Here is a 55,976-nt window from a genome sequence, read left to right as displayed (position 1 = left end):
CTGGATCATCTGGGCCACCGGATGGGAGAGCGTGTGCACCTCGATGAACCGGTCGAACCCGTCGGCCCCGAAGAAGTGCGGGCCGCGTACGGTAGCGTGGCACGCGATCATCGTGCCCAACCGCTCGGCCTCGGCATAGATCGGGTGGAACTGGGTGTGGCCCAGCGGCAGCCGCAGCCCGACCGCCGGGGCGAAGGCGCCCACCATCCCGAGCTCGCCCACCGCCCGGCGGAGCTCGGCCACCGCCGCCGGCACGTCCTGGAAGGGCAGCAGGGCCACCGCCTTCAGGCGCGGGCTTACCTGGAGGAACTCGTGGGCGAGGAAGTTGTTGTAGGCCCGGCAGAGGGCCACGGCGAAGTCCGGCTCGCGGACCCAGCCGATGCCGAGGCCGGCCGTAGGATAGAGCACGGCCGTCTCCACGCCGCCCTCGTCCATGATGCCGAGCCAGGTCTTGGCGTCGTTGGCCCGGCTCCCCAGTCGCCCGCCCAGCGAGCGGTCCCAGGCGTCCTGCGGGTAATACGAGCGGCGCTCCGCCCAGTGCGCGGGGGCGTCCGGGCCGAAGTAGGGGCGGAGCTGCTCGGTCGTCTCGGTGATGTGGCCGTCCGCGTCGTTCACCCGGAATCCGTTCATCGCTCCTCCTTGGGGGGCGCTGCGGCACCGTGCCATTGACCCGCCCGCGAGCGTGTGCTTAGTTCTACCCGGATCCGCCATGAAACGCCACCGCGTCGGGTCGTGATGCCCATCACCATGAAGTTCGGCGGCTACCAGCCGCCGGCGTCCATCCACAATCGGGCGGCCCGCCGATTCGGTGAGCTGCTGGAGCAGAAGCTGGGTGACCGGATCGCCTTCGAGCTGATCGGTAGCGTGCTCGACCTCGGGCGCCCCTCGGGAGACCTGCCCGTCATGGTCGAGCGCGGCGAGCTGGCCTTCTGCTACATGTCGACGGTGCGCTTCACCGCGTGGGTGCCCGAGCTGCAGCTGCTCGAGCTGCCCTTCGTGGTCCGGGACCGCCGCACGGCGTGGGCCGCGCTCGACGGCCGCCTCGGGGAGCTCTACACCCGCCGCCTGCACGCGGCCACGCCCTGGCGCGTGCTGGGTCTCTGGGACAACGGGTTTCGCCATCTCACGAACCGGGTGCGGCCGATCCACCGGCCCCAGGACTGCCGGGGACTCCGGATTCGTACGCAGATGAGCGAGCTGCACGGGGAGGTCTTCCGCGCGCTCGGGTTCGTGCCGATCGCCGTGGACATCAAGCAGTTCGTGCAGGACATCGCCGGCGACGTCTTCGACGCCCACGACAATCCCCTGACGAACATCTACACCTTCGGCGTGCACCGCTACCACCGGTACATCACGCTGACCGGGCACTTCTTCGGGGCGAGCTTCATGATCGCCAACGAGCGCCAGTATCGGAGCTGGCCGGCGGAGGTGCAGTCAGCCGTGGACGAGGCGGCCCTGCAGGCGACCGCGCTTCAGCGGCAGCTCGCCGCCTCCGAGGACCGGGACGTGCTGGCCCGGCTGGGCCCGCCGGGCAACGACGTCACCCAGTTGGCGGCCGACGAGCACGCCGCCTTCGTGGCGGCGGTCCAGCCGGTGCTGGCCCGATACCGCGCCCGCCTCGACCCGGCGCTCTTCGCGGCTCTCGAGCACCGCTGACTGGAGGCTTGTACCTACCAGCCTATTTGAGCCATCCTGACAACGAGGGTAGGGTAGGGGACTTACCTTTCACGGGGAGTCGAGGGCCATCAGCCAGCGAGCGGCGCAAACGCACGAATACCTGGGCCACGAGGAGGCGGTGCGGGGCGGCTCGGACCGCGCCTTCGGGCTCGTCTTCGCGGGCGTCTTCGTCGTCATCGCCCTGCTCCCCCTGCTCGGGGGCCGGCCGCCCCGTCTCTGGGCCCTTTCGATCGCGGGCCTCTTCGTCGCCGTCGCGCTGATCCGGCCCCGGCTCCTCGGACCGGCCAATCGGCTGTGGCTGGCCTTCGGGCTGCTCCTGCATCGCATCACCAGCCCCATCGTGCTGGGATTGCTGTTCTTCGTCGTGTTCACCCCTATGGGCTTACTGATGCGACTGATGCGCAAGGATCCTCTGCGGTTGGGGTGGGACGGGTCGGCGTCCAGCTACTGGATCCACCGGCATCCTCCGGGGCCGGAGCCCGAAACCATGCGGAACCAGTTCTGAGGGGAAACCTATGTCATTCTTTGCCGAGCTCTGGATGTTCATGCGGGTCAGGAAGAAGTTCTGGCTCCTGCCCATTCTCCTCGCCCTGCTCGTGTTCGGCGGCCTCGTCGTGCTCACGAAAGGCAGCGCGGTGGCCCCGTTCATCTACACGCTCTTCTAGACGGCCATGCGTATCCTTGGCGTCTCGGCCTTCTATCACGACAGCGCCGCGGCCCTGGTGGAGGACGGCGTCATCGTCGCCGCCGCCCAGGAGGAGCGCTTCACGCGCAAGAAGCACGACTCGCGATTTCCCCGGCACGCCATCACGTATTGCCTGACCGCCGCCGGCTGCTCGCTCGACGGTGTCGATTACATCGCGTTCTACGACAAGCCCTTCTTGAAGTTCGAGCGCTTGCTGGAGACTTATCTGGCCTTCGCGCCCCGGGGCTTTCGCTCGTTCTCCATGGCCATCCCGGTCTGGCTCCACGAGAAGCTGTTCCAGCGCAAGCTCCTGGTGGACGAGTTGCGGAAGCTGGGCGGCGGGCGCGAGGTCCGCGACAAGCTGCTGTTCGCCGAACATCACCAGTCCCATGCCGCCAGCGCCTTCTTCGCCTCGCCCTTCGCCGAGGCGGCGGTGCTCACCATGGACGGCGTGGGCGAGTGGACGACGACGTCGGCGGGCTTCGGCCGCGGCCGCGAGCTTCGCCTGCTCCGGGAGATCCACTTCCCGCATTCGCTGGGGCTCCTCTACTCGGCCTTCACGTACTACACCGGCTTCAAGGTCAACTCCGGTGAGTACAAGGTCATGGGCCTGGCCCCGTACGGCGCGCCGGTCTATGCCGATCGCATCCGGGACACGCTCATCGACGTGAAGCCGGACGGCAGCTTCCGCCTGGATCTGAGCTACTTCGACTACTGCACCGGTCTTCGGATGACGAACGAGAAGTTCCACCGGCTGTTCGGCCTGCCTCCCCGGCGGCCCGACGAGCTGTTGACGCAGGCCCATATGAACGTGGCCGCGTCGATCCAGGCCGTGGTCGAGGAGGTCGTGCTCAAGCTCACGCGCAGCCTGGCCCAGGAGACCGGAGCCGAGAACCTGTGCCTGGCTGGCGGCGTCGCCCTGAACTGTGTGGCCAACGGCAAGGTCTTGCGCGACGGTCGCTTCGCCCGGATCTGGATCCAGCCGGCCGCGGGAGATGCCGGCGGGGCGATCGGGGCCGCCCTCTGCGCCTATTACGGCTTCCTCGGCAACGCCCGCACGGCGGGGGCCGACCCGATGCGGGGAGCCTACCTGGGACCGGAATTCACGGACCGCGAGATCGAGGCCCGGTTGGCCGGCCTGGGCGCCAAGGTCCACGTGCTCGACGAGCGCGAGCTGCTGGACCGGGTTACCGACGACCTGGTCAACGGCGCCGCCGTGGGCTGGTTCCAGGGGCGGATGGAGTTCGGTCCGCGGGCCCTGGGCGCCCGCTCGATCCTGGGCGACCCGCGCTCGCCCACCATGCAGAAGCTCCTGAACCTGAAGGTCAAGTACCGGGAGTCGTTCCGCCCGTTCGCCCCGGCGGTGCCGCGGGAGGACGTGGCCGAGTGGTTCGAGCTCGACGCGGACAGCCCCTACATGCTGCTGGTGGCCGACGTCGTCGAGTCACGGCGCCTGGCCATGACTCCCGAGCAGCAGGCGCTGTTCGGGATCGACAAGCTCAACGTCCCGCGCTCGGAGATCCCGGCGGTCACCCACGTCGACTATTCCGCGCGCGTTCAGACGGTGCACCGCGACACCAATCCGCGATTCCACGCGCTGCTGTCGAGCTTCAAAGCCCAGACCGGCTGTCCGGTGCTGGTGAACACCAGCTTCAACGTCCGGAGCGAGCCCATCGTGTGTACACCGGAGGACGCGTTCCGGTGCTTCATGGGCACCGAAATCGAGATCCTGGCCGCCGGCAACTGCTACCTGCGCAAAGAGGAGCAGAATCCCGCGCTGCGGCTGGACTACAAGGACCGCTTCGAGCCCGACTGAGCGTCCCCTGGGCGACCGCCTCAGCGCACGCGACGCAGCTCGAGGAAGTACTGGTGGGGCAAGATGCGGTGCTCGCGGACCAGCCGCAGGCCGGCCCGGCGAGCGTCGCGGAGGAACCGCGCGCGAGGCACGCGCCGTCTGGGCGGCGGGCCGAACTCCGACTCTTCGTTCCAGTCCACGTTGATCACGCGGGCGCCGCGAGGGAGCACCGACACCAGCCGGCGCAAGAAGGGGCCGGCCCCTCGCATGTGGTGGTAGGCGTTGATGATGACCGCGAGGTCGCAGCGGTTGCGGGGGAGCATCGGATCGTCGTCCCGACTCAGGACGGGCGTCACGTTGCGCACCCCCGCCCGGGCGAGGCGCCGCCGCAGCACGTCGAGGACGGCCGCCTCGGGGTCCACCGCGTAGACGTGACCCGATGAGCCGACGGCCCGGGCCAGGCGCGGGGTGAAGTAGCCCGGGCCGGCGCCGATCTCGGCCACCACCTGCCCGCGTCGGAGCCGCAGCGCCCTGACGAGGGCGTCGGGCTTCTGCCATCGGGCCCGCCGTGGATTCAGCTGCCGACGAAGCGCGCCGGCCAGCTCGCTCGGTGTCGTGGGAGACCTCCCGCTAGTAGAGGTGGCAGGCCACCAGGTGACCGGGAACGGTCTCCTTCTCCTCCGGCTCGACCTCCGCACACTGGGGCATGGCGAAGGGGCAGCGGGGATGGAAGCGGCACCCCGAGGGCGGGTTGATGGGGGAGGGGACCTCGCCGGTCAGGATGATCTCCTCGCGGGTGATGTCCGGGTGGGCCGGCAAGGCGGCCGAGAAGAGCGCCTTGGTGTAGGGATGCAGCGGATTGCTGAACAGCTCCTTCGTCCTGGCCCGCTCCACGATCTTGCCCAGGTACATGACCGCCACCTCGTGGGCCATGTACCGCGTCGTGGCCAGGTGGTGGGCGATGAGCACGTAACTGACGTTGTACTGCTTTTGAAGATCTACCAGCAGATTCATGATCTGGGCGCGGATCGAGACGTCCAGGGCCGAGACGGGCTCGTCCAGGATGATGAGCTTCGGCTTGGACACCAGGGCGCTGGCCACGGCGATGCGCTGCCGCTGCCCGCCGCTGAACTCGTGGGGGTACAGCCGGGCCTGCTGCGGGCGCAGGCCGACGGAGGCCAGGACCTCGGCGACCCGCTCCTTGATCTCGCCGGCCGAGCCCTGCCGGTTCACCACGAGCGGCTCGGCCACGATGTCCCGCACCCGCATGCGCGGGCTCAGCGAGGACCAGGGGTCCTGAAAGACGGCCTGGACGGTCGTCCGGTAATCTCGCAAGCCGTCTCCCTGCAAGGCGTGGACGTCGTTACCGTCGACGAGGACACGACCGGAGGTCGGCTCTTCCAGACGGAGGATGAGCTTGGCGGTCGTCGTCTTGCCGCAGCCGGACTCCCCCACGAGCGCAAGGGTTTCGCCCTGACGCACCGAGAAGCCGACGCCGTCCACGGCCTTGACCCAGCCGACGGTCTTCGACCACAGCACGCCCTGGCTGATGGGGAAGTGCTTCTTCAGGGCCTGCACCTCGAGGACAAGGGGCTCGGTCATGCCGGTTCCAGTCTCCAGCAACTGGCGACGTGGCCGTTCTTGACCGAAAACGACGGCGGATACTCGCGCCGGCAGCGGTCGTCGGCGTGGGGGCAGCGGGGGGCGAACCGGCAGCCCTCCGGCAGGTCCCACAGGGCGGGCGGCTGGCCGGAGATCGAGTAGAGCCGCTCGACGTCCTCGTCCATGTTGGGCACGGAGTTCAACAGGGCCTGGGTGTACGGATGCGAGGGGTGATTGAAGATGTCCCGCACCGAGCCGCTTTCCACCACGCGGCCGGCGTACATGACCATGACCCGGTCGCACATCTTGGCCACGATGCCGAAGTCGTGAGTGATGAAGATCAGCGCCAGGTTGGTAGCTTCCTGGATCTCGCGGAGCAGGCGCAGGTATTGCGCCTGGATGGTGACGTCGAGCGAGGTGGTAGGCTCGTCGGCGATGATGACCTTCGGCTCGCACGAGATGGCGATGGCCCCCACCACCCGCTGCTTCATGCCGCCACTGATCTGGTGCGGGTAATCGTCCACCCGCCGTTCGGGGGCGGCCACCCGCACCTGCTTCAAGCCGTCGATGGCGCGCTGCACGAGCGAGCGGCGGCCGTCGCGGTGATGGATCTTGATGGCCTCGATGAGCTGGTTACCGATGGTGAATACCGGGTTCAGGGACGTCTGGGGGTCTTGCAGGATCATGGAGAGGCGACGCCCCCGGATGGCGCGCATCTCCCGCTCGGTCTTCTCCAGCAGGTTCTCCCCCTGGAGCCGGATGGCGCCCTTCACGATGCGGGCCACCGGCCGCGGGACGAGGCGCAGGATGGACAGCGCCGTCATCGTCTTGCCGCACCCGGACTCGCCCACGATCCCGAGCGTCTCTCCCTCGCGCAGGGAGAAGCTCACGCCGTTGACCGCCTGCACCACGCCCCACCGCGTGAAGCAGTAGGTGTGCAGGTCCTCGACTTCGAGAACGACGTCGCCGATCCGTCTAGGCATTCACCACCTGATCGTCACCGGGTATAAAGGGGGGACCGGGGCACTCGCCCCGATCCCCCCGCTGACCGCTCGCCCCGAGCGACTACTTTGCCGGTGGCCGTACCAGGTGGAAGTGCGTGGACCGCCCGGCCGCCATCCCCGGATACGCCCAGGTCCCGACGACCTTGGGATTCGCCACGACCTCGTTGCGGAACCAGAACAGCGGGATGTCGGCGAACTCCTCGAACAGGTGATCGCCGATGGCCTGGGCGATCCGCTGCCGCTCGGCCTTGTTCACGGTCTTGGACAGCAGCTCATAGGTCTTGTCGACGTACTCGTGCTCGTAGAAGTGGTTGGGACTCTTGCTGAAGTAGGCGGTGCGGATCCACTCCTCGGAGGGCCGCCAGGAAATGATGTTCGGCCAGATGCAGCAGTGCATGGCCTTTCCGCGGAACATGCTCCGCACCTTGGCCCAGTCCAGCACCTCGATCTCGCTGTCGATGCCGACTTCCTTGTAGTAGATGCCGAGCGCTTCGGCCACCTGCGGGCCCTCGGACTCACCGGGCTCGGTGAAGGCGAGGATCTTGACCTTGATCGGCTTGCCGCCGGGGCCGTACCCGGCCTCCTTCAACAGCTGCTTGGCCTTGCCGGGGTTGTACCCGTACATGGCGGGGAACTTCTTGACCCACTCGGGGTTGAAGCCTTCCGACTTCTCGGACCAGCCCGTCACGTACGTGAGCGAGCCCTTGCCGGCGAAGACCGTCTTCAAGAGCTCCTGGCGATTGATGGCCACGTTCATGGCCTGCCGCACCTTCTTGTTCGTCCACGGCACGTCCGCCCGGAACGCCTTGTCGCCAGGCATGTGGTACTGGCCGCCCAGGTAGACGGTGATCCAGTCCACCGGGAACGACGAGAAGTAGAGCTTCATGCCCTTGGCGATCGCGTCCTTCTGCAGCTCGCGCGGCATATCGGCGATGTGGGCTTCTCCCGACAGCAGCAGGGCCAGCCGGGTGGCCTCCTCGCGGACGATGCGGAACTCCAGCTCCTTGAAGGCCGGCTTCTCGCCCGCCCAGTGCTTGTCGGCGCGCTCGAAGGTGATCGAGATGCCTTGCTTGCGCCCCGCGTACTGGTACGAGCCGGTTCCGGCCGGCCTCTTGTCGAAGCCCTCCAGGCCCTCCTTGTCCCACTGGGCCTTGCTCACGATACGGAGGTCACCGGCGCGGGAAACCGCATAGTCCAGGGTCGTGGCCGGGCGCTTCATCCGGAACACGATCTGGTGGTCGTTGATGACCTTGACCTCGTCCACGCTGCGCCAGAACGGGCCTAGCGTCATCTTCGCTTCCGGCCGCTGGGTCAGCGAGTATGAATGCACGACGTCCTTGGCGGTGAAGGGGCCGTACCCGAAGTGGAACTGCACGCCTTTGCGCAGGTGGAACGTCCACTCCTTGTAGTCCGGGCTGGCCGACCACTTCTCGGCCAGGCGCGGGGTGTACTCACCGGTCTTCGGGTCCACCTCGAGCAGCGTTTCCAGGAACGGGTCGTACTGCAGGTGGTCGGGGCGGGCCACCGTCCAGAACCGGTTGCTGTCCTCGAACCCGGCCGAGGCGAAGACGAGCTTCTGGGGCAGCTGGGCGGCGGCCGGCGCTGGAGTGGTCGCCAGGCCCCATGCGAGCACGACAGCGAGCGCGAGGGAAACGAGTCGCAACGACGGAAACCATGGCAGCCTAGTACCTCTCATCAGAACCCTCCTCCGGATGCCGTACTCCGTTCTCACACGTTCCTGAGCCTGGGATCGAAATGATCCCGCAGCCAGTCGCCCAGGAGGTTCAGCGCGAGCACTGTGAGCATGATGGCGAGCCCCGGGAACATCGAGACCCACCACGCGGTGACGATCAGCTCGCGGCCGTCCGCCACCATGAGGCCCCAGGCCGGCAGCGGCCGGGGCAGGCCGGCGCCGAGGAAGCTCAGCGCCGATTCCAGCAGGATGACGTACCCGACGTTGAGCGTGGCCAGCACGACCAAAGAGTTCATCACGTTGGGGAAGATGTAGCGGCCCATGATCCGGGCGTGGGAGGCACCGGCCACCCGCGCCCGGGCGATGAAGTCGCGCTCCTTGATGGTGAGCGTCTCGCCCCGGACCAGCCGGGCGTAGCGCGCCCACAGGAGCACGACCAGCACGGTGATGACGGTGCCGAAGCTCGGGCCCACGGCGGTCACGAGCACCAGCGCCAGCAAGATCGTGGGTAAGGACAGCGAGATGTCCACCAGGCGCATGAGGACGCCGTCCACCCGGCCACCGAAGTACCCGGAGATCAATCCGATGCCGGTCCCGATGATCCCGCCCACGAAGATGGCCACCAGCGACACGGTGAGCGATACCCGGGCGCCGTGGATCATGCGGCTCAGGATGTCCCGCCCCATCTTGTCCGTGCCCAGCGGGTACTCGATGCTGCCGCCGGTCTGCCACGCGGGCGGCCGGAGCCGCTTGGACAGCGAGCCCTTCAGCGGGTCGTACGGCGCGATCTGGGTGGCGAACAGCGCCGGGATCACCAGGAAGAACGTCAGGATCGACAGCGCCACCACGGGGTACCGCCGGACTTCGCGCATCGCCCGCGCCACGCGAGGCGGCGCGTACCAGGGTAGCGATCTCGCGGTCACGGTGGCCATCGCTCGGCCTCCTTCGTCATGACGTTCGTTACCGGTACCGGATCCGCGGATCCAGGTACGCGTAGAGAATGTCGACGAGCAGATTCGTCAAAATGAAGATCGTGGCGAACACGATCACCACGGCCTGGACCACCTGGTAGTCCCGCGCCCGCACGGCGTCGATGGCGAGCAGGCCCGTGCCCGGCCAGGAGAAGACGGTCTCGGTCACCACCGAGCCGGTCATGAGGACCCCGGCGATGATCGCGAAGAACGTCAGGGGCGCGATCGCCGCGTTGCGCAGGCAATGCTTCCACACGACCTTCCACTCGGCGAGCCCCTTGACCCGGGTGAGCTTCACGAACTCGCTGTCCAGCACGTCGAGCATCGAGGAGCGCACCAGCCGCATGAGCGCGGCGACCTGGAACCAGCCCAGGGTGATGGCCGGCAGGATCATGTACTGCAGGCCTCCGCGGCCCGAGGTGGGGAACCAGCCGAGGTTCACCGCGAAGACCCACATCAGGACGATGCCCAGCCAGAACCCGGGCAGCGACTGGCCGAGCAGCGCGATGATCTTCCCCGAGGTGTCCCAGGCCGTGCCTTTCTTGACCGCGGACAGGACCCCGATGGGGAGCGCAATCACGACGCTGATGGCCAGCGCGAACCCGGCGAGCTGCAGCGTCGCGGGCAGGCGGTCCATCACCAGACCCATGGCCGAGTAGCCCGGCCACTTCCACGACATGCCGAAGTCGCCCCTCAGAGCCCGGCTGACGAAGATGCCGTACTGCACGTGCATCGGCTGGTCCAGGCCCCAGTACTTCGACAGGCGATCGTAGTCCTCCTGGGTGGCCTCCATCGGCAACATCATGTCGAGCGCGTTCCCGCTCAGGCGCGCCATGGCGAACACGATGAGGCTCATGACCCAGAGGGCGAGCAAGCTCTGGAGGGCTCGTCGCGCGATGTACCGCTGCATGGCACCTCCTGCTCGCCAGCGGCCCCCGGGAGGGCACACCACCGACCCCGGGGGGGATCGTGACTGGGCACAATATCCCAGGTCGCCCGCAGTTAGCAAGCCGCGCCGCGCCCATGGCGGCATCACCGGGTCCCGAGAGGGCCGGACCCATGAAGCCGCCTCGCTGGTTGCCATGGCGGGGAGGATGCTATGAGGGCACTCAGGACCGGAATCGTGTGGGCGGGAGCGTTCGTGCTGCTGGCGGCTACGGCGGTGTCCGGGCAGCCAGCCCGGCTGCTGTCCCCACTGGTGGTCGGCGGGGAGAGCCACTTCCGGCTCGACTGGCAGCCAGCCGAGGTCGGGGGCCGCCGGGTCGTGCGCGGAACGATTCAGAACACCTCGGCCTACCCGGCCCGGCGGATTCAGCTCCTGATCGAAGGCCTGGACGCCAGCGGGGCGGTCGTCCACCAGCGCGTGGCGTGGCTGGGCAGCGACCTGCCTTCTGGCGCCCGGGTCGACTTCGAGAGCCCGGCCGGGGGGGCGGCCGCCACCTATCGCGTGAGCCTGTTCGCCTTCGACCTGACCCGCGCACCCTAGCCGTCGGGACGCGTCCCCGCCGGGCTGAAGCGCACTCGCCCGAACATGGCCTCGCTGGCGTGGTCGGCGTCCTCGGAGTGGCTTTCCAGCGAGACCGCCCGTACCGCAGGGGGGTGCGTACCGAACAAGCGCAGGTAATCCTGGACGACGTTGCGCGCCTCGCGCCGCCAGGAGCCCACGCCGTCGCCACCGGATCGCTCGACGATCAGCCATCGGTCGACGTAGCCCTGCGTTCTGATCTCCGTGCCGGCGGGCGCGCGGGTATCCCAGACGTAGCCCAGGATGTTCGGGCGGAGCCGGGCGCCGAACATGATCATGACGCGGGCCGCCTGATCGTTCACCCGGCTGCGCACATCGCCGTGTCGGGGTAGCGTCGTGACGTTCCACTCCCATTCGAGCACCGGCGTGCGGGTCAGGTCCACGGTGACGCCCCGGGCGAGCCGGATGCTGTAGCGATCGGTTTTGAGCCGCAGGGCGGCGCGGCCGTCGTGGTTCACGATCACCGGCGGATGCTGGAAGCTGCCGCCTCCCCCGTAGGTCCGCCAGCCGGCCGGCACGCCGGTGCTCCCGACCGGGGAGCCGCGCCAGTCCTCGATGACGACGGGGTCGATGGTCGCCAGGGCCAGGACCCCGGCGAGCAGCAGCCGCCGACTCACCCCGACGTCCGGCGCACGGCGGTGGCGGGCGTGGGGAACTCCTCGGGATCGATGGGGATCTCGATGACCGCCGGCTGGCCGGAGCCGAGCGCGGAGCGGACGACGTCGCCGACCTGGTCCGGGTGCTCCACGTAGTACCCGCGGGCGCCGAAGATGCGGGCGTACTCGTCGTAGCGGGGGTTGCCGATGTCGCAGCCGATGTAGCGCCCGCCGTAGAAGTGCTTCTGGTAGGCCTTCTCGGAGCCCCAGCAGTTGTTGTTCATCACGATGGTGGTGACGGCGATCCCGTGGCGTACGGCCGTCTCCAGCTCCTGCGCATTCATGAGAAAGCCGCCGTCGCCGTGGATGGCCAGCACGGGGGCGTCGGGCCGGCCGAGCTTCGCGCCCAGCGCGGCGGGGAACGCGAAGCCCAGGCCGCCCAGGTCGAGCGGGGTGAGAAACGTGCGCGGGCGGGCGAAGTGCAGGCGGTCGTACCCGTACGCCGGGGCGGCCCCCGCGTCGAGCGCGACGATCGTCTCCGGGGGCAGCGCCCGGCGCAACTCCGCATAGATGCGCTGCGGCTTCATGGGCTTGGCAGCGAGTCCGGCCTCCGCGGCCAGGCGCGCCTGGCGCTGGCCGCGCAGGCTCTCGGCCTCGCGGCGCCAGGCCGTCCGGTCGGGGGCGCCCGCGTGGCCGAGGCCCTCCAGCAGCGCCTGGCAGGCTTCGCGGGCGTCAGCCTGGATGGCCACGGCCACCGGATAGTAGCGGCCGATGTCGCGGCTTTCGATGTCGATGTGGATGAGCGGGACGCCCGGCCGGATGTAGCGGTCGTCGAAGTGGGTCGTGAACTGCGCCAGCCGGGAGCCGACGACGACGAGGGCATCGGCCCGGCGGCACGCGCTGGCGGCCTCCGGCGCGCCGGCGCGGCCCAGGGGACCCAGATAGAGCGGATGCCCGTTGGGCACCGCATCGTTGCGTCCGTACGCGGTGATCATCGGTATCGTGCCCTGCTCGCTCAGGCGCACGATCAGCTCGGTGGCCCCGGCCCACGTGACGCCGCCGCCGACCAGCAGCAGGGGCCGCTCGGCCGTCCGCAGCAGCCGCACCGCCTCGCCGATGGCCTCGGGGTGCGCGGGCAGGGGATGGGTCACCCGGTAGCGATGCGGCGGCAGGAGGTCCGTCCGCGGCAGCTCGCCGTGCAGGACGTCGCGCGGGATCTCCACGAATACCGGCCCCCGCCGGCCACTGCTGGCGGCGCGCAGGGCCGCGCGCAGGAGCTCGGGAATCCGCTCGGGCCGGGTGATCCGGACGGCCAGCTTGCTGACGGGCCGGAACATGCTGACGAGATCGAAGTCCTGGAACGCGTCCCTGTCGTGGTGCTCGAGCGGGATGCCACCCACCAGGACCACGACCGGGGAATGAGCCACCCAGGCGGCGGCCACTCCGGTCATGAGATTCGTCGCGCCCGGGCCGCTGGTGACCAAGCAGGCGGCCGGCTGGCCGGTGACGCGCGCCAGCCCGTCGGCCATGAAGGCGGCGGCCTGCTCGTGGCGCACGTTGATGTACTCGACGCCCCGGTCGTCGTAGAGCGCGTCGAGCACCTCGAGGAACGTCGAGCCCACGATACCGAAGATGTAGCGCACCTGCTCGGCCTTGAGCAGCTCCACGACCGCGCGCCCGCCCGTCAGCGTGTCCATGCCTGAGCCTCCTGGTAGAGAGCCACCGACGACCCTGTCGTCACGGCGGCGGCTGCCACGCCGAAGCTGTGAACTGATAGGGCGCTAGCGCCGGGGGCGAGGGCAGGCACCGATCGGCCTTCAGCATCGCCCCGATGTGGTCGTAGAGCGCCAGGACCAGCGGCTCGGCGTTGATCGAGTGAAACCACAGGGCCTGGCCGTCGAAGAGCAGGAGCGCGACGTTGGCGAGGCCGCAGGGCCCCAGGCAGCCACCGATCGTGAGGTGTACCACGTTGCGCAAGCCCCGGCGCTCCCACTCGTCGTGATAGAGCTGGGTCGGCACGGGCGAAAACCCGTCTTCGACACGACCGCAACAGCAGCCCGTCGCGCACACGAAGAGCTGCCCTCGCGGCCGCACCACGTTCACCACCCGCCCGTCGGCCCGGACGACCGCGTTGTGATGCCCGGTCGAGCCTGGTCGCTCGTCGCGGGCGCGATCGAGCCCCTGGCTCGATCGAGACGCGAACGGGGGGGTATGGGGGGCCATTTCGGGGCCCCCCATCTTAATCATCCACTGGAACGAAGATGCAGTGACGGATCTTCTGATCGACCGCCTGCGAGCGGTGCCCCTTGCCGGTCGTATCCTCCACCAGGATCACCTCGCCGGCGCCGATCACCCGGCTCTCCCCATCGCTGGCGGTGATCCGAACTCCGGCGTCGAGGTTGATGATGTACTGCCGGCGGGGCGCCGGATGCCAGTCCAGGTCGTAGGTGGGCTGCACCTGGCGAAAGATGATCCCGTTGGCGGGCAGGCGCTTGGACAGCTTGCCCGCGCGGGTTTCCTCGACCCAGTCGACCTCGATGTCCCGGAAGTGCGACTCGCCGTTACCGTCGGCGTAGAGGTTGTGGATGCGCATCATCGAGCTCCTTGCTCTGGTGTCAGGTTAGGATCGCGGGCGAGGGGAAGCCGGAAACATCGTCACGCCCAGGCGGTCGGCGAGCGCGCGGAGCTCCTCGACGATGGCCCGGGGCACGGGAACGCCCTCCCGGCTGCGGCGCTCGAAGGTCCGCTGCCCGCGCTCGCCGGGCATGAGGATCTCGGGGACCTCGGGGCGGCGGGGCAGCGCCTTCAGCGCCGCGGTCAGCCGCATGACCTCCTGGCGGAATCGCGCCGGATCGCCGAAGCGCGCGAGGTCGATGGCCAGCACGAGCGCATTCTGCCGGTGCCGGCGTCCGCGGGGCGTGCCCTCCAGCGCCTCGGCGAGGACGGGGTTGCCGACCATCAGGCTGGTGAGGCACTCGATCATCAGGGACAGGCCGGAGCCCTTGGGGCCGCCCAGCGGCAGGGGGACCCTGGCAGCCTGCGCATCGGTCGTCGGCTCGCCGTCGCCGTCGACGGCGACACCGGCCGGCAGGGCCTGCCCGGTCTTGCGGGCCTGCACGAGGCTACCCAGCGACACGACGCTGGTGGCCATGTCCAGGACGAGGGGCCCTCGCTCGCCGCCGGGCACCGCGATGGAGATGGGGTTCGTCGACACCCCGGCGGTCCGCGCGCCGTGATAGACCATGTTGGGACCCGACGCGGACAGAGCGACGCCCGCCATGCCATCCTGCGCCGCCAGCAGTGTGTAGTACCCGAGGGCCGCGGTGTGCGTGGTGCCCCGCACCAGCACGAGCCCGACGGCGGCGTGCCGGGCTTTGCTCACCGCCCGGGCCATCGCCTCTGTCATGGCCACCGGGCCGGCCGCGCGATCAGCCTCGAGCACGGCGGCGGCTGGCGTATCGAGCGGCGTGGTCATGACCGGATTCGGGTTGAGGTCACCCGTCAGCATGAGCTCCGCGTACCGGGGAATGCGGGTCACGCCGTGGGAGTCCATGCCGCGCAGGTTGGCCCACACCAGCACGTCGGCGACCGTCCCGGCCGGCGCCGGCGCCATGCCGGCGCGGACGAAGACGTCCGTGGCGAAGCGCCGCAGCGCCTCGGCGGTGGCGATCAGGGCCCCGGCCGTCGTGACCGTGTTGGGTCCGGTCATCGGGACGCGGGCCGCACGGGCAGGTAGGTGTCGAGCCAGCCCTGCACCAGGCTCGCCACGCGCGGGTTGCCCTCACCGAGCACGAAATGGTCGACGTCGGCCAGCAGATGCAGCTCCGTCGGCTGACCGGCGCGGCGGAACAGCTCGATCGACTGCTCGGTGGGGGTGACGGAGTCGTGAGCCGGGTGCAAAAGCAGGAGCGGGCGGGGCGCGATCTTTCCCACGACGTCGTTCGCCTTGAAGGTGTACATGCTATCGACCACCTCGAAGGGAAACTCCATGATCGAGCCCGGGGAGAGGTTGCCGCGGAGCGCCGGCGGGATGGGGACGATGTCGTAGCGGGGGACCATCAGGGACTGGCCGGCCCGCTGCCGCCGCCGGCCCTCCTCCAGCATGGCCGTGAACCTCGCCCATGCCTCGGGCGAGGCGTGCTGCTTGCGGAACTTGCTCTCGCCGTCGCCCCAGCCCCCGCAGGAGATGCACGCGGCGACCCGGCGATCCACGCCGGCGGTGTAGACGGCGACCGCGGCGCCGAAGCTGTTGCCCACCAGCGCGATCCGCTCGGGATCCACTTCAGGACGGCTGCTCAGAAACGACAGCGCGTTGCGAGCGTCCTCGACCTGCTCCAGGCAGATCACCCGTCCGCGTGGGCCATCGCTCTCGCCACAGCCGCGCATGTCGAAGCGCAGGGCAACGTAGCCCCAGCTGACCAGCAGCCGGGCCGCGGCCAGGGCCACGCCGCCGTCCTTGTTGCTGCCGAACCCGTGCAGCACGGCCACGGCCGGCCGGCGCTCGCCCGCCGCCCCCGCCCCGTCGGGCACGTGCAGGATGCCGGCGAGCTTCAAGCCCTCGGACACGAACGTCACCCGCTCTTCCATCGCTGAGCCTTTCTGGCTACCGGCCGGAAGCCGCCGCCTGCAGGGCCTGGACGTGCTCGGTCCAGTGGCGGGCCAACAGCTCCAGGCGCTGGCGGCCCGTCATGGTTTGGCCGTTCGACCGCCGAAAGCACGGCTGGTCGATGTCGGGGGCGTTGCCCACGGCGCGCGCCAGGCGGGCGTGGGCCTGCCGGAGCTGCGCCAGCAGCTCGTCCACGCTCTCGTGCTCGTGGAGCCTGCGGCACACCTCGTTCACGGTATCGGCATCCGCGGGCACCGGCCACGGAGGCCCGCCCATCGCCGCCGACTGGATGCCCCAGGCGGTGGCGTCGTGGAAGTAGATGAAGTGCATCAACACGTCCCGGGCCTGCCAGCGGTCGATGCGGGCGGTAGTCGTCCGGCCCGGCCCGGCGAAATAGGCGAGGGTGTCTTGCACGACTCGATCCAGGTCGGCGAGCAGCGACTCCTTCGTGGCCGGGGTCGTCATCGGCGGCTCCTTGCCCCGGTCGCGACCGACCGTCGGGCGCCGCCATGATAGCAGCCCCGATCGACGGCGGGCTTGACGGACGTCGTTCCCTGTCGCACGCTCGGAAGCCGCATGTCTCCCCCAAACGGCCCTGCCCGCATCGCCGCGATCGGCGTCAGCCACTGGCACTCCCTCTACGACTCCGCGTATCTGCGCCATCTGAGCAGCATCCCCGACGTCACGCTCGTCGGCCTGCACGACGCCAGCGCGGCGATCGCCGCCAAGCGGGCGGCGGTGCTCGGGGGTCCTCCGATCTTCACCGACTACCGGGAGATGCTGGACAAGACCCGGCCCGACTTCGTCATCGCGCTTGGGCCGCACAACACCATGGCCGAGACGGCCCACTACCTGCTGGACCACGGCTATCCGTTCCTGATGGAAAAGCCCATGGGGGTCAACGCCGACGAGGTCCGGCGGGTGGCCGACCGGGCTCGGGCGGCCGGGGCCTTCGTGGCCGTCCCGCTCCACCAGCGCTACCAACCCTTCGTGGCCAGCGCCCGGCAGCTGCTCGCCGAGGGGCGGTTCGGTCCTCTCTCGCACGTCTACATTCGCCAGAACCGGCCGACCTCGGCGCGCTATCCCGCCTGGGACGCGCCGTGGATGCTCGATCCCGCCGTCACCGGCGGGGGGTGCCTCCGGAATCTCGGTCCTCACGGCCTCGACCTCTTTCTGTACCTGACCGGCGAGGAGGCGACGGTCACGGGCGCGCAGCTCAGCTGGCGCGCCCTGGGCCAGCCGGTCGAGGACTACGCCTCCGTGCTCCTGCGCTCGGCGGGGGGCGTGCTGGGGACTGTCGAGGTGGGCAACACCTTTCCAGGCGAGGGGACCGACGGGGAGTGGAAGATCGCGGGCCGCGACGCTATCCTGATCGCCGCCGGTCACACGCTGCGGCTGGTGACGGCCGGCGGTGAAGACACCCTGCCGGGAGCGCCCAAGGAACCGCTGGCCCTGACCGCGCTACGCGACGCGCTCGAGCACTGGCGGCGTGGCGCGGCGCCGCCCATCAGCGTCCACGACTGCGCCCGGGTGGTTCGTCTCATCGACCAGGCCTACGGGCTGGCCGGCCGGCCCTACGGCTGAGCCCGAACCGGCGCCCATGTCGAGCGCTGGCGCGGTGACGGCACCTCCCCGCTTCGGCTTCTTCTTCTGGCCGTTCACGCCCGACTACACGGCCCGCCTGGCGTCCCTCGGCGAGCGTCTGGACTGGGACCTCGTGGGGATCGCCGACACGCCGGGCAACGCGATGGACGTCTGGGTCGCGCTCGCGCTCGCCGCCGTGCGCACCGAGCGGGTGCCGCTCGCGACCTGCGTGACCAATCTCGTCACGCGGCATCCGGCCATCACGGCCGGAGCGGCGGCGGCCACCGATGCGCTCTCCGGGGGCCGGTTGCTCCTCGGCATCGGCACCGGGCACAGCGGTGTGGGCAACATCGGCGGCTCGCCGTCATCGCCGGAGGCGTTCTGCCGGGGTCTGGCCTTCGTGCGCGCGCTCCTGGCCGGCGAGCGGGCGACGCTCGATGGCGCCTCGGCCCAGCTTCCCCGCCTCGCCCACCAGGTTCCCATATATGCGGCCGGCTCGGGCCCCGGCGCGCTCCGGGCCGCGGGAGCGGTGGCGGACGGTGTCTTCGTCAACTTCGGCCTCGAGCGTGGCCAGGTGGATCAGGCCCGCGGCTTCGTGACGGAAGGCGCCCGTGCCAGTGGACGCGCGGGGGAGGATCTCGACATCTGGTGGATCGCCTGCCTTGACGTCAGCGAACAGCGCGAGGTCGCGCTTGGCAGCCTGGACAACATCCTCGGCTTCGTCGCCGCCTACATCCTGGGCCCGGCGCCCGCCCAGCGTGGCGTCCCGGCCGAGCTCGTCCCCGCGATCCGCGAGCTCCGGGCGCGGTACACGACCCATCGCGCCGAGATGGACCCGGCCCTCACCCGGCGGCTCGGTCTCTTCGACTACCTGCGCCGGCGCCTCGCCGTAGCCGGGACCCCCGAGGACTGCGTGGCCCAGGTCCGGGCCGCGGTCGCGGCCGGGGCCCGGAACCTCATGTTCACGGTGAGCCTCGCCTCCGACCCGCTCCGCACGGTCGAGCTGTTCGGACGGGAGGTGCTCCCGGCGGTGAAGCGGTGGCACAATGACGACCGGAAGGAGTGATGCCATGCTCAAGCACCTGCGCCGGGCCTTCCTCATCTGCCTGACGCTCGCGACGATCGCCCTCGCCAACGACCCGCAGGCGACCGTGACGCCCCCGGATCCCGATCTCGCCACTGCCCGCGCCCGCATCGCGGCCAAGGACTGGAAGGGCGCGGCCGAGGTTATGCAGAATGCCGTCGCGCGCGATCCGCGCAACGCGGACTATCACAACCTGTTGGCCTACGCGATCCGCAACGGCGCCAACCCCGACATGGCTGTGGTCTTCAAGCATTACCAGGAGGCGCTCCGCCTGGATCCCAAGCACCGGGGCGCTCACGAGTACATCGGCGAGGCCTACCTCAAGGTCGGCAACGTGGCCAAGGCCAGGGAGCACCTGACCGCTCTCGACAAGCTCTGCTTCTTCGGCTGCGAGGAGTACCGCGATCTGAAGCGGGCGATCCAGCGCTACGAGTCTACGCGGAAGTGAGCCGGGGCATCACCTCGGTGGCGAACAGGCCGATGGAGGCGCTGGCCTCGGTCTCGCCGAGATCGCCGAACATCATCCGGCAGACGAGGTACGTGCACTGGCTGGTGGCCACCTCGCGCTGGATCCCCGCGCGCACGCGGTCCGGGGTGCCCGCGATGGCGAGCCCCCGCTGGCGCGCCTCGTCGAAGTCCCGGGCGAAGCGGGTCGGGATGGCGCCGAAGTCCCGCCACAGCTTGGTGAGGTTGGCGTACCAGGTGGCGTAGGCCGCCCGGGCCCAGGCTTCGGCCCGGGCGTCGGTATCGGCCACCACCACGTGGCGGGAGACACCCAGCTTGGGCATCTCCGCGCCGCCGTGCTTGCGCTGCCAGACGTCCCGATACCGCTCGAAGAGCGGCCGGGCGCCCTCCGCGGTGTGGTTGGTGATGACGTTCACCTTGTGAGTGGCCGCCCACTCCGCGCCTTCCAGGTGACCGAGCCCGTACCAGAGCGGAGGGTGCGGCCGCTGCCACGGCCGCAGCACCATCGGCACCTTGCGATAGGTGTAGCGCGGCCCCCGGTGATCCAGGACGTCGCTGGTCAGCCCGCCCAGCACGACCTCCAGCGCCTCGCGATACACGTCCTCGGTCTCCAGGTGGTGCAGGTCGAAGTACGCCATCTCGTAGGGCACGATGCCGCGGCCCACTCCGAGATCGAAGCGCCCGCGGGTGAGCTGGTCCAGCATGCAGATCTCTTCGATGAGCCGCACGGGATCGTAGAGCGGCAGGATGTACACGCAGGGGCCCAGGCGGATGCGCCGTGTGCGCTGCGAGGCCGCGGCCAGGAAGATGCCGGGCACCGGCGCCAGGCCCAGCGGGGTGGCGTGGTGCTCGGCCAGGTGGTAGGCGGAGAAGCCCGCCGCGTCGTACTGCTCCAGCAGCCGTAGCCGGCTCTCGTAGAGCTCGTCGAGCGGGACGTCCCGGCGGTCCAGATGGTCGAAGATCCCCACGTCCATCGCGTATGCCGGCACCTCGCTGCCGGGAGGATAGGCGGGCGCGCGCGGCGTTGTCCAGTCGCGCTCGGCGCCCGTCCGCCTTGACCCCCGCGGGCCTGCACGGTATAGACGGGCATGTCCCGGCACCGTCTCGACGTCGGGCCGCACGCCCGAGAGGAGCACGCAAGGAACGCGCACGTCGTCTTCGGCTCGGTTGGATCGTGGCCACCGGCTTGTCGCTGGGGATCGTGAACGTCGCGCCCGCCCAGGACACCGGTCCCGCCTACGTCGTGACGTACATCGAGGTCACTCCCTCGGCGGTTGACGAGGCGCGCGGGTTGCTCAGGCAGCTCCGTGACGCCAGCCGCAAGGGCGCCGGGAATCTCCGCTTCGACACGCTCCAGCGGCGGGAACGGGTGAACCACTTCGCCATCGTCGAGGCCTGGCAGGATGCCACGGCCCGTCAGGGCCACGCCGGGGCGGCGTCTGTCCGGAAGTTCCGGGAGTCGCTGCAGCCGCTCCTCAGCGCCGCCTACGACGAGCGCGCCCACGTCGCGCTGGCGGTGGGCGATCGCCCGGCCACTGCGGCGGGCAAGGACGCGCTCTACGTGGTGACGCACGTCGACATCATCCCCACGTGCAAAGACAAGGGCGTCGGGCTGGTGAAGGATCTGGCCGAGACGAGCCGCCGAGAGGCGGGCAGCATTCGCTACGACGCGCTGACCCAGAGCAATCGGCACAACCACATGACACTCGTGGAGGTCTGGAAGGACCGGCAGGCCTTCGACTCGCACATCGTGTCCGCCCACATGAAGAAGATTCGGGAGGAGCTCCTGCCCATGAGCGGCAGCCTCTACGACGAGCGCCTGTACCGCTCGATCGACTGACCACTGACGTACCCGGCCAGCCGGCTCCGCTCGCTCGACGCCTTTCGCGGCATCACGATCGCGGCCATGGTGCTCGTGAACAACCCGGGCACCTGGAGCGCCGTGTACCGGCCGCTCACCCACGCCGAGTGGCAGGCGGCCGCCCTCGGTCTGGCCGCCTGCGCGTGGCTGGTCGACGTGGCCGGCTACCGTCGGTGGACGGGGCCGTTCGTGCTCTATCGAGCGCTCTACATCGCCGCTTGTCTTGCTCCACCGAACGCACTACTCTCGGCGTCACCTGTAAGAAGCTTTGACGGCGGCGAGGCCTTAACCGACAGGAGGGACCCGTGAAGCTGCTCTTCTTCGACGATTTCAAGCTGGGTGTGCTCAAGGGCGACGCGGTGGTGGACGTCTCGTCCGTGGTGGCCGACGTGCCGCACACCGGCCCCCACAACCTCATCAGCGGACTGATCGAGCGGTTCGCCGACTATCGCCGGCGGCTGGAGGAGGCCGCCGCCCGCGGAACGGGAGCGCCGCTGAGCCGCGTCCGGATCCGACCGCCGCTGCCCAGGCCCACGAACATCGTGGCCATGGCCGTGAACTACATGGAGGACGGCACGCGGACCGAGCCGGCGCCGATCAACGCGTTCCTCAAGTCGCCCAGCGCGGTCATCGGCGACGACGACACCATGCTGCTGCCCGACGTGCCGGCCACCATCTTCGAGGGCGAAGCCGAGGTGGCCGTGATCATCGGCAAGCGGGCTTCGCACGTGCGCGCCGCCCAGGCCATGGACTACGTCTTCGGCTACACGAGCTTCATCGACGGCTCGGCGCGCGGCCTGCCGCCGGCCGGCAACACCTTCTACCAGATGAAGTCACGCGATACCTTCGCGCCCCTCGGCCCATACCTGATCACCGCCGACGAAGTGCCCGATCCTCACAAGCTGCAGATCCGGCTGTCCGTGAACGGTGAGGTCAAGCAGAACTTCAACACCAGCGACATGGCCCACAAGATTCCGCGGTGCATCGAGTGGGTGACCTCCATCCACGCCCTGGAGCCGGGCGACGTTCTGGCCACCGGGACCAACCATCGGGGCCTCAGCGCGTTTCAGGACGGTGATCGGATCGAGCTGGAGATCGAGCGCCTGGGCCGGCTCCGCATCAACGTGCGCGACGAGCTCAAGCGCACCTGGGCCCGGGAGACGCGGCTGGACCGCCAGCAGAAGGGCCTGGAGGGGCAAACGCCGCAGCTGACCGGCCGGTACGCGCCGGCGCCGCGCTAGGAGGACGAACGCCATGGCCTACGAAGCGCTGTTCGCGGAGACGGTCCTGATGCGCGGGCACCGCGGCGACCAGATCGACGCGTACCTGGCCCGGCCGTTCGGCGCCGGTCCCTATCCCGGCGTGGTGGTCATCCACCACATGCCCGGCTGGGACGGGCCCAACAAGGAGATCACCCGGCGGTTCGCCCATCACGGCCTGGTGGCCCTCTGCCCGAACCTGCATGTTCGCGAGGGCAAGGCGACGCCGGAGGAGAACAGCGCCAGCGTCCGGGCCGCGGGTGGGATGCCGGACGATCGCACGATGGGCGACGTCCAGGGCGCCATCGACTATCTCCGCGCCCTGCCGTACCTCAACGGCAAGGTCGGCGTCATCGGCTACTGCTCGGGCGGCCGCCAGGCCTACCTGGCCGCCTGCACGCTGCGGGGCCTCGACGCGGCCATCGACTGCTACGGCGGCGGCGTGGTGGCCAAACCCGAGGAGCTGACCCCGCGCCAGCCCGTCGCGCCCATCGACTTCACGCAAGACCTGAAGGTGCCGCTGCTCGGGCTGTTCGGCATCGAGGACACGCGCCCGTCGCCGGACGACGTGAAGCAGACGGAGCAGGCGCTTCAGAAATTCGGCAAGACGCACGAGTTCCACATGTACGAGAACGCCGGGCATGCGTTCTTCGCCGTGGACCGTCCGCAGTACCGCCAGCACGCGGCGGTGGACGGCTGGAAGAAAGTCTTCGCCTGGTTCGACAAGTATCTACGCTAGCGCGGGTAACACGTCGGCCGTGAAGCGCTCGAGCTGCGCCCGCTGGTCGTCGCCCACGAAACGGATGCAGAGGTCGGTGACCCCGGCGTCGGCGTAGCGGCCGAGCGCCTCCAAAACCGCGCCGGGTGGGCCGAGGCCCATGGTGCCCCGCGAGTGGACGCCCCCGCCGTAGTAGGCGGCCAGGAATTCGGTGGTGACCCGCTCGGCCGTGCGGACGTCGTCCTCCAACCGCACCGTCGTGTACACGCAGAGCGGAAACTGGCTCTTCGTTCGGCCGTGCCGGGCCAGGGCCTCGTCGGCCCGCTCGCGGACGATGCGGCACTCTTCGGCGTGCACGTAGGTCGTGATGATGCCGTCCCCCAGGCGGGCGAAGCGCTCGAACTGGGCGGCCAGCATCTCGCCGCGGTTGCCCGCGGTGATCAGCACGGGCGGCCCCTCCGGACGCCAGGGGAGCGGACCGATGGTGTGCGCGGCCAGGTCGACGTCACCGGCGCGATAGGTCACCGGCTCGCCTCGCCAGAGCTCCCGCCACATCTCGACGTGCTCCTCCAGGCGGCGAACCCGCCGCTTGTGGTCGGCTCCGCACGCGGCCCACTCGCGCTCGGCAGACGGCAGGCTCCAGCCCACACCGAGCCCGAGCACCAGGCGGCCCCGCGAGATCTGGTCGGTGTTGGCGATCTGATGGGCCAGGACGACGGGGTGGCGCAGGGCGGGGAGCAGCACCGCCGTGCCCAGGCGGACCTTCGTGGTGATGCCGGCCAGGTAGGCCAGCGTCGTCAGCGGCTCGAGCCGCGGCTTGGCCACGACGCTGTCGCCGACCCACACCGCGTCGTAGCCGGCCTGGTCGGCCAGCCGGGCCATCGCCCAGCAGTCCTCCACGGGTGGCCGGCGAGCCGACTGCATGACCACGCCACGCGTCGGAAGCAGCACGCCCAACCGCACGGCCCTCAGCTCCTCGAGGCGACCGCTCGAAAGCGGCGCCGGCCCAGGATCACCCGGGCCGCGTTCAGCCCGGCGGCGCCGATGACGCCCCCGCCGGGATGGGCGGCAGCCCCGCAGAGAAACAGACCGCCCAGCGGCGTGCGATACCCCGCGTAGCCGGGTACGGGGCGGAAGGAGAACAGCTGGCCGGGAGTCATGGCGCCCTGGAAGATGTTGCCGCCGGTCAGCCCGAAGGTGCGCTCGAGGTCCAGGGGCGTGAGCACCTGGCGCGCCTGCACGGACCGCTTGAAGTTGGGGGCGTACTCGTCGAGCAGATCGAAGCAGCGATCGGCGAAGGGCTCCCTCAACGCGTCCCAATGCCCGTCGCGCAGGGTATAGGGCGCATACTGCACGAAGATGGACATGAGGTGCCGACCCGGCGGCGCCACCGTCGGGTCCACCACGGACGGCAGCGTGATCTCCAGAATGGGACGCGCCGACGGCCGCCCGTACTTGGCGTCGTCGTAGGCGCGCTCGATGAAGTCCTGGTCGGGGCAGATGTGGATGGTGCCCCGGTGCTGCGGGCCCGGGGAGGTTCCCGGACAGGCGCTGAAGCTGGGCAGCGCGGCCAGGGCCACGTTGATCTTGGCGGAGGCGCTCTCGTAGCTGATCCGCCCCACCGCCTCCACGAACTCCGGCGGCAGGAGCTTGGGATCGAGCAGCCGGGTGAACGTCACGCGGGCGTCGGCATTGCTGGCCACGACCGGCGCGCTGAACTCGTCGCCCCCGGTCAGGGCGACGCCGGTGACGCGGCCGTCCCGCACCAGGATGCTCGCCACCTCGGCCTCGCAGCGGATCTCGGCGCCGAAGCGTCGGGCCGCCGCGGCCAGCGCCTGGGTGAGGCCGCCCATGCCGCCCCGCACGTAGCCCCAGACGCCGCGCTTGCCGTCGGTCTCGCCCATGACGTGGTGGAACAGCACGTAGGCGGTGCCCGGCATCGAGGGGCTCGCCATCATGCCGATGACGGCGTCGGTGGCCAGCGTGGATTTGAGCTGCTCGGACTCGAACCAGCGGTCGAGGATGGGCCGCGCGGCGCCGGTCAGTATCTCCACGGCTTCTCCGGACCCGGTCCCCAGCCGCCGAAACGCGCGCCCGAGCGAAAAGAGCCTGGCGAGGTCGGCCAGGCCGGGGTGCAGCACGTCCGGCGGGATCATGGTGATGGTCGGCTCGACGACGGCGGCGACCCGCTCCAGCATCGCCTCGTATTGCGGATACCGCTCGGCGTCCCGGGCGCTGAACTTGGCGATCTCCCGGTGGGTGCGGGCGGGATCGGGCCCCAGCGTCAGCGAGCGTCCGTCCGGGTACGGCGTGAAGGAGGACGGCTGACGGGCCAGGACCTGGTAGCCGTGCTCGGCCAGCCGGAGGTCGCGCACGATCTCCTTGCGGAACAGGCTGTTCACGTAGGCGGCGGTGGAGACCTTGAAGCCGGGAAACGTTTCTTCGGTGACGCAGGCGCCGCCCACCACGTAGCGGCGCTCCAGCACGAGCACGCGCAGGCCCGCCCGGGCCAGGTACGCCGCCGTCACCAGCCCGTTGTGGCCGGCTCCCACGATGATCGCGTCGTACTGCGAGGACCGGCCCGCCATGGGGCCATTATCGACGCGGGGGCGCCGTGATTCTAGCTCCGGAGGTGGGCCAGCAGAGCAGAGTAGTCAACGAACGGCCGCCGGCACGGGCCGCCGTCGGCGTAGAGCAGCCGGGGCTCGTCCCGGCGCTCCACGTAGATCGTGGACGAGACGGTGCCGTAGCGCTCGTTGTGCTTGCAGATCGGGGGGTCTCCCTCGTGGGACCGCAGCAATTCCTGAAGCGCGGTCTCGTCCGGCCGCCCGGCCCGGGCGGCGCTGAAGCCGTCGACGATGCGCTTTTCCGGCATCGCCGGGTCGTCGAGGTCCCGGTTGTTCGAGACGACGTGCAGGCCGGCGCCGAAGCGCACGGGCCGAAGCGTGCCGTCCCAGTGGAAGCACACGCCGGCCCCGTCGTTCACGACCACCAGGTTGAACCCGGCCAGGGCGTGCTCGGCCGTCCGCGTGCTCAGGAGCGCTTCGACCTCGGCGACGGTGCGGCAACGGAGGGCCTCCAGCGCGAGCACGCCGCGCGAGAGGCTGGTCGGCGTGCGCTCGGGCTGGCGGCGATTGGTGACCGCCGCGAACAGGCCGTGACGATTCACCCCCAGCCAGGTCCCTCCGGCCTGCAGATCCCGTCCCGCGACGATTCCGGGCTCGAGGGCGGTGGGTGGGGCCGCGGGGCGACCGAAGAACTCGTCGCGGTTGGCGGCGACGATCAGGGGCACGGCAGGTTGGCCGGCAACCCAGAGTGCCAGCAGGCACATGCGCGGTGTGAGCTAGGCCTTGGGCTCGACTCGGGAGCGATACCGCTCGGGGACGTTCTCCAACCGGTCGGTGAACGTCGTCACGCCCTCGTCATCGGTCCATCGGTAGATCTTGCCGATGGCGCGCTCCTGGCGCTCGGGGGCGCGCGACTGATCGGGCTCGGGGGCGGCTTCGGGGGGCGCTGGCGGCGCCGGGGGCGGCTTGGGGATCCACACCCAGTGATACGCCGTGGTGATTCCGTCGCCGCGCAGCTCGTACCGGCCGGTCGGATATTCGACGACCGTCGGCATCGGCGGCGGCGTGTAGACGGCGGCCGGCGGCGAGTAGACCACGGTCTCGGACGGCGCATAGACGACGGGAGGCGCGTACACCACCGTCGTCCCGCCGCCGAGCACCACGCCGGAGCTGATGAACGGCGACTTGAAGAACGGGCGATGAACGTGCTTGGCGCCCCAGAACTTCCACGGATCGACCGGGCGGGGGAACACGCTCCGCGTCGCATGGTGGAAGGGCCGCGCGGCGAACGCGCGCCCGGACTTGAAGCCACCGATGTGCGCGGATTTGAAGCCGCCACCGTGCGATGTCGGACTGCCGCCCCGCCCGAAACCGCGCCCGCCGGCCGATGAGGGGGCGGGGACGGCGACGAGCAGCGCCAGCACGATGAGCGCCACGCGGAGCATCACAGTGGGAAGGATCTCACACGCCCTCGCCGCGGGCAACGAGGGCGTGTGAGGCTCGAGGTCAGGGCGCGATCAGCAAGTTCTTCGCGGTATCTTGCTGGGCGATCGCCGAGTTGATCAGGCTGTTGCGAATGGCGGCGAACCGGGTCGCCGCGGCGAAGTCGAGCAGGGTCTTCGACGTCCGCAACCGTATCACGGCATCCAGGTGCAGCCCGCGCTCGGACAGGACGCGGACGGCGTCGTCGATCTCGTGGCCGGCAAGCTGGAGCAGGCGCGAGGCCTCGGAATACGACCCCGTCCAGAGCGCCGTGCTCTCGTACTTTTTCGCCTCGTCGATGTTGAAGTCGGCGTTGATGACGCGCAGGAAGACCGCGATGGCCTCGATCTCGGAGGTGCTCAGATCGATGGCGCCGCCGGTGAAGGCCCCACTGGGGGAGTTGCCGAAGGCCGGGGTCGTATAGAACGCGACGGCCTCCTCGATCGTGTCCACGGCGTTGTTGTGGAAGAACGGCCCGGTGTCGGCCGCCTCGACGAGCGGCGGCGTATTGAAGGTGCCGTCCCCAAACGCATTGATCGCGGCGTTGAACTCGGTGCCGAGGCCCCCGTCTCGGGGGACGGTGGCCAGGGAGAGCGTCTCGACTCCGGTGTCGAAGTTGCGGTTGATCCCCGGAGAGAAGCTTGCGGTGGCGCCGGCGTTGAAGTGGCAGGTGCTGCACTGTCCGTCGCCCGTGAAGAGGTCCAGGCCCCGGCGCGCGACGTCGCTGCGGAGCCGGGGCCGAAGCTGCTCCAGATCGGGGTCTTCGAAGCGGCCCAGCGAGAACTGGAACGCTTCCATCGCGTTGAGCTCGTCCTCGGTAGGCAGCCGGAAGTCCACGCCCGGGATCCGGCTCAGCGTCTTGGTGAAGTGCTGCGTGACCGCGCCGGTGGCGAAGTCCCGCAGGGTCCCGGCGCCCGGCGCGCCGTCGCCGGACCACCCCGTCCGGTTGAAGGGGGGGCCGAACGGGCTCGCGAACGACGACGAGGTCGATGTCAGCAGCGACAGCGTGTGGGGGACGCTGCGCATGGTGAACTTGTTCGCCAGATCGTCGGTGCCGTCGACGTTCTCGAGAATCAGCCCGTGTTCGCGCATCAGCGTCGGGTTCTCGAAGTTCGCCGCCAGATCCGGATTGAACTCGGCGACGAAGAGGGGATCGTTCGGGGGCAGCGTGGCGATGAAGGCCGCGTCGATGGTGAAGTTCCGCTCGGCGCGGTGGCAGGTGCCGCAGGTTCGGCCATTGCCCTCGAAAGTCTCCTCGAAGAAGAGACGCTCGCCCTCGTCGATCATGGTGGCCAGCAGCGCTTCGGGGCTGGGCGTCGCCGCGTAGGCGGGGGCGGGCACCAGCAGCGCGAACGGGCTCACGCTGGCGGGCGCCGAGCCGCCGCCCAGCCGCTCCTCGGCGTAGTACAGACCACCGTTCGAGCGCAGGCCCGCCCGATGATAGAGCCGCTGGAACAGGGACGGCGCGCCGGCGAGAAGCGGCGTGGCCGGCGAGGCGCCACGCGGTGTCACGGCGATGCGATCGATCTCGAAACCCTGGAGCGCGCCCAGGTCCAGGCGACGATCGAGGACGTGTCGGTCGAATTCGTAGACGAACGTCCCGGCGTGAAATGTCCGCTCACCGCTCGGGCGGGCATGGACGAGCCAGAGCTCCAGCGCGTCGTCGGAGGGCAGTCCCTGGACTTCAACCCAGAGATGTCCGCTCTTGAGGTCGAGCGTCGCCCGGCCGTGGCCGGGGCTCGACGCCCGGACGCCCATCTTGGCCGAGCCGAGCGGCACGATGAGCGTATCGGCTCCACCGTTCCGGGTGTACGCCGCTTGCCACTGCTCGTAGCGCATCGTCAGCGTCTTCGGGCTGCCGATGCCGAGCGCCTTCCTGTCCACAGACGTGCCGCCAGCCAGGAACCCGACGAGGGAGAGGGCCAGAACAGCGGTGAGAGATGCTGCAACGACGACGACGTGCTTTGCTCTCAAAAACCGAATCGACATGTGCGCGCCTCCTCGACCCGGCCCGAGCGTCGATCGCTCATCGAGACCAGCCCGTGGCGCGCGACTCTAGCGGCCTGGGCCGCGTCCTTCAATGTGACATCTGCGGCACATTTTTCGCGGCCGGCGGGCGTCCGCGCTGACCATCGGGCACATCGGCGATGCCGAGCTCGCGGATCAGCCGGAGGAGCGAGGTGCGCTCGATCTTCAGGGCAGCGGCCGCGCGACTGCGGTTGCCGTCGTGGGCGGCCAGCGCCGCGCGGACCAGGTTGCGCTTGAAGGCGCTCACCGCCTCGTGCAGCGAGAGTTCGCGGGAACTCATCTACGGCTCCCCGGTCCAGGATGACTGCGAATCTTGTTGTACGTCGCGCGCGAACGCCGCGCCAGATATCGTTGGATCGATTGGTGCGGAGTCGTCGCCGGGATGAGGTCGCGGTGTCAAGTCTCCGATCGCGGCCGCGTAAAGAATGAGTCACAAGTCGCGTCACAGCGAGTCGGAGATCGTGGAACAAATGCGCGCCCCGGGCGGTTGGTGAGCAGAGCAGGGGGGATGCCGATGCCCGCGGGCCGACCGACGCCGCTCGTGGTCCTGACTGTAAAGGAAGGCAACGCCCTGAAGCGGTGGGCGCGCCGGCACAAGAGCGCCCCGGCCCTGGCCCGGCGGGCGCGGATCGTGCTGGCCTGTGCCGCGGGCCAGTCGAACGCCGCCATCGCCGTCGCCGCCGGGGTGACGAGACAGACGGTGGGCCGCTGGCGCCGCCGGTTCATCGGTCAGCGGCTGGGCGGACTACAGGACGCGCCTCGCCCGGGCGCGCCCCGGCGAATCACCGATGCGCAGGCCGCGCGCGTCGTACGCCTGCTGTCGGCCGGGGCCCCGGGGGCCAGGCCCCCGAGCACCCGGAGCGTCGCCCGCCGGTGCCGGCTCAGCCAGACGGCGGTGAGCCGGATCTGGCGCGCCTGGCGGGCTCAGAAGATCGAGAAGTCGGTGGCCTTCTCGGTGATGAACTCCAGCAGGGCCGGCGTGCCCTCTCGCGTCTTGGCCACCGCGCGCCGGATGGCCGGCACGATCTCGTCGGGCTCGGTCACGCGTTCGCCCCATCCGCCCAGGGCGCGGGCAAAATCGGCGTAGTGGCCGCTGATGTCCGTCGAGCGGTACTTGTCGGTGGCCACCGGCATGACCTTGAGCTCGATGGCCATCGAGAAGTTGTTGAGGAGCACCGACAGGATGGGAATCCGCTCCCGCACCGCCGTCTCGAAATCCATGCCCGTGAAGCCGATGGCGGCGTCGCCCCACACGTTGACGCAGAGCTTATCGGGACAGGCCAGCTTGGCTCCCATGGCGTAGCCCAGCCCGGTGCCGAGCTGGGTCGTCTTCCCCCAGCCGATGTAGGTGAGGGGCGCCAGCGACTCCCAGAACGGCGAGATCTGGTCGCGCGGGCTGCCGGCGTCGTGCGTGATGATCGTGTTGGTCACGTCGACGGTGTGCATCAGGTCCCACAGCACGCGGTACGGCGAGAGCGGGATCGACTTGGCAGTGAGCCGCGGCATCCAGCGGGCCAGCCACTCCCGCTTGATCTGCGCGATCTCGGCGGCGACGGCGGCGGCGCGGCCACGGGCGCGGCCGCCCAGCCGATCACGGACCTCGGCGATGAGCGCCTGCAGGGTGAGGCCGGCGTCGCCGACGAGGGCGAGGGCCGCCGGCACGTCCTTGTTGATATCGGCGGGGTCGAGGGTGGCGTGAACGATCCGCTTGCCCTTGGGCATGGCCACCCCGTAGTTCGTGGTCGAGAAGCTGCAGCCGATGCCGAAGATGAGATCGGCCTCGTTGAGGAAGTGGTGGAGCTGTGCGGAGATCGAGCGGCCCCCCGAGCCCAGCGCGAGGGGATGGTTCTCCGGGAACGCGCTCTTGCCCTGCAGGCTCGTGGTCACCGGCGCCTCCAGCAGCTCGGCCAGCTCGCGCAGCTCCGGCCAGGCTTTGGCGTAGTGCACGCCCTGGCCCGCGTAGATGACGGGCCGCTCGGCGTCCACCAGGGCCGCCGCCACGGCAGCGACGGCGCGGGGCTCGGGAGCCACGCGGAGTCGGGGCGCCGGCGTGTAGCTCCAGCCGTCCGGCACCTCGGATTGCAAGATATCGACGGGGAACTCCACGAGCACCGGCCGTGGGCGACCGTTCTTCACCTGGGTAAACGCCCGCCGCATGGCCTCGGGCACGTTCTCGGGCAGGACCACCTGCTCGGCCCACTTGGTGACGTGCTGGTAGTTGAGGAACGAGCTGAAGTTGGGCGGGATGTTGAGGATCCGCCGCGGATAGCCGCCCGGCAGCACCACGATGGGCACGGAGTCTCCGAAGGCCTGGGCGACGCCGCCGAACGAGTTTTCCGTGCCCGGCCCGTGCTGATTGGCGAACACCCCGATGCGCTCGCCGGACGTCACCCGGCTCATCGCGTCGCACATGTGCAGGCCGATCCGCTCCTGGCGCACGATGATCGTGCGGATGTCGGCCTCGGCGGCCGCCTCGATGATGTGGTTGACGGGATAGCCGATCAGGCACTGCACGCCTTCGCGCTTGAGGATCTCCGCCACGACGGCTGCTGCTTTCACGAGTCTCCTCCCTCCCGATGTCCGACGCTTATCAGCGAACCAGCCCGATCTCGCGCAAATAGCGCAGCGCCCCCGGGTGGATCAGCTCCGGGCGGGCTGCGGCGGCCGTGTTGGCGGCGGTCGTCTCGCGGGCCTGGGCCAGCCGCTGGCCCAGCGCGGCCTCGCCGCGATGCAGCGCCCGGGCGAGGCGATACGCCACATCATCGGCGATCTCCGGCCGGATCAGGATCAGGCTCCACGACCCCACCGAGACGATCGGCGCGTCCTGCCCGGGATACGATGCGGCGGGGACGGTCAGGGTCTCGAGAAACGGGTGCCGGGCCTGGATGCGCCGGATGGCCTCGGCATCGGGGGCGATGAAGCGCGCGCCGGCCGGGCCCCGCGCCACGGCGGCGAACCCCGGCCAGCCGGTGCCGCCGCCCCAGAGCGCGGCCACCCGGCCGTCCATGACCATGGCCGGCCCCTCGCCCGCCTTGTCCAGGAAGACCGCCTTGAAGTCCCGGTTCATGTCGAGCCCGAGGCCGTCCAGCACGTAGCGCGCGAGGACGACCAGACCCGAGCCGCTGGCCCCGAAGGCCACGGGCCGGCCCTTCAAGTCCTCGATGCGCCGGTCGGTCGTATCGCCGCGCGCCACGAACATGCCCGCCGTCGAGTACATGACGGTGAGGATGCGGAGGTTGGCCGCGGGTCGGCCGACTCCGGTCACGGCCTCGTGAGCCACCTCGCCGGTGACCAGACCGAGGTCGAGCTGTCCGGCCTCCAGCAACGGCACGTTCTCCGTGCTGCCCTTCGTGTTGCGCGTCTGCACGAGCAGTGAGGCGTCGGCCTCGTTGATCGTTTCCGCGACGGCCTGGCCGTAGACCGGAAAGCCGCCGCCGGGCGTCGCCGTTCCGAGGACTACCGTCACCCTGTCAGCCATGGTCGCTCCCCACCCCGTTGTCTCGAGTCCTTTGTATACTACCCGGCAACCAGCCGTCGGGAGGGGTCGCTCATGGCCGAGCCGAGCTTGTTGCGCTTCGCCGTCCTGCCCGTTTTCGAGCGGGGCAAGGGCATTCAGACCGTCGTGTTCTCCTGTAAAGAGATCGGCGCCCGGATCACCAGCGGCGTGACCCGGTTTCCCCCGGGGACGGGCATCCCGCTGCATACCCACAACTGCGACGAGCAGACGACCGTGCTCGAAGGGGACGCGGAGGTAGAGATCGACGGCAAGCACGAGCGGCTGAAGGCCTGGGACACTGCGTTCATTCCCGAGGGCAGCCATCACCGCTTCGTCAACGTGGGGCCGGGGCCGATGGCGATCCTCTGGGTCTACAACCGCACCGACGTCACCCGAACGTTCTCCGATACGGGCGAGACCGTTCCCCACCTGTCACCGCAAGACGTCGCAACCCTCAAGCCGCGTCCGACGGCCTGATCGAGGAGACGCCGATGGCACAGGGATTCGCATTGTTCGCCGGGGCGGCCCCTGACCTGATTCGGGCCTGCGCCGCCGAGGCGGAAGCGCTCGGGTACACATCCTTCTGGGTGAACCACCCCGGCAAGACGGACGGGCTCGCCGCGCTGGCCCAGGCGGCCGCACAGACCCGGCGGATCGAGCTGGGCGTCGGAGTGATCCCGCTGCACACCCGTCCCCCCGAGAGCATCGTCGAGGGCGTGCGCGCCAACGCGCTGCCGCCGGATCGCCTGCTCCTCGGGGTGGGCAGCCCCAATCCGGGTTCCCTGGCCCGCGTGCGCTCGGGCATCGCCGCCCTGCGGGCGCACCTGCCGTCGCGCCTCGTGGTGGCGGCGCTGGGACCGCAGATGTGCCGCCTGGCCGGGGAAGTGGCCGATGGCGTGCTTTTCAACTGGCTCACGCCCGAGTACGCGCGCCGGTCCGCCGAGTGGGTGCAGGCCGGCGCCGCCACGGCGCGGCGTGCGCCGCCGAAGCTGTTCGCCTATGTCCGGGTCGCCATCGGCGCCGCCGCCGGCAGCCGGCTGGCCGAGGAGGGCGGCCGCTACGGGGCGATTCCCGCCTACGCGGCGCACTTCGCACGCATGGGCGTGAAGCCGGTGGACACGGCCATCGCCGTGCAGCGTCCGGAAGCGGTAGCGCCGGCGCTGAGCGCCTGGCGGGGCGTGATCGACGAAGTCGTGGTCCGGGCGATCACCGCCACGGACACGCTCGAAGAGGATCTGGCACTGGTCCGGGCCGCCCGGCCCGCATGACGGTGGACGCCGTCGAGCGCCACTACGGGCGCGGAGGGATTCTCGACGCCATCCTGGCCGGACTGCGGGGGCTGGGGAAGGACCTGGCGCACCTCCAGCCGGTGGACCTGGCGCCGGTCGACGAGTTCCACATCCGCGGCCGCGAGGCCACGGTGGAGCTCGCCGATCGGGCCGGCGTGAGGCCCGGGCTGCGCGTGCTGGACGTCGGCAGCGGGCTCGGGGGCTCCCTTCGCTATCTCGCCGCCGAGCGGGGATGCTCGGGCACCGGCATCGACTTGACGCAGGAGTATGTCGAGGCCGCCCGGGCGCTGGCCGAGCTGGTCAAGCTCGGGGACGCGGTCGACTTCCGCCAGGGCAGCGCGCTGGAGGTGCCGTTCGCCGAGGGCAGCTTCGAACTGGTGTGGACCGAGCACGCCCAGATGAACATCGCGGACAAGCGCGCCTTCTACGGGGAGCTCGCCCGCGTGCTCGTCCCTCGCGGCCGTCTGGTCTTCCACGACATCTTCCAGGGCGAGGGCGGACCGGTGCACGTGCCCGTCCCCTGGGCCGACGAGCGCTCGATCAGCTTTCTGGCCAAGCCGGCCGCCGTCCGCGAGATCCTCGAGCAGGCGCGGCTCCGCGTCGTCGACTGGGAAGACAAGACCCGACAATCGCTGGACTGGTTCCTGGCCGTGATGGACCGGCTGAAGCAATCGGGGCCGCCGCCCCTGGGGTTTCACCTGTTGATGGGCAGCACCGCGAGAGTCAAGCTCGAGAACATGATCCGCAATCTGCAAGAGGAGCGCATCGCCGTGGGCCAGGCGGTCGCCGAGAAGGCCTGAGGGAGGAACGCATGAGAGCGAGCACTGCGACGACGTACGCCGTGGACGTCGAGGACGTCGAGTACATCCGCCACGCCGACACTCCGCTGCTGGCGCGGCTCTTCAGGCCGCGCGGCACCGGGCCGTTTCCCCTGATCGTCGAGCTGCACGGCGGCGCCTGGTGCCGGGGCGACCGCACGAACGACGTCGCCATCAACGAGGCGCTGGCCCGGAGCGGCGTCGTGGTCGCCGCGCTGGACTTCCGCATGCCGCCCCAGGCTCCGTACCCCGCGTCGGTGGCGGACGTCAATTACGCCATTCGCTGGGCCAAGACCCGGGCCGCCCAGTGGGGCAGTCGACCCGACCTGGTGGGGGCGCTGGGCGTGTCCAGTGGTGGGCATCAGGCCATGCTGCTGGCCATGCGCCCGGGCGATGCGCGCTATTCCGCCCTGCCGCTGCCGGGCGGGGGGCCGGCCGTGGACGCCAGCCTGCGCGCCGTCGTCCTGTGCTGGCCCGTCATCGACCCGCTGAGCCGTTACCGGTATGCCAAGAAGCTGAAGGCGGCGGGTCCGCCGTATCCCGACGTCGTGGACTCGGTGCTCCCCTGCCACGACCAGTACTGGCAGGGCGAAGAGGCGATGGCCGAGGGCAATCCGGTCCTGGCGCTCGAGCGGGGGGAGCGGGTCGAGCTGCCGCCCGTGCTCTATCTGCAGGGCGCCAACGACGTCGCCCATCCCCGCCCGGACCTCGATCGCTTCGTGTCGCTGTACGGCAAGGCCGGCGGGCAGGTCGACCTCGAGCTGTTCGAGGGCGAGGGCCAGGCCTTCATCAACAGGAATCCCAAGTCGCCCGCCGCTGCCCGGGCCATCGAGAAGATCATCGACTTCGTCCACACGCAGATCCAGTAGGCTCTGCGTTTTCACCCGGAGGAGGCTATGCGTACGATGCTCGTGTCGTTCGCGGTGGTGACCCTGCTCCTGTGTCCGGCGATCGGTCACGCTCAGGATGGGCAAGCTACGCTGGAGCGCGCAGCCAGGGCGATGGGCGCCTCCACGCTGAACTCCATCGAGTTCACCGGAAGTGGTGCCAGCTTCGCGGTCGGGCAGAGCCCGGTGGCCGGGGCGTCCTGGCCGCGCTTCAATCTCAAGAGCTACACCCGGTCGATGAACTACGAGACCGGCTCGCTGCGACAGGAGCAGGTCCTGTCGCGGGCCGACCCCCAGCCGCGGGGCGGCGGTCTCCCGGCCATGGGTGAGGCCCGCCAGACGTTCCTGCTGAGCGGCGAGCACGCCTGGACGCTGGCCCCGGCCGGGCCGGTGCCCGGGCCCCGGTACCTGGCCGAATTGCAGCTGCAGTTGTGGACCAGCCCGCACGGCGTGATCAAGGCCGCCATGGCCAACAAAGCCACTGTCCAGGGGCGGACGATCGCGTTCACCGTCCCCGGGAAGCTCAAGGCCAGAGCGTCCCTCGATAGCGGGAACCTGGTCCAGAGGGTCGAGGCGGTGTTCTCCAGCCCGGTGCTCGGCGACATGCCGTTCGAGGTCAGCTATGCCGACTATCGCGATTTCGGCGGGATCAAGTTCCCGATGCGCATCCGGCAGTCAGCCGGAAAATTTCCCTCGCTCGATCTGACGGTAGACGACGTGCGGCCCAACGCCCGCGTGGACATCGACGTGCCGGACCCCGTTCGGCAGGCGACCAACCCCTACGCGAAGGTGACGACGCAGCAAGTGGCCGACGGAATCTGGTACCTGACCGGCGGCAGCCATCACAGCGTGGTCCTCGAGATGCGCGACCACCTGATCCTGGTCGAGGCCCCGCTCAACGACGCTCGCGCCCTGGCCGTGGTCGCCGAGGCCCGCAAGCTCGTGCCGAACAAGCCGGTCCGGTACGTCATCGCCAGCCACCACCACTTCGATCATTCCGGCGGTGTACGGGCGGCAGTCGGCGAGGGCGCGACGCTCATCACGCACGAGAGCAGCCGGGCCTATTTCGAGCGGGTCCTGGCCGCGCCGGCCACGGTGAGCCCCGATCACCTCGCGAAATCGGGACGGAAAGCCAAGGTGGAGGGCGTCCGCGACAAGCGGATGCTGACCGACGGGACGCGGACGGTGGAGATCCATCACATCGCTGGGAATCTCCACGAGGATGGTCTGCTGATGGTGTACCTGCCCAAGGAGAAGCTCCTGATCGAGGCCGACGCCTTCTCGCCGGCCCCGCCCAACGCGCCGCCACCCGCGGTCGTGAACCCGAACACCGTCAACCTTGCGGACAACATCACGAAGCTCGGATTGAGCGTGGATCAAATCCTGCCCATCCACGGGCGCATGGTGCCGCTGGCCGAGCTGCACAAGACCATCGGCCGCGCGAACTAGGAGAAATCGCCCATGGCCACCTCATTGTGGCGCCCACTCGCGGGAGCCCTCGGGCTGTGCCTGGTCCTCGTCGGCGGCGCCGCCGCCGACGAGGTCCTGCTCCTGAACGGCGACCGCCTCACCGGCACCATCGTCGGCGCCGCCGGTGGCAAGCTCACGATCAAGACCGAGGCGGCGGGCGACGTCATTGTGGACCTCGCCAAGGTCAAGACCTTCTCTACCACCGAGCCCGTCGTCGTGAGAACCGGCGAGACGACCCTGCGCTCGCGGGTGACGGCCGGCCCCGACGGCGCCGTGCAGGTCGTGCCCATCGCCGGCGGGGCCCCTCAGACCGTGGCCCTCAGCGACATCGGCCAGATCAACCCTCCCCCCGTGAAGTGGACGGGGGGCCTCAGCTTCACCGGCATGAAGACCAGCGGCAACGCCGAGTCCACGAACATCGGCTTCTCTCTGAACGCCGTGCGCCGGGCCGAGCAGGACCGCATCACGCTGGGGGCCGGCTACGCCTTCGGGCGCCAGGAGGACCCGGACACCGGCGAGGAGTCGACGACGGTCGACAACATCTTCGGCGTCGCCAAGTACGACTATTTCCTGTCCCAGAAGCTCTACCTCTACGGGGCCGTGCGGGCCGAGCGGGACCGGATCGCCGACCTCGACCTGCGTTTCACTCCCAGCGTGGGCGTCGGCTATCAGTGGTACGAGAGGCCGACGTTCAACCTGTCTACCGAGGCGGGCCTGGCCTGGGTCTACGAGGATTTCCGTAACGCGGGCAGCGACGATCACTTCGCGGCGCGGTTCGCCTACCACGTGGACTGGACGCCCTACAAGGGCGTCCTGCTGTTCCACAACCTGGAATGGCTGCCCGCGTTCGACGACCCCTTCGGGGATTACAACCTCAATGGGGACGTCGGCATGCGGACCACGATCTTCCAGGGCTTCTTCGCCGAGGCGAAGATCGAGGGCCGCTACGATTCGGAGCCCGCGCCCGGAGCCGAGAAGGAGGACCTCCGCTACCTGCTCGCCATCGGCTGGGCCTTCTGAGTCGAAGGGGGGCGCGAGCCCCCCTCCATCAGCGGATCAGGCCGTAGAAGCGCCCCGCGTTCTCGCAGGTGATCTTGCGGATGACGTCGGCGGGCAGGTGGCCGAACTGCTCCTCGATGTACTTGGAGGACTCCGGCCAGATGCCGTCGGGGTGCGGATAGTCCGAGCCCCACATGAGCGTCTCCACGCCGATATCCTCGATCAGCTTGGTGCCGATCCGATCGAACTGGAAGGTGGCCTTGCACTGCCGCCGCCAGTAGTCGCTGGGCTTCATGGTCAGCCCGAGATCGCGGAAGCGGTCCTCCCACTCGAAGTCCATGCGGTCGAGCGCGTAGGGCAGCCACCCGATGCCGCTCTCCCCGAACGCGATGCGGAGGTTGGGATAGCGCTCGAGCACGGCGGCGCCGATGACGGCGGCGATGATGTTGATGAGGTTCATCTGGAAGGCGGAGACGCCCGTGAAGAAGGCCGCCCGGCGGGTGAGGCCCTTCTGCTGATCGAACTTCCCCGGGGGGACCGAGGGAAAGGTGTGGAAGTGCAGCGGCAGGTTCACGTCGTTGACGGCCTTCCAGAACGGCTCCCACACCGGATGCCACATGGGCTCCATGTCCCAGGAGCAGGAGAGCTCGACCCCGCGCAGCCCCAGCCGGGCCACGCGGTGAAGCTCCTCGACGGCGGCATCGATGTCGCCGTAGGGCAGGCAGGCCAGGCCGATCTCACGGTCCGGGTTGACGCGGCAGAAGTCGGCGAGCCAGTCGTTGTAGATGCGGAACATCTCGGCGGCGGCTTCGTGGTCGTTGAGCCGGGTGGCCGCCCCCAGGATGCCGTAGATGACTTCTGCCTGCACCCCGTCGCGATCCATGTCCCGGGCTCGCAGCACAGGGTCCGTCGGGCGCAGGATGCCCTTCTTGCCGTCCTCATAGAGCCCCGTGGCGGCCATCACGTCGACCCGGTAGTTCTGGCCGGGCACGTGCTTCTGTCCCGACGGCCCCACGCCGCAGACCAGCCCGAACGACGCGCCGTTCTTGGCGGTCCAGTAGGGGCCGTCCGGACCCTCGGTGACGTAGGGCATGCGGTCCCGCATCGCGGCCGAGGCGTTCCTGGCGAAGAGGTCCGTCGGCAGCATGGGCAAATCGATGTGGCAGTCGGCGGAGATCCGTGTGTAGTGCATGTCACGCTCCCGGCAGTGAAGTCACTTGAACGCCCCCTATCGGCCGGCGCGCTGCAGCGTCAGGCCGATGTTCTCGGGGGCGGGCTTGCGGACGCCCCGCTCGATCTCGTGGACCATCTCGACCACGGCCGCCGACACGGCTGTCGGCACGCCCTTGGCATGGCCCTGGGCGACGACGTGACCGTTCATCAGATCGATCTCGGTCGGGCGTCCCTTCGCAACATCCTGCGCCATCGAGGCGCGCCAGTTGCGCGGGCTGCTCGACGTCGGCGTCAGCATGGTATCGAGCGCTTCCCAGGTCTCGCGCTGGTCAGCGGCCGCCCATTGCTCGGCAGGGGCGCCGTTGAACTTCGGCACGCGATAGCCGTGGGCCAGCCCCACCCGCGCCGACTCGGCGCCCAGATGGATGGTGATCGAGCGCCCCACCTCGCTGGAGGCGATCTCCAGCGAGCCCAGCCCCGACATGGCCTGCACGGGGTTGCCCATGGCGTTGGCGCAGAGCTTCGACCACCGTTCCCCCCAGAGGTTGTCGGTGACCTGGGCGCCGTCGATCACCGAGAGCATCTCGGCAAGCTCGCTGGCCCGGGGGGTCACGCGGCCGTCGTGCTCGCCGACCCGGAAGACGTCGTGGCCGCGGCCCTGGCCTTTCTCCATGCCGCGCTCGACCTGGCCCGGCTTCCACAAGGCCACGCCGATCTTCGACATGACGAGCCCCACCGCGCGCCCGGCGCCGGCCACGCTGGCGACGATCGGGTCGGGCCAGCAGTTCTGCGACGCGACGACGAAGCCATTGGGGCCCAGATGCCGCAAGGCCAGCTGGGTCGCCCACGCCGTGTCGTAGACCTTCATGGCCACGAAGGCCATGTCGAAATCCCGGGGCAGCCGGGCCGCCTCGTTCAGGTGCACGGCCTTGGGCCGGGCCTCGAAGGGGTCGTGGGGTCCGGTGACCGAGATGCCGCGCTGGCGGATGGTCTCGACCTGCTCGGCCCAGGGATCGATCAGGGTGACGTCGTGGCCGGCGCGAGTGAGGAAGGCGCCGAGGTAGCTTCCGATGGCCCCGGCGCCGACGAACAGGAGCTTCTTGGGCATATGGCCCTCCTGGTCTGGCGGACAGGGCGCATTATCGCGTACTCTGGCCTCTCGCGGGGGGAATCCTGCAGTGGAGGACGTCTGGAGGGGGCGACCGTGGTCGCGCCTCGCGCGAACGGGGAGGTCTGGAGGGGGCGCGTCTCGTGCCCCCTCCAGTTAGGAGAGACAACGGCATGAAGATCTCGCGTATTCACTCGCAGCTTCTCCGGCTGCCGGCTGACGAGCCGCTGGCCGACGGGCCGGCGGTCCCCGGCGCCACGCGGGACTTCGTCGCCCTGACCATCGGAACGGACGACGGGCTCGAAGGTATCGGGGTCACGTTCTTCGGCGGCGCGCTCACCGGCGCGCTCAAGACCGCGGTCGATGCGCTGGGTGCGCTGATCGTGGGCGAGGACCCACTGCGGAACGAGGCCATCGTCGATCGGCTGCGGGCGGCGGCCGGCATGTCCGGTCCCGGCGGAATCTTCACGCTGGCCCTGGCCGCGATCGACATCGCGCTGTGGGACATCAAGGGCAAGGTGTACAACCAGCCCGTGGCCAGGCTGGTCGGCGGCCTCCGCGACCGCGTCCCGACGTACGCTAGCGGCGCCCTCATGCGCCATCTCGCGCCGGAGCAGGCGGCCCAGGCGGGGCCGCGCCTCGTCAAGCGGGGATTCCGCCAGATGAAGATGCAGCTGGCGCTGCCCGGCGACACCAGTCCCGAGCGCGAGGTGGAGCGCGCGCGGATCGTCCGGGAGAGCATCGGGCCCGGCATCGACCTCATGTGCGACATCAACCAGCGCTGGAGCGTGCATCAGGCCATCGATATCGGCAGGCGGCTGGAGGACGTCCGCCTCTTCTGGCTGGAGGACGTGACGACGCACGACGATTATGCCGGGCTCGCGCGGGTGACCCGGGCGCTCTCCACCCCCGTGGCCGGCGGCGAGTACGTGTACGGCGTCACCCCGTTCCGGCACATGCTGGAGGCGCGCTCGGTCGACATCGTGATGATCGACGTGCTGCGTGTGGGTGGCATCACGCAGTGGCTCAAGGTGGCCGGGATGGCCGAGGCCTTCAACCTTCCCGTGGTGAGCCACCTCCTGCCCGAGATCCACGTGCACCTGGTGGCCGGCATCCGCAACGGCCTCACCGTGGAGTACATGCCCTGGGCGCTGCGGCTGTTCGAGGAGGGGCCGGTCCTCGACAAGGGGGAGCTCCTCGTGCCCGACCGGCCGGGGCTGGGGCTCCGGTTCGATAAGGCGGCGCTGGCCCGGTTCGCCGTCTCCGGCTGATCGCGGCGCCGAGGGCCACCGGTGCCGGCCGCGCTGCGGGACCGGCTTCGCGCGCTGTACCCGGAGGTCTCCGGGCGCCGACTCAAGCAGTGGCTCCTCGGCGGCCGGGTCCGTGTCAACGGCGTCGTGGTCCGTCGCGGTGATGTCGGCGTCGCGCCCGGCGATCGCGTCGAGCTGGCCCGGCCGGTCGCGGCCTTTCCGCCACCGCTGCGGCTGGTCCACGACGACGCGGATCTGATCGTCGTCGACAAGCCGGCCGGGCTGCTGACGATCGCCACCGACACCGAGCGGGAGCGCACCGCCTACCGTCTGCTCCGCGATTGGGTCCAGGCGCAGGGGCAGGGGCGCATCTTCGTCGTCCACCGGCTCGACCGGGAGACGTCCGGCCTGCTGGTCTTCGCCCGCATTCCGGCGGCCAAGCGGGCGCTTCAGGCCCAGTTCCAGGCGCGGACGGCGGAGCGGATCTACGTGGCGCGGGTGGAGGGCGTCGTGCGGGAGGGCGCGGGCGAGCTGCGATCGCGCCTCCGCGAGAACCGGAGCCTGCGTGTGCGCTCGGTCCGCGGGAGCTCCGGGGGCACCGAGGCGATCAGCCGCTTTCGTGTCCTGGCCCGCTACCGCGACGCGACCCTGCTCGAGCTCACGCTGGTGACCGGGCGGCGAGGTCAGATCCGCGTTCAGCTGGCCGAGCGCGGGCACCCCATCGTCGGCGACCGTGCGTACGGAAGCGGGCGCGACCCGCTCGGGCGGCTGTGCCTGCACGCCTCACGTTTGGGCTTCGTGCACCCGCGCGGACGGCGGGTCGTCTACGAGAGCCCGCCGCCAATGGCGTTCCGGCGGGCGTGACAGACGCGCGATCAGCGCTGGCTGGCCGCGCTCAGGAGGCCGGGCGTGACTGCAAGAGACGGGCGGCGGCCTCCTCGGCCGGGGGCGGGCTCTGCGTATCCTTATATATGGCCAGCCGCTGGTAGATCTCGTGCGCCGCCTGATGGAAGCCGGCCGGCAGACCGACGCGGGCCAACGCTGCCGCGATCTCGTCCATCTCCCCGACGAAGCGCCAGGCCTTGCGGGCGTTGTCGCTGAAGGCCCGCTCGGAGAGCCCCGGGACCTCGGGCTTGGAAATCTTCCACTCGGCCAGCACCGCCGCGTCGACGCCTTCGGCGACGGCGAACGCGCGAATGGCGGCCAGCAGCGCCTGGCTGCCCTTGTTCCACCCCGCGTATGCTACCTTCACCGCCGAGGCCGCGCCGGCCGGTGCGTCCAGGGCGATGGCGTCCAGCGGGCCGGCGGCGAACAGCCCGGCGATCTCCGGGGCGGCCGGTCCGGACAGGTAGATCCGCGTCGTGCCGCGCCGGCGTGCGGCGGGGCCGATGATCCCGCCGTCCACGAAGCGGGCGCCGGCGGCCTCGACGACACGGCCGATCTGGCGCGTCGTCTCGGGGGCAACGGCGTTGGCGTCCACGTAGCGGCCACGGAACCCCAGGGCCGCGACGGCGTTAGCGAGGTCGAGCGCGCCGTGCGGGGGCACGACCGAGAGGATGACCTGGCTGGCTTGCACGAGGGCCGACAGTGTGCGCACGTCCTCGAGCCCCGTCTCCCGGGCGCGGGCCTGCGTGGCCAGGCTGCGGCCCTCGGACGCCCACACGACGCGCGCGCCTGACGCCACGACCGTGGCGCCCACCGTCGAGCCCATCTCCCCCGGATGCAGCAGCCCCACCGTCACCCTGGAATCCGTCATCGGCGCACCTCCCGCCTCACTGTACACCACGGCCGCTGCCGCGGTGTCGGCCGACGTCCAGGGTCACGCGATCTTGATGATCCCCGGCTCCACGGCTTTGAAACGGTCGGCGACCTCGGGGTCGTGACCGGCGACGATCAGCCGCTGGGGACCGGCCAGCGTGTGGATCGTCTCGAAGGCAGTCAGCATCTCGGGCAGGCTCGTGATGATCTGGACGGGCTGGCGCGTCTCGACATTGCGGTAGAAGTGCGAGGCGTCGGAGGTGAGGACGACCGGGCCGCGCGCCGTTTCGACCGAGACGATCTGCAGCCCGGCCGTGTGCCCGCCGACGCGGTGCAGGGTGATGCCGGGGGCCACGGTGCGGTCGCCGTCGATGATGCGGACGCGGTTGGCGTAGTTGAGGGTCACCAGGCGGCTCAGGGCATCGACGTTGGCGGACGAGCGAAAGGCCGCCTCACGGCCGAACGGCCCCGTCCAGAACGCCACCTCCTCCCGCTGGATCCAGAACTCCGCGTTGGGGAACAGGCTGTGGCCGGCCCAGTGGTCGTAGTGCAGGTGAGTGATGAGGGCGATGGGCACGTCGGCCGCCTTGAGCCCGGCCCGCTCCACCACCGCGGCCGGGCTCACGTAGTTCCGGATGCCCCGCGCCCGCGCGTCGTCCTCCAGGAACCCGGTGTCGACGAGGACTGGCTGGGGGCCGCCCAGGATCAGCCAGACGAAGTAGTGCAGCGTGATGGGCGCGTGCGAGGCCTCCCGGTAGAAGAACTGGCAGGCGGTGGTGTCCCGCTCGGCGTATTTCAGCGCGTAGACCTCGTACATGCTTTACCTCGGCTCAGGCCTTCAGGTGCTTCTTGAAGAACGCCACGCAGCGCTTCCAGCCGTCGGCGGCTGCCGCCGCATTGTACGACGGCCGATAGTCGGCGTGGAAGGCGTGGCCGGCGCCCGGGTAGACGACGATCTCGACATCGCGGTTGTGGCCCCTGAGAAGCTCGCCGAACTTCCTGGCATCCTCGGGTGTCGGGTTCTTGTCGTTTTCCCCGTAGAGCCCGAGAAAGGGCACCTTGATGTCCTTGACGAGATCGAAGCCGCTCACTGGCTTCGGCGTGTCTACATACGGTCGGGCCGGCGGGCCGTACCAGGCCACCGCCGCTTTGATGTCGGGATTCGTGGCGGCCACCTGGTAGACGGTGGAGCCGCCCCAGCACCAGCCCGTGACGCCCACTGCTTTGGCCACGTTCGGTCGCGTCTTCGCCCAGTTCACGGCCGCTGCGCAGTCCTCGAGGAGCTGCTTGCGCGGCACGGCCAGCACGATCTTGATGATCTCCTGGGTATTCGTCAGGTGGCTGACGCCGCCCTCCCGCTTGAAGAGCTCCGGCGCCACCGCGCAGAAGCCCTCCTTGGCGAAGCGCCTGCTAGTGTCCTTGATGTACTCGTGGACCCCCCAGATCTCGGAGAGCACGAGGACGATCGGAGCCGCCGGCCCGGCTGCCGGCTGCGCGTAGTACACGGGCATCTCGTAGGTCCCGATCTTGACCGTGGTATCGCCGGCCTGCAGCCCCGCCGTGTCGGTCTTGATGGCCTGGGCGAGCACCGGGTCGGCGGCAAGGCAATAGCCGGCGGCGGCCACACCGCCGGCGCGCAGCACCTCACGGCGACTCAGCACATCGGGGATGGTATCTGCCATGGAGCTCCTCCATTGCCGGCCCGTGAGGCCCGGCGGGATCAGGGTTCGGGTGCCGGACTGTCCAGCAGCCCCCCTGTAAATCGTCGGGGCATCTTACACGTTCCCGGTGAGATTCCGCTCAGGGGCTGTGTCGAACGTACATATCTCGCTGCACATTGACTTCGACGGGGGGCGGACATACGTTGACCGCGCATGAAGCTCCGCCAGCTCGTCGGGGTTGGAGTCGCTTCGCTGGGGCTCGTGGTTTGCCTTGTTGCGATCCCTTCTATCGCCTCTGCGCAGGACGGGGAGATCGCCGAGGCCAGCCGCAAGCCGGGCGGCATCAACCCGGCCGACATCGACTGGCGCTGCAGCATCATGGCGGGGCGAACCGACCGAGCCTACATTCCCTGCTTCCTCTTCGCCGAGCAACCGCCCTTCCGGACCCCGGCGGTCCAGTTCCTCATCGACAACAACCTGATCGACCGGCTGCCCGCACGCGGCACCCTCCGCCTCTATACGGAAGAGGAGGCGCGGGCGCTGGGACTGATTCCCTAGCCCCCGCCTTCAGCGGGTGAGGCGCTCCAGCTCGACCCTCGCGCTCGCGTAGTCCCCGGTGGTCGGCGAGCACGTCGCCGCCGCGCTCTTGAACAGCCGCAGGGCCCCCTGCCAGTCTTCCCGGACCACCGCGTACTGACCGAGATAGAAGTACGCCTGGCAGAGCTGTTCCCGGTGCCGCTTCGGGTCACCATCTGCCGCCGAGGCCAGGACCGCGGCGGGGGTGGCGTTGCCGAGGTACACCGCGTAGAGAGGCGCGGGCCAGCGGGGGAGGTTGAGCCGCTTGGCGTGGGCCGCCAGCTCGTTCCGGGCCGGCTCGGGGTCTTGACCGCTGCGCACCCGCGCCAGATAGAGCCAGAGGGGGTTGAAGGGGTTGTTGCGGGACAGCTCCACCGCCTTGGCCAGGTCGGGCTGGGCCGCGGTGAAGTGGCCGAGATAGAAGCGGACGCGGCCACGGGAGAAGACCTTGGCGCCGTCCTTGGCGTCCAGGCCCACCGCGGCATCGAAGTCGCCGATGGCCTGGTCGTACTGGCCCTGCATCATGTAGGCGAAACCGCGCTCGAGGAAGGCATCGGCCTGGTGCGGGTTCAGGCCGAGGGCGGCATCGTAGTCCGGGATCGCGCGGTCCCAGTCGCCCTTGCCGCTATGGGCCAGTCCCCGGTTGATCAGGTAGACGGCGTTGGTCGGATCGAGGCCGATGGCGAGGTCGTAGTCGGCGATCGCCCGGTCCAGGTCGCCGCGGTTGCCATGAGCGACGCCCCGGTTGTTGTAAGCCGAGGCGTAATTCCGGTCGAGCCGGATGGCGGCGTCGTAGTCCTGGATCGCCCGGTCGCTGTCACCCTTCTTGCGGTAGGCGTTGCCACGATAGTAGAACGCCACGGCGTTACCGGGGTCGAGGCGGATGGCGGCGTCATAGTCCTGGATTGCCCGATCGTGCTGGCCTTTGAGGCCGTAGGCGAAGCCCCGGTTGGTGAGGGCCATGGCGTCGTTGGGGTCGATCCGGAGCGCGGCGTCGAAGTCCTGGATAGCCTTGTCGGCCTGGCCCTTCCGGCGAAAGGCTACGCCCCGGTTGTAGTAGGCGTCGGCGAAAGTCGGCTTCAGCTTGAGCGCGGCGGTGTAGTCCTTGATCGCCGGATCCCACTGCTTCCGGGCGCTGTAGGCGTTGCCACGATTGCTCAGCGCGCTGGCGTCGTCGGGGTTGAGCCGGAGCACCACGTCGTAGTCCTGGATCGCCCGATCGTGGTCGTCCAGGCGCCGGTAGGCCAGGGCCCGATTGTAGTACGCCTCGGCGAAGCTCGGGTCGAGACGGATGGCCTCCGTGTAGTTCTCGATGGCGCGATCGTATTCGCCGCGGAGGCTGTAGGCGCGCCCCCGATTGTTGAAGGCGCCGGGGTCGCCGGGGTTCAGGCGGATCGCGGCGTCGAGGTCGCGGATGGCCAGGTCGTGCTGCCCGTTGCGGAGGTAGACCCCGGCGCGATTGCGGAAGGCCGCGCTCAGCTCGTCGGCCGACAGGTCCCGGTCCTCGATGGCCCGCGTGTAGCGCTCGATCGCCGCGACGATGTCTTCGCGGCCGGCCGCCTCGTTCGAGGGCCTGAGGGACTCGGCCTCCCCGGATTTGAGGGACTCCACGTCGCGCGCCGCCGCGCTCGCGGAAACGATCAAGAGGAGTAGCAGGCCCAGAACGCTCCGAATCATAGTTCGTGACCTCAAATACGCGCTCGAAAGTGTACCTCTACGCGCTCGAAAGTTTACCTCGCTCGCAGCGCTGGTGCATAGTGGTGGCGTGGCGCTCGGAATCTGGTGGAAACGCACTATGAAGCCGGCCGGCCTCTCCGCGGTGCTCACCGTCTGGCTGCTCGCCGGCCTGGCGTGGGCTCAAGCCGGCAAGGTTCCGACTCAGACGCTGAAGGCGATCACTCAGGACGGGCGAATGGTGGTCCTGCAAGCCAACGGCACCTGGAAGTACGCGGACGCCGCCGGATCGACCACGATCGGCTCGTCCCGGCCGCCCGGCGCCACGATGCTGCTCGCCGGCCGGCAGGTTCCCTACGGCATCTGGATCGACCAGGCCCGCTGGCGATTCACCGATCCCAAGCAGAACATGGCGGCCGAGCTCGAGCTCACGCACGTGAGCAATCAGGCCGGGGCCCTCGTCGTGGCCGAGCCCAGGCAGATTCCTCCCGACAGCTGGAAGCAGATCGTGATCAACAACGCCCGCCGCGAAGCCTCGGACGCCCGGATCACCAGAGAGGAGCGGAAGGTGGTGAACGGGGTCCCCGTCCTGCTGCTGCAATCCGAGGGTACGGGACCGCTGGGCCCGTTCGTCTACTACGGGTACTACTATGCGGGACCGCGCGGGGCCGTTCAGGTCGTCACCTATACGTTCGCGGGGACCTTCGAGCAGTACCGGGCCGATTTCACCGCGTTTCTCGACGGGTTCGTGGTTCTCGAATAGCCCGAGATCAGAGGGGCAGCGACCGCCCTGGCAACGCCTCGCCGCCGCGATCAGCGGGTGTACGCCCCGCCGAACCAGGCCTTGTCAGCCGGGGTCCGCGTGCGGGCGGCCTCGACCTGGGCGCCTTCGGCCACCTGCTGCACGGAGCCACTCGCCGCCGGCGCCGAATCTTCCGAGGTGGCGCCGCTCACCGGCGCCAGCCGAGGCTGCGTCGTCCGAGCCTGTGCCTGCTCGGAGGCGGGCGCACCGAACCACGCCCGCTCGGTGGCGCGCGCGCGCTCGGCATCGTCCCGTGGCTTGTCGGCGACCTGGGGGGCCGGAGCACTGGCCGTCGGGACAACCCGGGCCTTCGGCGATCCGGTATTCAGCTCGCGAAGGGACACGATGTGCATCATCAGCTCGCCCTCGGCGTAGGCCCGCGCCCAGCCCGTGCCGAACCCCAGGGACCCGGCGAGCGCGTAGGGATGCGTGTTGGTGACGCCCGAGGGGATCCACGAGCCGCCGCCCGTGGTGCCGAAGCCGATGCCGGCCGACCGGTTCCGCGGCCGGATCACGAAGGTGACGATGCCCTTGGTGGCGCCCCGCTTCATCGCCTCGTAGGCCCCCTGGCAGATCGTCGCCATGAACGAGTACTTCTCGGTGGACGACACCTTGCTGGTTCCCAGGTACGCCGCCGGGCTGCTCATGGTCGGGAACTTCTGGCCCAGCGAGGGCCAGATCAGCTCGATCGAGTCCACGGACGCCCGCTCGCCCCCGTCCCAATCGACATCGACGCCGGAGGCCCGGCACTCGTCCGCCTGAGCCAGGGTCAGCGTCGAGGGCACGATGGGCCCCGGCCCGTTCACCCAGAGATCCGGCTTGTACGGCTGCGAGAAGTTCGAAGGCACCCCGAGGAATCCCGGTACCTGCAGCAGGTTCACGCTGTAGTTGGTCGAGCTGCCGAAACCGATGTACTGGGACGGGGAGGCGAAGGTTGACGACATCTCCCCGCCCGTGCCCTCTTCGCCCTCGCCGTTGCCCCCGGTGTAGTTGATGCCTCCGATGTTGACCCCCGTCGTGTTCTGGTTCGTGTTGAGGTTGGCGTTGACGTTCTGTCCGGACAGCCCGTTCGCCGCGGTGTTGGCCGCGTTGCCGAGCGACGAGGTGGACCCCTGCATCGTGGAGCCCTGGACCGTGTTGGCGCCGGAGATGCCCATCACGCCGGTCGACCCGCTGATCCCCTGCTGAGCGCCAGCGAGGGCGGGCGTAAACAGCACGACCGCCAGTATCACCGCGAGTGCCTTCGTCACCATCATCACGAGCGCCTCTTCGCTCTGCGCCTCTCGCGGCCGGCCGGCGAGAGGAAAGACCCTGGCGGCAGCGCCCAGCGCGCTGCCGCCAGAGCCGGGTGGACAGCGGTTAGAAGCTGATAATGTTCGTGTTCTGGTTCGTGTTCGGGTTCACGTTGATGTTGAAGGTTGGCGTCTGGCCGGGGCCGTTCAGATCCGGCACATAGGGGCCCTCGCCCCAAGCCGGGAACACCACGCGATCCTGCTGCGGCATCAGCTCGCCCAGGTTGACGCTCGTGTTGGCAGCGTTGCCCAGGTTGGCGTTCACGTTCTGCATCACGTTGCCCTTGAAGTAGTTCGCGCCGTTGATGGCCATGACGCCGACGGAGTCCTTGATGATCTGCTTGCACGGATCGCCGCTGACCCCGCCGGCATCGACGTCGACGTCCCCGGCGCTCGCGCTGTTGCCCTTGTTCCCGGCGTAGGCATCCGCATTCTGCGACCCGGTGGCCCTGACATAATGGCCTGCCGTGCCGCCGTCAGCGCTCGACTTGGTGGCGTTGATAATCGTGGTGTCATCCACACTGTTCTTCGCGTACCCGTCCGCATCGCCACCATAGCCATTACCACCGTCACCGCCGTAACCTCCCCCAGCGGCGGCGGCCGCGGCGGCCGCACCGCCGTCGCCATCGCCGCCAGCAGCTGCGGCGGCTGCGGCGGCATCGCCAGCGGCCGCGGCCGCGGCGGCGGCGTCGCCGGCCGCGGCGGCGGCAGCAGCGGAGCCATCACCACCACCATCGCCGCCACCACCGTAACCGCCTTGTGCGTTACCGGAGTCGTACTGCACAGCGACTGGAACGGCGACGTTCAGGGTCTCCGCCTCCGAGGAGCCACCGTTGGCATAGTTGCTGCCCTCGGCTTTCGCCTTAACTTCCTGGTCCTGGACCTGCACGGCGGCGGCGATGGGGATGTTGGTCGCCGAGCTGCTCGCGTAAACCTTCCCGCCATTGTTGCTGCAAGGGCTCCCGGCACTGGTCGTCTGCGGCAGCAGGAGCGGCCACGCGGCGACCAGCACCGAGACGAGTACCGCAAGTACTCTCCTCATGATGCTGTCCTCCAAATGAGTGACGTCCAGCGGATATTGGCCACTCCCGCGTCGTCGTCGGCCCGCTGCGCTACCGACGCCGTGGGGTGGGCGAGCCTTTCTCGCCCGGTGCTCCGGACTCCCCGGCGCTGGGCGGGAGAACCCGAAGCTGCCATGCGCGTGATTTCTCGACGCCCATAGCTTGGTCGCCGCCCCAGTCGCTGCCTCTCGACAGCAGTCTGTTGACGGCGACGAGCGGGCAGCGGTCCAGCACGCGCCGTGCCACGCTGAAAAACAACGCGGTGACCGCTACTTGTGTGGAGTCCGCGTCGATCGGGCGGCGGGATTGTAAGGATCACTGACGAGATTTAGCGCGTTCAGCTCAGACGAGAGTCGGAGTTCCTGACACCGCTCCTCTACGGAGAAGAGGTGTTGACAATCTCACCCCCTCGACAGTTATCTGGTCTGGCCATGACCACTTCCGCTCGTCTCCGCTGGCTCGTCGGTCTGTCGCTGCTGGCCGCGGCCTGCTCCTCGGGGCCGGACCTGACCCCGGTGCAGCAGCCCGGGCAGCGCATGCAGTTCGATGGGTTCTCCGTCCTGCCGCCCCAGGGCGATCGCTGGTACGTCGCGCCGACCCTGCCCAAGGACGAGATGTGGCGAAGTGTGGCGGGTTTTGTGAAGCAGGGGAGCAACGATGCGCCCGGCGCCACGATCTGGGCGACCGCGGCCGTGGCCAACATCGATACGCCCTTTCCCTCCCGCGAGCAGCTGCTGCAGCAGTTGCTGCGCGCCCGCGAAGCCGAGCTGCGGGGCGGGCGCTTCCGGCTCCTGGAGTTCCGGTCAGCGCCCGGCCCGGCCCCCGGCTGCCAGCGCTACGACGCGGTCGCCGAGGACCGTGGAGTGCCGGAGTTCCCCAACGAGGTCTTCGTCCTCTCGCTCCACCACGCGCTCTGTCTGCATCCCAACGCCCCCACGCTCGCCGTCAACGTTGCTTACAGCGAGCGCCGGCGACAGGGGCAACCGGCCACGCCGCTCGAGCGCGAGGGCGAGCCGTTCCTGGCCAGCCTGCAGTTCGCGCCGATGATCCGGCCGGCCGTCGTGGCGACCGTCGACGTGCAAGGGGATCCGCAGGGCATCGCGGCAGCCGGCCGGGGGGTGTGGGTCGCCGAACTCACCAATAACAGCGTGGCCCGGATCGATCCCGAGACGAACCTGGTGGCCAAGCGGTACGCCGTCGGCGTGCGTCCCGTCGGCCTGGCCGTTGGCGAAGGTGCCGTCTGGGTGGCCGCCAACGGCAGCGACGAGGTGTGGACGATCGACCTGCGTACCGACGAGGTCCGCGGGCCGGCGATCAAGGTGGGCAAGGAGCCCCTGGACATCGTCGTCGGTGCGGGCAGCGTCTGGGTCACGAACATGGGCAGCGGGACCGTCTCCCGGATCGACCCGCGCACCCGGCAGGTCGTGGCCACGATTCCCGTCGGCGCCGAGCCCATCGGGCTCGCCCTGGGCAAGACCGGCGTGTGGGTCGCCGGCTTCCGGGACAGCTTGCTCTGGCGGATCGATCCCCGCACGAACCGGATCCTCGGCTCGCCGGTGTCCGTGGGCCAGGGGCCCAGCGCGGTGATCGCCAGTCCCACGGGCATCTGGGTCGCCAGCCAGTCGGCGACGGTGTCGCGGGTCGACGAGGAGCGCAACGCGGTGGTGACCTTCGCCGTCGGCCAGAGCGCCAGCGGCGTCGCCGCCGTCGGGCGTCAGATCTGGGTGTCCGACTATCTGGGGGGGAGCGTCTGGCGCGTGGACGTCACCAACAACAGCGTCGTCGGCCCGGCCATCCCGGTGGGGAAGGGCCCGGTGCGCCTGGCCGTGGGCAATGGTGCCGTGTGGGTCTCGAACGTGGGCAGCGGGACCGTCTCGCGGGTCGGCGGGAGCTCAAACTAGGCGTCAAGCTCCTTGACAGTCAGGCTCTGCCACTTTCAGGTCCTGCCCCTTTCGGAGACCCGAAGCGCGCCGGATCGAACAGGGAGAGATCCAGCGACGGCCTCCCGTCGACGATCCATTCCGCGACGTGAAGGCCCGTTGCGGGGGAGTGCTGAAAGCCGTGACCCCCGAAGCCTACGGCCAGGAAGTAACCTTCCACCCCGGGGGCCCAGCCGATGATGGCGTGCTCGTCTGGGGTGAGCGGACGCAGCCCGGCCCAGCCTCCCGCGATGCGGGCCTTCTCGATGATCGGCAGGCGGTGGACGGCCTTGACGACGGTCTCCTCGACGCGAGCCCAGTCCACTGCCGCGGTCCGATCCTCCCCCACGTCCTCGACGTCCCCCGGGCTGAGCAGGAGCTGCTCGAGCTCCTTGCGGAAGTAGAAGCCGGTCGCGCGATCGGTGGTGAGGGGCACGGGCCCGGGGATCGCGGCGAAGGGCTCGGTGAAGAAGATGTGGCGGCGGCGCGGCCGGACGGGCACGGCAACGCCGGCCAGGCGCGCCACGCGCGCCGCGGCCGGGCCGGCGGCATTGATGACCAGCGGCGTGCTCAGCCGATCCGTGTCGGTGCGAACGGCGGCGACCCGGCCGCGCTCGACCTCGACCGCGGTGACCTCGACCCCCTCGAGGATTCGGGCCCCCAGCTCGCGGGCCCTACGGGCGAACCCCGCCGTCACTTCCGCCGGGCCGGCCATACCGTCTTGAGGACCCCACACGGCCGCGATGAGGTCATCCACGCGAAGGGCGGGGACGAGGGCCTGGGCCTCGGCCGGCGAGATCACGCGAACGTCCACACCCAGTCGGCGCTGCAGGGCGACACGCTCGCGAAAGCCTCCGAGGTCGTTGGCGTCCGAGACGAGAAAGAGATAGCCGATCTTCCGATAGCCGGGATCGATCCCGAACTCCTCGACGAAGCGCTCGAAGACGGCGATGCTTTCCAGCGAGAAGCGGATCTCCGTCTCCGTCGGGAACTGCGCCCGGATCCCGCCGGCGGCCTTGCTCGTCGTGCCGGCGCCGATCGTGTCCCGCTCCAGGACGACCACGTCGCGCACGCCCCGACGGGCCAGGTGATAGGCGATGGAGCAGCCCACCACGCCCCCGCCGATGACGACGGCCGCGGCGGTGCGCGGCCCATTCATGGCTGGGGCGCGCCGCTCAGCAGAGCCTCCGCGATCCGCTTCACGTCCGCGGCGTCGACCTGCCCCTTGTGGGTCTTCATGATGTCGCCGACCAGGCGGCCCGCCTGCTTGGGGTCGTTGATGACGAGCGCGGCCAGGCGCTCCTTGACCAGGGCGCGGAGGTCTGCCTCGTCCAGCCGCCGGGGCAGATACCGGTCCAGGAACCCCATCTCGAAGCGGAGCTGGGCCGCCTGCCCGGCGCCCCGGTCCCCCGCTTTCTCGAACTCGGCGAGCGCCTTCTGGAGCTGCTTGCGGTAGGCGCCGATGACGTCGAGCACGAGGGCGTCATCCACCTCGCCCGTGAAACCCTTGGCCGTCCGCCGCTCGGCCAGCCGGGTCTTGACCATCCGCACGACATCCGCGGTTCTGGCATCGCGGTCTTTGATGGCCCGTTTCAGCGTCTCGTCGAGGGTCTGCTCCAGTCCCATCCACGCTCCTTTGAACAGGGCACGGGCACCCGGGCTTCGCCACGCCCGTGCCCCGCCGGAATCACCCGCCCCGGTCCCTCTCTCACGCGATCAGCGTCCTGGTTCCTGCTTCGTGGTCCCCTCCGACTTTAAAACCCTCGAGCCATGAAGCTCGCCACGAACACGATGATCACGACCAGCACCAGCTCCACGTGGTTCACGACGTAGAGCGCCGCGGCGGCCGATGTGTCGGCAGCCCGACCACGCCGCAGGGCGAGGCGCCAGCGGATGAAGCTCACCATCGGCCAGATTTCGAGAGCCAGGATCGCGCCGAAGAAGCCGAGCTTCGTCCAGAACAGCTCGGAGGCGAGATAGAAACCCGTTCCCTTCTCCAGCCCGGCGAACGCGCGGAGCAGCCCGGTGGTCGTCCAGAGCAGCGCGGCGATGCCCCAGGCGGCGTCGGCGGCAAAGAGCCGGCGCAGGCCGTCGGCATCGAGCCGACCGCGCAGCGACCGGCCCCGCAGGAAGACGGCGGGCAGACCGATGGCCAGCGCGAGCAGATGGAGAGCCGAGACGATGGCGGATGTCACGGGCGCACTGTAGTGTTCTCGGGCGGCGCCGGCAAGGCCTCACTGTCAGCTCCGCACCACGGCAGACAGCAGGCTGACATGTCGGCCGCGAGGGGAACGCGGGGTTCGCTTTAGTGTTGGGTATTTCTGGACTTGAGCGTAGTATTGGCGCAAAACTTGCTGAACCGCGCGCGAACTTCATTCAAAGGGGAGGCGAGTGATGCTGTTTAAGTGGTTGCCCGGCCTGTTCTCGACCGACCTGGCGATCGATCTCGGAACGGCCAACACGCTCGTCTTCGCGCGGGGCGAAGGGATCGTGCTCAACGAGCCGTCCATCGTGGCCATCCGGCAGGCCGACCACTCGGTCGTCGCCGTGGGCCACGAAGCCAAAGCGATGCTCGGTCGCACCCCCGGCACCATCGTCGCCATTCGGCCTCTAAAGGATGGCGTCATCGCCGACTTCGACGTCACCGAGCAGATGCTCGAGTACTTCATCCGCCGGGCCCACCGCCGCCGCCGCGGCCTGAGCCGGCCGCGCGTGGTCATCGGCGTTCCTTCCGGGATCACCCAGGTGGAAAAACGCGCCGTCCGCGACTCCGCGCTGCACGCGGGCGCCCGCGAGGTGTACCTGGTGGAAGAGCCGACCGCGGCCGCCATCGGCGCGGGGCTGCCCATTCACGAGCCGGGGGGGAACCTGATCGTCGACATCGGGGGCGGCACCACGGAGGTCGCGGTGATCTCCATGTCGGGCACGGTCTTCTGCCGATCCGTGCGCATCGCCGGAGACGAGATGGACGAAGCCGTGCTCCAGTACATCAAGAAGCACTACAACCTGCTCGTGGGTGAGCGGCGCGCCGAGGAGATCAAGATCATGCTCGGCTCGGCCGTCCCCCTGGCCGGCGAGCGTCGGACGATGGACGTCAAGGGCCGCGACCTGATCGACGGCGTCCCCAAGACCATCGCCATCGCCGACGAGGAGATCCGCGAGGCGCTGCGGGAATCCGTGATGACCATCGTGGATACCGTGCGCACGTGTCTGGAGCGCACGCCGCCCGAGCTGGCCGCCGACATCGTGGAGAAGGGGATCGTCCTCACCGGCGGCGGCGCCTTGCTCCGCGGCCTCGACGATCTGCTCCGGCGGGAGACGCACCTGCCCGTCACCGTCGCCGACGAGCCGCTGTCCTGCGTGGCGCTGGGCACCGGCAAGATGCTCGAGGCGATGGATCTGCTCAAGAAGATCGCGTTGCCGAACTGACCCGGCGCGGGCCGGCCGCGCCGGGTCAGGGTCGCGCCGGGCTCAGGCCCGGCCCGGCGCGAACGCCAGGTAGAACGCGCTTCGACCGCGCTCCACTCGCAGCGTCAGGCCT

At 69.7% G+C, this 55,976-nt stretch carries 57 protein-coding genes and 1 pseudogene (1 of these 58 running past the window's edge); 24 read left to right on the top strand and 34 right to left on the bottom strand.

From position 1 onward, the window contains the following. A protein-coding gene (locus VFR64_04795; GenBank protein ID HET9489058.1) for an amidohydrolase family protein crosses the window boundary here: on the bottom strand, positions 1-630 show its 5' portion. The gene continues 396 nt to the left of window position 1, outside the view; 630 of the gene's 1,026 nt are visible here — the first part of the coding sequence; its start codon is at positions 628-630; the stop codon falls past the left edge of the window. Positions 631-735: 105 nt separating this feature from the next. On the opposite strand from VFR64_04795, the gene VFR64_04790 reads away from it, so the two are divergent. The 4 genes from VFR64_04790 (at position 736) to VFR64_04775 (ending at position 4,178) form a co-directional block, all read left to right on the top strand. Then, the gene (locus VFR64_04790; protein ID HET9489057.1) at positions 736-1,656 is read left to right on the top strand and encodes a TRAP transporter substrate-binding protein; all 921 of its coding nucleotides are present in this window, start codon (positions 736-738) and stop codon (positions 1,654-1,656) included. 139 nt (positions 1,657-1,795) lie between these two features. Beyond that, entirely contained in the window at positions 1,796-2,182 is a 387-nt protein-coding gene (locus VFR64_04785; GenBank protein ID HET9489056.1) for an SxtJ family membrane protein, read from the top strand. Positions 2,183-2,192: 10 nt separating this feature from the next. Further along, positions 2,193-2,342 carry a DUF5989 family protein gene (locus VFR64_04780; GenBank protein ID HET9489055.1) on the top strand — a complete coding sequence of 50 codons (150 nt, stop codon included), beginning with the start codon at positions 2,193-2,195 and terminating at the stop codon, positions 2,340-2,342. A 6-nt stretch (positions 2,343-2,348) separates the two neighbouring features. After that, entirely contained in the window at positions 2,349-4,178 is a 1,830-nt protein-coding gene (locus VFR64_04775) for a carbamoyltransferase (protein ID HET9489054.1), read from the top strand. A 20-nt stretch (positions 4,179-4,198) separates the two neighbouring features. Here the strand turns inward: VFR64_04775 and VFR64_04770 are convergent, their stop codons facing one another. From VFR64_04770 to VFR64_04745, 6 genes are all read right to left on the bottom strand, one after another. Further along, the gene (locus tag VFR64_04770; GenBank protein HET9489053.1) at positions 4,199-4,855 is read right to left on the bottom strand and encodes a class I SAM-dependent methyltransferase; all 657 of its coding nucleotides are present in this window, start codon (positions 4,853-4,855) and stop codon (positions 4,199-4,201) included. After that, entirely contained in the window at positions 4,788-5,759 is a 972-nt protein-coding gene (locus tag VFR64_04765) for an oligopeptide/dipeptide ABC transporter ATP-binding protein (GenBank protein ID HET9489052.1), read from the bottom strand. Before VFR64_04765 ends, VFR64_04770 begins: the two co-directional genes overlap by 68 nt. After that, on the bottom strand, positions 5,756-6,742 hold the full coding sequence (locus VFR64_04760) for an ABC transporter ATP-binding protein (GenBank protein HET9489051.1): 987 nt from the start codon (positions 6,740-6,742) through the stop codon (positions 5,756-5,758). The genes VFR64_04765 and VFR64_04760 overlap by 4 nt, the downstream gene beginning before the upstream one ends. Before the next feature lie 82 nt (positions 6,743-6,824). Next, complete coding sequence (locus VFR64_04755; protein ID HET9489050.1) at positions 6,825-8,459, bottom strand: ABC transporter substrate-binding protein; 1,635 nt, start codon at positions 8,457-8,459, stop codon at positions 6,825-6,827. A 32-nt stretch (positions 8,460-8,491) separates the two neighbouring features. Continuing rightward, a complete protein-coding gene (locus VFR64_04750) occupies positions 8,492-9,388 on the bottom strand; it encodes an ABC transporter permease (GenBank protein ID HET9489049.1) in 897 nt (298 codons plus the stop codon). Positions 9,389-9,416: 28 nt separating this feature from the next. Beyond that, positions 9,417-10,337 (bottom strand): ABC transporter permease, encoded by a 921-nt coding sequence (locus VFR64_04745; protein HET9489048.1) that lies wholly within the window; start codon positions 10,335-10,337, stop codon positions 9,417-9,419. Between the two features lie 189 nt (positions 10,338-10,526). Here VFR64_04745 and VFR64_04740 point away from each other — a divergent pair, with 189 nt between their 5' ends. After that, a complete protein-coding gene (locus tag VFR64_04740) occupies positions 10,527-10,913 on the top strand; it encodes an FxLYD domain-containing protein (GenBank protein ID HET9489047.1) in 387 nt (128 codons plus the stop codon). Here the strand turns inward: VFR64_04740 and VFR64_04735 are convergent. From VFR64_04735 to VFR64_04705, 7 genes are read right to left on the bottom strand one after another with little or no spacing between them, the layout of a single operon-like run. Continuing rightward, positions 10,910-11,569: a DUF3047 domain-containing protein gene (locus VFR64_04735; protein ID HET9489046.1), complete on the bottom strand. Its 660-nt coding sequence runs from the start codon at positions 11,567-11,569 to the stop codon at positions 10,910-10,912. The genes VFR64_04740 and VFR64_04735 overlap by 4 nt on opposite strands. After that, the gene (locus tag VFR64_04730; protein ID HET9489045.1) at positions 11,566-13,245 is read right to left on the bottom strand and encodes a thiamine pyrophosphate-binding protein; all 1,680 of its coding nucleotides are present in this window, start codon (positions 13,243-13,245) and stop codon (positions 11,566-11,568) included. The genes VFR64_04735 and VFR64_04730 overlap by 4 nt, the downstream gene beginning before the upstream one ends. A gap of 40 nt (positions 13,246-13,285) precedes the next feature. After that, a complete protein-coding gene (locus VFR64_04725; protein ID HET9489044.1) occupies positions 13,286-13,786 on the bottom strand; it encodes a (2Fe-2S) ferredoxin domain-containing protein in 501 nt (166 codons plus the stop codon). A gap of 1 nt (position 13,787) precedes the next feature. Continuing rightward, positions 13,788-14,144: a hypothetical protein gene (locus tag VFR64_04720; protein HET9489043.1), complete on the bottom strand. Its 357-nt coding sequence runs from the start codon at positions 14,142-14,144 to the stop codon at positions 13,788-13,790. Positions 14,145-14,168: 24 nt separating this feature from the next. Further along, a complete protein-coding gene (locus VFR64_04715) occupies positions 14,169-15,257 on the bottom strand; it encodes an Ldh family oxidoreductase (GenBank protein HET9489042.1) in 1,089 nt (362 codons plus the stop codon). Then, positions 15,254-16,135 (bottom strand): alpha/beta fold hydrolase, encoded by an 882-nt coding sequence (locus tag VFR64_04710; GenBank protein ID HET9489041.1) that lies wholly within the window; start codon positions 16,133-16,135, stop codon positions 15,254-15,256. The genes VFR64_04715 and VFR64_04710 overlap by 4 nt, the downstream gene beginning before the upstream one ends. A 16-nt stretch (positions 16,136-16,151) precedes the next feature. Beyond that, complete coding sequence (locus VFR64_04705) at positions 16,152-16,619, bottom strand: hypothetical protein (GenBank protein HET9489040.1); 468 nt, start codon at positions 16,617-16,619, stop codon at positions 16,152-16,154. 111 nt (positions 16,620-16,730) lie between these two features. Here VFR64_04705 and VFR64_04700 point away from each other — a divergent pair, with 111 nt between their 5' ends. From VFR64_04700 to VFR64_04690, 3 genes are read left to right on the top strand one after another with little or no spacing between them, the layout of a single operon-like run. After that, positions 16,731-17,738, top strand: coding sequence for a Gfo/Idh/MocA family oxidoreductase (locus VFR64_04700; protein ID HET9489039.1), 1,008 nt, complete (start codon positions 16,731-16,733; stop codon positions 17,736-17,738). A gap of 34 nt (positions 17,739-17,772) precedes the next feature. Then, on the top strand, positions 17,773-18,804 hold the full coding sequence (locus VFR64_04695; GenBank protein HET9489038.1) for an LLM class flavin-dependent oxidoreductase: 1,032 nt from the start codon (positions 17,773-17,775) through the stop codon (positions 18,802-18,804). A gap of 4 nt (positions 18,805-18,808) precedes the next feature. Further along, a complete protein-coding gene (locus VFR64_04690) occupies positions 18,809-19,270 on the top strand; it encodes a tetratricopeptide repeat protein (GenBank protein HET9489037.1) in 462 nt (153 codons plus the stop codon). Here VFR64_04690 and VFR64_04685 read toward each other — a convergent pair. Beyond that, entirely contained in the window at positions 19,257-20,261 is a 1,005-nt protein-coding gene (locus tag VFR64_04685) for an LLM class flavin-dependent oxidoreductase (protein ID HET9489036.1), read from the bottom strand. The two genes, VFR64_04690 and VFR64_04685, sit on opposite strands and share 14 nt — an antisense overlap. Positions 20,262-20,461: 200 nt before the next feature. Between VFR64_04685 and VFR64_04680 the strand changes: the two genes are divergently transcribed. The 4 genes and pseudogenes from VFR64_04680 (at position 20,462) to VFR64_04665 (ending at position 23,146) form a co-directional block, all read left to right on the top strand. Continuing rightward, positions 20,462-21,127, top strand: coding sequence for an antibiotic biosynthesis monooxygenase (locus tag VFR64_04680; protein HET9489035.1), 666 nt, complete (start codon positions 20,462-20,464; stop codon positions 21,125-21,127). A 3-nt stretch (positions 21,128-21,130) separates the two neighbouring features. Next, a pseudogene (locus tag VFR64_04675) lies at positions 21,131-21,259 on the top strand (DUF5009 domain-containing protein). Between the two features lie 194 nt (positions 21,260-21,453). Then, positions 21,454-22,389 carry a fumarylacetoacetate hydrolase family protein gene (locus tag VFR64_04670; protein HET9489034.1) on the top strand — a complete coding sequence of 312 codons (936 nt, stop codon included), beginning with the start codon at positions 21,454-21,456 and terminating at the stop codon, positions 22,387-22,389. A gap of 13 nt (positions 22,390-22,402) precedes the next feature. After that, on the top strand, positions 22,403-23,146 hold the full coding sequence (locus VFR64_04665; protein HET9489033.1) for a dienelactone hydrolase family protein: 744 nt from the start codon (positions 22,403-22,405) through the stop codon (positions 23,144-23,146). On the opposite strand, the gene VFR64_04660 is transcribed toward VFR64_04665, so the two are convergent. From VFR64_04660 to VFR64_04625, 8 genes are all read right to left on the bottom strand, one after another. Continuing rightward, positions 23,138-24,088 carry an LLM class flavin-dependent oxidoreductase gene (locus VFR64_04660; GenBank protein ID HET9489032.1) on the bottom strand — a complete coding sequence of 317 codons (951 nt, stop codon included), beginning with the start codon at positions 24,086-24,088 and terminating at the stop codon, positions 23,138-23,140. The genes VFR64_04665 and VFR64_04660 overlap by 9 nt on opposite strands. Positions 24,089-24,093: 5 nt before the next feature. Next, positions 24,094-25,713 (bottom strand): NAD(P)/FAD-dependent oxidoreductase, encoded by a 1,620-nt coding sequence (locus VFR64_04655; protein ID HET9489031.1) that lies wholly within the window; start codon positions 25,711-25,713, stop codon positions 24,094-24,096. A 32-nt stretch (positions 25,714-25,745) separates the two neighbouring features. Next, the gene (locus VFR64_04650; GenBank protein HET9489030.1) at positions 25,746-26,456 is read right to left on the bottom strand and encodes an NRDE family protein; all 711 of its coding nucleotides are present in this window, start codon (positions 26,454-26,456) and stop codon (positions 25,746-25,748) included. 12 nt (positions 26,457-26,468) lie between these two features. Beyond that, positions 26,469-27,128 carry a DUF4124 domain-containing protein gene (locus VFR64_04645; protein ID HET9489029.1) on the bottom strand — a complete coding sequence of 220 codons (660 nt, stop codon included), beginning with the start codon at positions 27,126-27,128 and terminating at the stop codon, positions 26,469-26,471. Between the two features lie 70 nt (positions 27,129-27,198). Continuing rightward, positions 27,199-29,163, bottom strand: a complete 1,965-nt coding sequence (locus VFR64_04640) for a hypothetical protein (protein ID HET9489028.1) — start codon at positions 29,161-29,163, stop codon at positions 27,199-27,201. Positions 29,164-29,251: 88 nt separating this feature from the next. Then, positions 29,252-29,482 (bottom strand): helix-turn-helix domain-containing protein, encoded by a 231-nt coding sequence (locus VFR64_04635; protein HET9489027.1) that lies wholly within the window; start codon positions 29,480-29,482, stop codon positions 29,252-29,254. Between the two features lie 644 nt (positions 29,483-30,126). Then, a complete protein-coding gene (locus tag VFR64_04630; protein HET9489026.1) occupies positions 30,127-31,761 on the bottom strand; it encodes a thiamine pyrophosphate-requiring protein in 1,635 nt (544 codons plus the stop codon). A 31-nt stretch (positions 31,762-31,792) separates the two neighbouring features. Next, the gene (locus tag VFR64_04625) at positions 31,793-32,818 is read right to left on the bottom strand and encodes a TAXI family TRAP transporter solute-binding subunit (GenBank protein HET9489025.1); all 1,026 of its coding nucleotides are present in this window, start codon (positions 32,816-32,818) and stop codon (positions 31,793-31,795) included. On the opposite strand from VFR64_04625, the gene VFR64_04620 reads away from it, so the two are divergent. From VFR64_04620 to VFR64_04595, 6 genes are read left to right on the top strand one after another with little or no spacing between them, the layout of a single operon-like run. After that, a complete protein-coding gene (locus VFR64_04620; GenBank protein ID HET9489024.1) occupies positions 32,753-33,175 on the top strand; it encodes a cupin domain-containing protein in 423 nt (140 codons plus the stop codon). The two genes, VFR64_04625 and VFR64_04620, sit on opposite strands and share 66 nt — an antisense overlap. Before the next feature lie 14 nt (positions 33,176-33,189). Further along, entirely contained in the window at positions 33,190-33,966 is a 777-nt protein-coding gene (locus tag VFR64_04615) for an LLM class flavin-dependent oxidoreductase (protein ID HET9489023.1), read from the top strand. After that, positions 33,963-34,787, top strand: a complete 825-nt coding sequence (locus tag VFR64_04610; protein HET9489022.1) for a methyltransferase domain-containing protein — start codon at positions 33,963-33,965, stop codon at positions 34,785-34,787. Before VFR64_04615 ends, VFR64_04610 begins: the two co-directional genes overlap by 4 nt. Before the next feature lie 11 nt (positions 34,788-34,798). Further along, positions 34,799-35,674: an alpha/beta hydrolase gene (locus VFR64_04605; protein HET9489021.1), complete on the top strand. Its 876-nt coding sequence runs from the start codon at positions 34,799-34,801 to the stop codon at positions 35,672-35,674. Between the two features lie 27 nt (positions 35,675-35,701). Then, positions 35,702-37,141, top strand: coding sequence for an MBL fold metallo-hydrolase (locus VFR64_04600; protein HET9489020.1), 1,440 nt, complete (start codon positions 35,702-35,704; stop codon positions 37,139-37,141). A gap of 12 nt (positions 37,142-37,153) precedes the next feature. Next, positions 37,154-38,182 carry a DUF481 domain-containing protein gene (locus tag VFR64_04595; GenBank protein HET9489019.1) on the top strand — a complete coding sequence of 343 codons (1,029 nt, stop codon included), beginning with the start codon at positions 37,154-37,156 and terminating at the stop codon, positions 38,180-38,182. Between the two features lie 28 nt (positions 38,183-38,210). On the opposite strand, the gene VFR64_04590 is transcribed toward VFR64_04595, so the two are convergent. After that, complete coding sequence (locus tag VFR64_04590; protein ID HET9489018.1) at positions 38,211-39,353, bottom strand: amidohydrolase family protein; 1,143 nt, start codon at positions 39,351-39,353, stop codon at positions 38,211-38,213. 36 nt (positions 39,354-39,389) lie between these two features. Further along, positions 39,390-40,442: a 2-dehydropantoate 2-reductase gene (locus VFR64_04585; GenBank protein ID HET9489017.1), complete on the bottom strand. Its 1,053-nt coding sequence runs from the start codon at positions 40,440-40,442 to the stop codon at positions 39,390-39,392. A gap of 173 nt (positions 40,443-40,615) precedes the next feature. Here VFR64_04585 and VFR64_04580 point away from each other — a divergent pair, with 173 nt between their 5' ends. Further along, a complete protein-coding gene (locus VFR64_04580; protein HET9489016.1) occupies positions 40,616-41,713 on the top strand; it encodes a mandelate racemase/muconate lactonizing enzyme family protein in 1,098 nt (365 codons plus the stop codon). Positions 41,714-41,734: 21 nt separating this feature from the next. Continuing rightward, positions 41,735-42,556: an RNA pseudouridine synthase gene (locus VFR64_04575; GenBank protein HET9489015.1), complete on the top strand. Its 822-nt coding sequence runs from the start codon at positions 41,735-41,737 to the stop codon at positions 42,554-42,556. Positions 42,557-42,587: 31 nt separating this feature from the next. Here the strand turns inward: VFR64_04575 and VFR64_04570 are convergent, their stop codons facing one another. The 3 genes from VFR64_04570 to VFR64_04560 all read right to left on the bottom strand — a co-directional run bounded on the left by VFR64_04570 (position 42,588) and on the right by VFR64_04560 (position 45,132). Then, on the bottom strand, positions 42,588-43,448 hold the full coding sequence (locus VFR64_04570; protein HET9489014.1) for a DUF1932 domain-containing protein: 861 nt from the start codon (positions 43,446-43,448) through the stop codon (positions 42,588-42,590). A 63-nt stretch (positions 43,449-43,511) separates the two neighbouring features. Continuing rightward, positions 43,512-44,267, bottom strand: coding sequence for an N-acyl homoserine lactonase family protein (locus tag VFR64_04565; GenBank protein HET9489013.1), 756 nt, complete (start codon positions 44,265-44,267; stop codon positions 43,512-43,514). A 13-nt stretch (positions 44,268-44,280) separates the two neighbouring features. Continuing rightward, positions 44,281-45,132: a dienelactone hydrolase family protein gene (locus VFR64_04560; protein ID HET9489012.1), complete on the bottom strand. Its 852-nt coding sequence runs from the start codon at positions 45,130-45,132 to the stop codon at positions 44,281-44,283. Positions 45,133-45,324: 192 nt separating this feature from the next. Between VFR64_04560 and VFR64_04555 the strand changes: the two genes are divergently transcribed. Continuing rightward, positions 45,325-45,669: a hypothetical protein gene (locus VFR64_04555; GenBank protein HET9489011.1), complete on the top strand. Its 345-nt coding sequence runs from the start codon at positions 45,325-45,327 to the stop codon at positions 45,667-45,669. 9 nt (positions 45,670-45,678) lie between these two features. On the opposite strand, the gene VFR64_04550 is transcribed toward VFR64_04555, so the two are convergent. After that, positions 45,679-47,364 (bottom strand): tetratricopeptide repeat protein, encoded by a 1,686-nt coding sequence (locus VFR64_04550; GenBank protein ID HET9489010.1) that lies wholly within the window; start codon positions 47,362-47,364, stop codon positions 45,679-45,681. A 118-nt stretch (positions 47,365-47,482) separates the two neighbouring features. Here VFR64_04550 and VFR64_04545 point away from each other — a divergent pair, with 118 nt between their 5' ends. Continuing rightward, on the top strand, positions 47,483-48,124 hold the full coding sequence (locus tag VFR64_04545; protein ID HET9489009.1) for a hypothetical protein: 642 nt from the start codon (positions 47,483-47,485) through the stop codon (positions 48,122-48,124). Positions 48,125-48,174: 50 nt separating this feature from the next. On the opposite strand, the gene VFR64_04540 is transcribed toward VFR64_04545, so the two are convergent. Together VFR64_04540 and VFR64_04535 are read right to left on the bottom strand one after the other, a co-directional pair. Next, on the bottom strand, positions 48,175-49,419 hold the full coding sequence (locus VFR64_04540; GenBank protein ID HET9489008.1) for a hypothetical protein: 1,245 nt from the start codon (positions 49,417-49,419) through the stop codon (positions 48,175-48,177). 103 nt (positions 49,420-49,522) lie between these two features. Next, the gene (locus VFR64_04535) at positions 49,523-50,497 is read right to left on the bottom strand and encodes a hypothetical protein (GenBank protein HET9489007.1); all 975 of its coding nucleotides are present in this window, start codon (positions 50,495-50,497) and stop codon (positions 49,523-49,525) included. 450 nt (positions 50,498-50,947) lie between these two features. Here VFR64_04535 and VFR64_04530 point away from each other — a divergent pair, with 450 nt between their 5' ends. After that, entirely contained in the window at positions 50,948-52,417 is a 1,470-nt protein-coding gene (locus VFR64_04530) for a YncE family protein (protein HET9489006.1), read from the top strand. 19 nt (positions 52,418-52,436) lie between these two features. On the opposite strand, the gene VFR64_04525 is transcribed toward VFR64_04530, so the two are convergent. The 3 genes from VFR64_04525 to VFR64_04515 form a co-directional block, all read right to left on the bottom strand. Next, complete coding sequence (locus tag VFR64_04525; protein ID HET9489005.1) at positions 52,437-53,594, bottom strand: FAD-binding oxidoreductase; 1,158 nt, start codon at positions 53,592-53,594, stop codon at positions 52,437-52,439. Then, positions 53,591-54,061 carry a GatB/YqeY domain-containing protein gene (locus tag VFR64_04520; protein HET9489004.1) on the bottom strand — a complete coding sequence of 157 codons (471 nt, stop codon included), beginning with the start codon at positions 54,059-54,061 and terminating at the stop codon, positions 53,591-53,593. The genes VFR64_04525 and VFR64_04520 overlap by 4 nt, the downstream gene beginning before the upstream one ends. A gap of 128 nt (positions 54,062-54,189) precedes the next feature. Continuing rightward, entirely contained in the window at positions 54,190-54,630 is a 441-nt protein-coding gene (locus VFR64_04515) for a DUF2214 family protein (GenBank protein ID HET9489003.1), read from the bottom strand. Between the two features lie 199 nt (positions 54,631-54,829). Between VFR64_04515 and VFR64_04510 the strand changes: the two genes are divergently transcribed. Continuing rightward, positions 54,830-55,864 carry a rod shape-determining protein gene (locus tag VFR64_04510; protein ID HET9489002.1) on the top strand — a complete coding sequence of 345 codons (1,035 nt, stop codon included), beginning with the start codon at positions 54,830-54,832 and terminating at the stop codon, positions 55,862-55,864. The last annotated feature ends 112 nt before the right edge of the window (positions 55,865-55,976 follow it).

The organism is Candidatus Methylomirabilota bacterium (genome assembly GCA_035709005.1).
Lineage (GTDB): Bacteria > Methylomirabilota > Methylomirabilia > Rokubacteriales > CSP1-6 > 40CM-4-69-5.
The sequence above is the reverse complement of the archived record's forward strand: the minus strand, read 5'-3'. Positions and strand labels throughout refer to the sequence as shown.

Coding starts and splice junctions, on each gene's coding strand:
- VFR64_04655 (HET9489031.1), bottom strand. CDS start 25,713: ATGGCGGGCCGGTCCTCGCAGTACGACGCGATCATCGTGGGAGCCGGC.
- VFR64_04650 (HET9489030.1), bottom strand. CDS start 26,456: ATGTGCCTGCTGGCACTCTGGGTTGCCGGCCAACCTGCCGTGCCCCTG.
- VFR64_04520 (HET9489004.1), bottom strand. CDS start 54,061: ATGGGACTGGAGCAGACCCTCGACGAGACGCTGAAACGGGCCATCAAA.
- VFR64_04620 (HET9489024.1), top strand. CDS start 32,753: ATGGCCGAGCCGAGCTTGTTGCGCTTCGCCGTCCTGCCCGTTTTCGAG.
- VFR64_04595 (HET9489019.1), top strand. CDS start 37,154: ATGGCCACCTCATTGTGGCGCCCACTCGCGGGAGCCCTCGGGCTGTGC.
- VFR64_04615 (HET9489023.1), top strand. CDS start 33,190: ATGGCACAGGGATTCGCATTGTTCGCCGGGGCGGCCCCTGACCTGATT.
- VFR64_04590 (HET9489018.1), bottom strand. CDS start 39,353: ATGCACTACACACGGATCTCCGCCGACTGCCACATCGATTTGCCCATG.
- VFR64_04570 (HET9489014.1), bottom strand. CDS start 43,448: ATGACGGATTCCAGGGTGACGGTGGGGCTGCTGCATCCGGGGGAGATG.
- VFR64_04510 (HET9489002.1), top strand. CDS start 54,830: ATGCTGTTTAAGTGGTTGCCCGGCCTGTTCTCGACCGACCTGGCGATC.
- VFR64_04790 (HET9489057.1), top strand. CDS start 736: ATGCCCATCACCATGAAGTTCGGCGGCTACCAGCCGCCGGCGTCCATC.
- VFR64_04585 (HET9489017.1), bottom strand. CDS start 40,442: ATGCCCAAGAAGCTCCTGTTCGTCGGCGCCGGGGCCATCGGAAGCTAC.
- VFR64_04565 (HET9489013.1), bottom strand. CDS start 44,267: ATGTACGAGGTCTACGCGCTGAAATACGCCGAGCGGGACACCACCGCC.
- VFR64_04550 (HET9489010.1), bottom strand. CDS start 47,364: ATGATTCGGAGCGTTCTGGGCCTGCTACTCCTCTTGATCGTTTCCGCG.
- VFR64_04605 (HET9489021.1), top strand. CDS start 34,799: ATGAGAGCGAGCACTGCGACGACGTACGCCGTGGACGTCGAGGACGTC.
- VFR64_04745 (HET9489048.1), bottom strand. CDS start 10,337: ATGCAGCGGTACATCGCGCGACGAGCCCTCCAGAGCTTGCTCGCCCTC.
- VFR64_04755 (HET9489050.1), bottom strand. CDS start 8,459: ATGAGAGGTACTAGGCTGCCATGGTTTCCGTCGTTGCGACTCGTTTCC.
- VFR64_04600 (HET9489020.1), top strand. CDS start 35,702: ATGCGTACGATGCTCGTGTCGTTCGCGGTGGTGACCCTGCTCCTGTGT.
- VFR64_04545 (HET9489009.1), top strand. CDS start 47,483: ATGAAGCCGGCCGGCCTCTCCGCGGTGCTCACCGTCTGGCTGCTCGCC.
- VFR64_04725 (HET9489044.1), bottom strand. CDS start 13,786: ATGGGGGGCCCCGAAATGGCCCCCCATACCCCCCCGTTCGCGTCTCGA.
- VFR64_04760 (HET9489051.1), bottom strand. CDS start 6,742: ATGCCTAGACGGATCGGCGACGTCGTTCTCGAAGTCGAGGACCTGCAC.
- VFR64_04685 (HET9489036.1), bottom strand. CDS start 20,261: ATGGACGTGGGGATCTTCGACCATCTGGACCGCCGGGACGTCCCGCTC.
- VFR64_04690 (HET9489037.1), top strand. CDS start 18,809: ATGCTCAAGCACCTGCGCCGGGCCTTCCTCATCTGCCTGACGCTCGCG.
- VFR64_04710 (HET9489041.1), bottom strand. CDS start 16,135: ATGGAAGAGCGGGTGACGTTCGTGTCCGAGGGCTTGAAGCTCGCCGGC.
- VFR64_04635 (HET9489027.1), bottom strand. CDS start 29,482: ATGAGTTCCCGCGAACTCTCGCTGCACGAGGCGGTGAGCGCCTTCAAG.
- VFR64_04560 (HET9489012.1), bottom strand. CDS start 45,132: ATGGCAGATACCATCCCCGATGTGCTGAGTCGCCGTGAGGTGCTGCGC.
- VFR64_04535 (HET9489007.1), bottom strand. CDS start 50,497: ATGAGGAGAGTACTTGCGGTACTCGTCTCGGTGCTGGTCGCCGCGTGG.
- VFR64_04525 (HET9489005.1), bottom strand. CDS start 53,594: ATGAATGGGCCGCGCACCGCCGCGGCCGTCGTCATCGGCGGGGGCGTG.
- VFR64_04740 (HET9489047.1), top strand. CDS start 10,527: ATGAGGGCACTCAGGACCGGAATCGTGTGGGCGGGAGCGTTCGTGCTG.
- VFR64_04730 (HET9489045.1), bottom strand. CDS start 13,245: ATGGACACGCTGACGGGCGGGCGCGCGGTCGTGGAGCTGCTCAAGGCC.
- VFR64_04700 (HET9489039.1), top strand. CDS start 16,731: ATGTCTCCCCCAAACGGCCCTGCCCGCATCGCCGCGATCGGCGTCAGC.
- VFR64_04640 (HET9489028.1), bottom strand. CDS start 29,163: ATGTCGATTCGGTTTTTGAGAGCAAAGCACGTCGTCGTCGTTGCAGCA.
- VFR64_04555 (HET9489011.1), top strand. CDS start 45,325: ATGAAGCTCCGCCAGCTCGTCGGGGTTGGAGTCGCTTCGCTGGGGCTC.
- VFR64_04580 (HET9489016.1), top strand. CDS start 40,616: ATGAAGATCTCGCGTATTCACTCGCAGCTTCTCCGGCTGCCGGCTGAC.
- VFR64_04750 (HET9489049.1), bottom strand. CDS start 9,388: ATGGCCACCGTGACCGCGAGATCGCTACCCTGGTACGCGCCGCCTCGC.
- VFR64_04540 (HET9489008.1), bottom strand. CDS start 49,419: ATGATGGTGACGAAGGCACTCGCGGTGATACTGGCGGTCGTGCTGTTT.
- VFR64_04530 (HET9489006.1), top strand. CDS start 50,948: ATGACCACTTCCGCTCGTCTCCGCTGGCTCGTCGGTCTGTCGCTGCTG.
- VFR64_04765 (HET9489052.1), bottom strand. CDS start 5,759: ATGACCGAGCCCCTTGTCCTCGAGGTGCAGGCCCTGAAGAAGCACTTC.
- VFR64_04705 (HET9489040.1), bottom strand. CDS start 16,619: ATGACGACCCCGGCCACGAAGGAGTCGCTGCTCGCCGACCTGGATCGA.
- VFR64_04715 (HET9489042.1), bottom strand. CDS start 15,257: ATGACCGGACCCAACACGGTCACGACGGCCGGGGCCCTGATCGCCACC.
- VFR64_04780 (HET9489055.1), top strand. CDS start 2,193: ATGTCATTCTTTGCCGAGCTCTGGATGTTCATGCGGGTCAGGAAGAAG.
- VFR64_04610 (HET9489022.1), top strand. CDS start 33,963: ATGACGGTGGACGCCGTCGAGCGCCACTACGGGCGCGGAGGGATTCTC.
- VFR64_04720 (HET9489043.1), bottom strand. CDS start 14,144: ATGATGCGCATCCACAACCTCTACGCCGACGGTAACGGCGAGTCGCAC.
- VFR64_04665 (HET9489033.1), top strand. CDS start 22,403: ATGGCCTACGAAGCGCTGTTCGCGGAGACGGTCCTGATGCGCGGGCAC.
- VFR64_04775 (HET9489054.1), top strand. CDS start 2,349: ATGCGTATCCTTGGCGTCTCGGCCTTCTATCACGACAGCGCCGCGGCC.